Consider the following 57671-nt stretch of genomic DNA (forward strand, 5'->3'; position numbering starts at 1 on the left):
GTTGTTGTAGCGGGCCACCGCGGCGTTCATGGCCGCCGTGATTGGGATGGGACGGGTAGGGGCGGCGGGGGCGAAAGAAGCCCCCGTACCTACTCCGCCGGCTCCACCCCGGCCCGCAGCAGCCCGTACGTGTACGCGTCCTCCAGCGCCTGCCACGACGCCGCGATCACGTTCTCGGCGACACCGACCGTGGACCACTCACCCGCACCGTCGGACGTGGAGATCAGGACCCGCGTCGTGGACTGGGTGCCGTGCTTGCCCTCCAGGATGCGGACCTTGTAGTCCACCAGCTCCAACTTGGCGAGCTGCGGGTAGATCTTCTCCAGGGCGACGCGCAGCGCCCGGTCGAGGGCGTTGACCGGCCCGTTGCCCTCCGCCGTGGCGACGATGCGCTCACCCTTGGCGAAGAGCTTGACGGTCGCTTCGTTGGCGTGGGTGCCGTCCGGGCGGTCCTCCACGATCGCCCTCCAGGACTCGACCTGGAAGTACTTGCGGGCCTTGCCCTCGGCCTCCTCCCTCAGGAGCAGCTCGAAGGACGCGTCGGCCGCCTCGTACGTGTAGCCCTGGAGCTCGCGCTCCTTGACCCGGCCGACGACCCGGCCGACCAGCTCGCGGTCGTCGCTGATGTCGACGCCCAGTTCCTTGCCCTTGAGCTCGATGGAGGCGCGGCCCGCCATGTCGGAGACGAGCATCCGCATGGTGTTGCCGACCAGCTCGGGGTCGATGTGCTGGTACAGGTCCGGGTCGACCTTGATGGCCGAGGCGTGCAGGCCCGCCTTGTGGGCGAAGGCCGAGACACCGACGTACGGCTGGTGCGTGGACGGGGTCAGGTTCACCACCTCGGCGATGGCGTGCGAGATGCGGGTCATCTCGGACAGCGCGCCCTCGGGGAGGACCTTCTTGCCGTACTTGAGCTCCAGGGCGGCGACGACCGGGAAGAGGTTGGAGTTGCCGACGCGCTCTCCGTAGCCGTTGGCCGTGCACTGGACGTGGGTCGCGCCCGCGTCCACCGCGGCCAGGGTGTTCGCCACGGCGCAGCCCGTGTCGTCCTGGGCGTGCATGCCCAGGCGCGCTCCGGTGTCGGCGAGGACGGTGGCGACCACGGCCTGTACCTGGGCGGGCAGCATGCCGCCGTTGGTGTCGCACAGCACGACCACGTCGGCGCCCGCCTCCGACGCCGCGCGGACGACCGCCTTCGCGTACTCGGGGTTCGCGCGGTAGCCGTCGAAGAAGTGCTCGCAGTCGACGAAGACCCGGCGGTCCTGGGCGCGGAGGTACGAGACCGTGTCCCGGATCATCTCCAGGTTCTCGTCGAGGGTCGTGCGCAGCGCCAGTTCGACATGCCGGTCATGGGACTTGGCGACGAGCGTGACCACCGGAGCCCCGGACTCGACGAGCGCCTTGACCTGCGGGTCCTCGCTCGCCTTGCCGCCCGCCCGGCGGGTGGCGCCGAAGGCGACGAGCTGGGCGTGCTTGAAGTCGATCTCCTGCTGGGCGCGGGCGAAGAACTCGGTGTCGCGCGGGTTGGCCCCCGGCCACCCGCCCTCGATGAAGCCCACGCCGAAGTCGTCCAGGTGCCGTGCGATGGCCAGCTTGTCCGCGACGGTGAGGTTGATGCCCTCACGCTGCGCACCGTCGCGCAGCGTCGTGTCGAAGACGTGGAAGTCGTCGTCGACGCGAGAAGGGCCGCGACGGGAGGAGTCGCGATGCTCGTCGGTTGCGTCTGTCATCTCTTGTGGCTCCTGTGTCGGGTTCGGTCTACCGGAATGACCGGTTCCACCGCCCTCATGGTCCCTCGCGCTCCGGTCCCGGCTGAAGGTGGGCCAGGAAACAGAAAAACCTCTCGCGGGTGCGAGAGGTCTGCGCGCGGGTCAGGGCGAGGGTGGCCGCTCTGTACGTGGTCGTACGGGGCGATCACTGCGGACCGGCGCGCCTGCTGCCAATAATCGTGGCGAACGAGAGCACGGGGGCAGTCTGGCACAGCACTGTCCCCGTACTCACCGGCGTCTCAGGATGTGAACCTCACGTCACCTCACGTCACTCAGCGCAGGCGGCGCACGAAGGCGTCGTACCCGTCATTGGTGTCGCCGCTCAGCAGCGTCGCGTCGCCCGACAGGAAGGCGATCCGGTCGCCCTTCGCCGAGATCCCGCCCGGTTCGACGTGCGCCGTGGCCGCGCCGCCCGTGGTGTCCGGGCTGACCAGCGTGGTGGTGTTCTTCTTCAGGTCCCGCAGGTAGACGGGCAACTCCTTGCCGTACTCGGCGCCCGGCTCGGTGAGCTCCGTCACGTACGTGAGGTAGCGGCTGTCGGCGCTGATCGCGGGCCCGCGGGTATAGGCCTCGCCGGGGCCGCCCTGGGTGCCGTGGATGCGCTGGTTGGTGCCGGAGGCGATGTCGTGCACGAAGACGTTCCAGGCGACGTCGTTGTCGTCCGGGACCAGGTGCGTGTCGCGGGACTCGAAGACGACGGTGCGGCCGTCGCCGCTGATGGACGGCTTCAAGGACTCCTTCTCGGTCTTCGAGCCGTCGTGGGAGCGGTCGACCTGGGTCAGTTCGCCCGTGGTGCGGTCGCGCAGCCAGAGGTCGCTCCAGTCGTCGCCGCGCGGGCCGTTGAGGAACGACTGCGCGTAGACGACGTACCGGCCGTCGTCGCTGACCGTCGGCGAGTGCGAGCCCTTCGCGCCGTCCCCGCCCGTGTAGTCGTGGCTGATCTTCTCGGTGGTGCCGGTCTTCCGGTCGCGCAGGAAGACCGTCGGGTCGCCGGACTCGGGCCCGGCCGTGGTGAAGACGGCATAGCGGGCATCGGCGCTCAGGGACACGCTGCCCGCGGTGCCGTCGGGGTAGCCGTCGGGCAGCTCGACGTCGAGACGCTCGGTCTTCTTGGTCTTTCGGTCGTAGAGCCGGACATCCCGGTCCGAGGGCGCGCCCGCGGGCTTCGTGTTCATCGCGACGTAGCGGCCGTCGGCGCTCAGCGAGGCGCCGCTCACGTCACGCCCCTCGACGGCGATTCGCTCGGTCTTCCCGGTGCGCAGATCGCGTATGAAGATGTCGTTCTGTCCGTCGGTGTCACCGGCGACGATGTCGGCGGCCGCGGAGTCGAAGGCCGCGAACCGACCGTCGCGGCTGATCACGGCCGCCGCCGACCGGTCGTTGGCGGCCTTGCCGTCGGCCGTGACGCTGATGCCCTCCGTGCGGGGCACGGCGGCGCCCGGCGCCGCGAAGGCGGCGGGCAGGGTCGTGGTGGTAACCGCGGCGACGATGGCGGCGGCCGTCAGGGCGGCGCGGCGCTTGTTCCTGTGCGTGTTCCGGTACATGGTCGAATCCCCCGTGCTTTCTCGTTGTCGTACTGAGCTGCTGGGTCGTACTGAGTTGCTGGTCTGTGTCATGACACTGTGCGCAGGAAGACGTCCGACACCGCGTTGGTGTCCCCTTCCACCAGATCGGGTGACGCCGACTCGAACGCCACGACGGTGCCGTCCGCGTTGACGGAGGGGTTCCCGGCCGCGAGGTCGTTGCGGCCCCGTGGGTTCCCCGTTTCGGCTCAGTGGACGTGACGTCAGTGCGTGCGGCGTACGAAGACGTCGGCGGTGCCGTTCGTGTCGCCCGGCACCAGGTCGGCCGCCTCCGAACTGAACGCCACCGCCAGGCCCTTGGCGGCCAGCGCGCCCCGTCCGGCCTGCGCGCCCGGCGGGCCGGCCGCCGTGCTCCGTCCCGTACGCAGGTCGAGGACGCGCAGTCCGGCCGCCTCCGCGAGGAGGACGTGACGGCCGTCGTCGGTGGCCGACCTGGCCCGGCCCTCGGCCACCCGCCGCGACTCACCGGTGCGGACGTCGTGGACGTACAGGCCGCCCTGGGCGTTGAAGAGGACGCGGCGGCCGCTCGCGGTGACGCGCACCAGTTCGCCCGCACCGAGACCCGCGTCGAGCTGGGTCCGCTCCCCCGTGGTGCGGTCCTTGACGAAGAGGTCGGCCGTGTCGTCGGGGCCGTCGCCGACACCGCCGGTCTGGTACGCGACACGGCTGCCGTCGCCGCTCACCGAGGCCGCGCCCTTCCAGCCCTCCTCGGCCGGCGAGATCAGCTCGTCGGTGCCGTTGGCGGTGTCGCGTACGTAGAGGAGGCGGGAGCCCTGGTTACCGTGCCGGTTGCCGATCGTGTAGGCGACGTGCGTGCCGTCCGGGCTGATCGACGCGGCGGCGCCCAACTCGTTGGAGCCCGGCGGGTTTTCGGGCCAGAGCCGCTCCGACTCGCCGGTCGCGCGGTCGTACAGGTACGGGGCGTCGAACCGGGTGCCCGCCGTGTAGGCGATACGGCCGCCGTCGGCGCTGAGCAGGGGCGAGCCGTGCCGGTAGCCGCTGCCGAGGTCGATCCGGGTGAGTTCGCCGGTGGCCAGGTCCTTCACGCGCAGACACGGGAAGAACGGGGCGCAGCCGAAGCTCTCCGCCGTTGACGAGAACGCGACGTACCGCCCGTCGGCGCTGATCCCGGCCCCGCCGGAGGGCCCGTCGGCCTGCGCCCCGTCGCCGGCGGTGCTCACCCGCTCGGTGCGGGGTTCCCTGGGTCCGGCCTGTGCGGACTGTCCGGCCTGTGCGGCGGACACGGTCGCGCCGGTCAGCGCGACGGCAACTGCCGTGCTCAGCAATGCCCTTGGGATGAGGGACACCATCAGCGCACCGTCCACTTGAAGACGTCGTTCACGCCGTTCGTGTCGCCGGGGACGACATCAGCGTCCGCCGTGGCGTAGACGATGCCGCGCCCCTTGCCGGCGATCGCGCCCTCACCGGCGCCACCGTGGCCCACGGCGATCTCGTGGCCGGTGCGCAGGTTCCGCAGCCGCAGGTTCGACTGGCCGTCCCCGTACAGGAGTTGGCGCCCGTCGGGGCTGACGGCACTGGCGTGCCCGCCCGCGACGCGCTGGATCTCCCCGGTCCGCAGATCACGTACGTAGGCGCCGTCGGCCGAATTCATCGCCACGGTGCGGCCGTTGCCGCTGATCTGCGCGAGGGTGGACGGGGTGCCGTCGTCAACGCGGGTGAGGCTGCCCGTCGTTCGGTCACGGACCCAGACCTGGTCGGTGCCCGCGTCCTCGTAGGCGACCCGGGACCCGTCGGCGCTGATGGACGGATCGGCCATGTCACGCGTACTGTCCGGCGGCCCGTCGCTGACGACTTCGCGGGTGTCGGTGACCCGGTCGTAGACCTCCACCCGGTGCGGATCGGCCGGGTGCTGCGGGGCCAGCCCATAGGCGATGTAGCGGCCGTCGGCGCTGATCGACGGGGCGGACGAGCCCTCCTTGAAGCCGTTTCCGTCGATGCGCCTGCGCTCGCCCGTGCTCAGGTCGGTCAGGAACACGTTGACCGCGTGCGATCCCCAGCCGATGTGCGCGGCGTAGCGGCCGTCGTCGCTGACCACCGGGGCTCCCAGGGTTCCCTTGACCCGCGTGACCTCGCCGGTCTTCAGGTCGCGTACATACCCGCGGTCGCGCGGGTCCTGGCCCGGGCCCGGTGTCGTCAGGTTGGTGGCCGCGCTGCGGAAGGCCACGTACCGGCCGTTGCGCGTGATGGACGGGGCACCCGAGGCGGCGTTGCCCTCGGTCCCGTCGGCGGCGACGCTCACGCGCTCGACACGCGGCACAGGTGGCGCAGTCGGCGCGGCGTGCGCGGTGGTCGCGGGTAACGCGGTGGTGCCGAGTGCGCCTGCCAGTAAGGCACTCATGCACACACGTCTGGCCATGGACATGGTTTCCCCCAAAACCTGTCGTGCCCCCCGGCCCGGTACCGAGGGCCCACAAGGATGCAACCGCACCTCCAGGTTGTATGCAATCCGCCGGAATGCGTACAACCTGGACGGGGTCTTGCGCGTCCGAGGCGAGCGACGGCTCCGGAGCGGACGAAGAAGCCCGCCCCGGCATCTGATGCCGATCGGGGCGGGCTTCTTCGGGCGGAGCCTTCACACAGGGGCTCAGCCCAGGTTGTGCATCCAGCCGTGCCGGTCCTCGCTCACCCCGCGCTGGATGTCGAGCAGCGCCTGGCGCAGCTTCACCGTGACCTCGCCGGGCTCGCCGCCCGACTGCTGCCACTCGGTGCCGGTGCGCTTGACCGTGCCGACGGGGGTGATGACCGCCGCCGTGCCGCAGGCGAAGACCTCTGTGAGGGTGCCGTTCTCGGCGTCGCGCTGCCACTGGTCGATGGAGACGCGGCCCTCCTCGGACTGGTAGCCGAGATCGCGGGCGACCGGGAGGAGGGAGTCGCGGGTGACGCCCTCCAGGATGGAGCCGGTGAGGGTGGGGGTGATGATCTTGTCTCCGTACACGAAGTACAGGTTCATGCCGCCCAGTTCCTCGACCCACTTGTGCTCGACGGCGTCGAGGTAGCAGACCTGGTCGCAGCCCTTCGCGGCGGCCTCGGCCTGCGCGAGCAGGGACGCGGCGTAGTTGCCGCCGGTCTTCGCGTCGCCCATGCCGCCGGGGACGGCGCGCACGCGGTCCTCGGAGAGCCAGATGGAGACGGGCTTCACGCCGCCCGGGAAGTAGGCCCCGGCCGGGGAGGCGATGACCAGGAACAGGTACTCGTTCGCCGGCTTCACGCCCAGGCCGACCTCGGTCGCGATCATGAACGGGCGCAGGTAGAGCGACTCCTCGCCGCCGTGCGCCGGCACCCATGCCTTGTCCTGCTGGACCAGGGCGTCGCAGGCCTCGACGAAGGTCTCCACGGGCAGCTCCGGCATCGCGAGGCGGCGGGCGGAGGCCTGGAAGCGCTTGGCGTTCTTGTCCGGGCGGAACGTGGCCACCGAGCCGTCGGGCTGCCGGTAGGCCTTGAGGCCCTCGAAGATCTCCTGCGCGTAGTGCAGGACGTTGGTCGCCGGGTCCATGGAGAGCGGTCCGTACGGCGCGAGCTGGCCGTCGTGCCAGCCGCGGCCCTCGGTCCACTTGATCGTCACCATGTGGTCGGTGAAGTGGCGGCCGAATCCGGGATTGGCCAGGATCGCCTCGCGCTCCGCGTCGGACAGCGGCGCGGAGGAGGGCTTGAGCTCGATCGTGGGCGTCGTCATGAGTGGTGTCCTTCACCGGTTGTGTGTGACGGGCCGCGCTCACGCCCCGTACTGCCAGTGGCCAGTGTTAGGACGTCCGAGCATTCCCTCAATCCGCGGCTCCACGTTCGATTATCGCAAGCGGGGAGCCATGGCTGAAAAATGGCGTGAATGCGGCCCAGAGGATGATGGTGACACCCGGCAGGGCATAGGAAAAGCCGCCGGGTGCGGAAGCGACCCGGCGGCTTGCGAGAGCGCGGCGGGTCAGCCGGCTACTCGTACGGCGAGCGCGTCGCCGATTTCGTCGGTCGTACGGGTCGTGGTGCCGCGCTCCGCGAGGTCGGCGGAGACGGCGTCCTCGATGCGGGCGGCCTCGGCCTCGTAACCGAGGTGACGCAGCAGGAGGGCGACGGACAGGACCGTGGCGCTGGGGTCGGCCTTGCCCTGGCCCGCGATGTCCGGGGCCGAGCCGTGGACCGGCTCGAACATGGACGGGAACTCGCCGGAGGGGTTGATGTTCCCGCTCGCGGCGACGCCGATACCGCCGGAGACGGCCGCGGCGAGGTCGGTGATGATGTCGCCGAAGAGGTTGTCGGTGACGATCACGTCGAAGCGCGCGGGGTCCGTGACGAGGTAGATCGTCGCGGCGTCCACGTGGATGTAGTCCGTGGTGACGTCGGGGAACTCCTCGGCCACCTTGTTGAAGACGTTCGTCCACAGGTGGCCCGCGAAGGCCAGCACGTTGTTCTTGTGGACCAGCGTGAGCTTCTTGCGGGGGCGGGCCTGGGCGCGGGCGAAGGCGTCCCGGACGACGCGCTCGACACCGAAGGCCGTGTTCACGGAGACCTCGGTGGCGACCTCGTGCGGGGTGCCCTTGCGGATCGTGCCGCCGTTGCCGGTGTACGGGCCCTCGGTGCCCTCGCGGACCACGATGAAGTCGATCTCGGGCTGGCCGGCCAGCGGGGTGGCGACACCCGGGAGGAGCTTCGACGGACGCAGGTTGACGTGGTGGTCGAAGAGGAAGCGGAGCTTGAGCAGGAAGCCGCGCTCCAGGACGCCGGACGGGACCGACGGGTCACCGATCGCGCCGAGCAGGATCGCGTCGTGCTTCTTGAGCGCCTCGACGTCGGCGTCGGTGAGGGTCTCACCGGTCGCGTGGTAGCGCTTGGCGCCGAAGTCGAACTCCTTGGTCTCCAGCTTCACATCCTGCGGAAGGACGGCGGAGAGGACCTTCAGACCCTGGGCCACGACCTCCTGGCCGATACCGTCACCGGGAATCACTGCGAGATTGAGGCTGCGAGACATGTCGGCACCCTACTCCCCGTCCCACGGGATGACACCGGGTGTCCGCGATACGGACACGGCGGACACAGGAACAGCCGGCGCGCCTCAACCTGTCGGTTTCCGTTCACCCGTACGTATGGCGTGCGTTGGGCTGCGCTGGGAAGTTCACCGGCATGGACACTCCCGACGTCGGCATCCCGCCGCAGCTCGCCCGCCGCATGAGCATGGCGGAGCAGCACGAGTACCTGCGTACGAAGCTGTCCCGGCGCCGCGCGCTGGTGACGGCCGGCGCGTTCGCGGGCGGCGGGCTGCTGATCGGCTGTTCGGGCTCGGACGGCGAGAGCCCCGAGCGGGCGTCGACGCCGAAGTCGGGCCCGGCCACCGTCGGGGCACCCGCCACCGGCCGGTTGCCCGGTTCCGTGATCGCCCCCTTCGGCCGCCACCTCGCCTTCGGCGCCGACCCGAAGACGCAGATGCGGATCTCCTGGCAGGTGCCGTTCGCGGTGAAGAAGCCCTACGTACGGGTGGGCGCGAAGCCCTGGGACCTGACGCGCAGGGTCGAAGCCGAGGTCCGGGACCTGCACACGCCGTCCCTGTCGAAGAAGCTGCCCGCGGTCGAGCAGTACTACCTGCACGCGGCCCTCGACGGCCTCAGGCCCGGCACGACGTACTACTACGGTGTCGGCCACGAGGGCTTCGACCCCGCGTCCGCCGAGCGGCTCTCCACCGTCGGCTCGTTCCGTACGGCACCGGCCCGCCCCGAGACCTTCACCTTCACCGCCTTCGGCGACCAGGGCGTCAGCTACGACGCGCTCGCCAACGACCAGGTGATCCTGGGCCAGAACCCGTCCTTCCACCTGCACGCCGGCGACATCTGCTACGCGGACACGACCGGCCACGGCAAGGACTCCGACACGTACGACGCCCGCGTCTGGGACCTGTTCCTGGCGCAGACCGAGTCGGTCGCGAAGTCGGTGCCGTGGATGGTGACGACCGGCAACCACGACATGGAGGCCTGGTACTCGCCCGACGGCTACGGCGGCCAGGCGGCCCGCTGGTCGCTCCCCGACAACGGCTTCGACGCGAAGCGGTCGCCGGGCGTCTACTCCTTCACGTACGGCAACGTCGGCGTCGTCGCGCTGGACGCCAACGACGTCTCGTACGAGATTCCCGCCAACAAGGGCTATTCGAACGGGAAGCAGACGAAGTGGCTGGACAGGCGGCTGGGCGAGCTGCGGGCGGACGGGTCGGTCGATTTCGTCGTGGTCTTCTACCACCACTGCACGTACTCGACGTCGACGCACGCCTCCGACGGTGGCGTACGCGACGCCTGGCTGCCCCTGTTCACCAAGCACCAGGTGGACCTGGTGATCAACGGGCACAACCACGTGTACGAGCGGACGGACGCCATCAAGGGCGGCGAGGTGGGCAGGCCGGTGCCGATCGGCGGATCGACGGATCCACGGCGCGACGGGATCGTGTACGTCACGGCCGGCGGCGCGGGCAAGGACCTGTACGGCTTCCCGGACGGGGTGAAGGACAGCTACGAAGGAAAGGTCGTCGACCGCGAAACCGTCGACACCTTCCACTGGACGAAGTCCCGGGACGAGAACAAGGACACCGTCGAGTGGTCGCGCGTGCGGTACACCGGCTTCTCCTTCCTCGCGGTGGAGGCGGAGACGGGCGCGGCGGCGAAGCTCAAGGTGTCGGCGCTCGCGCAGAACGGCGAGCGCATCGACTACTTCGAGGTGCGGCGCGGCGCGTGAGCCCCGCGCCGCACCCCGAACGGGCGCGGCTCCCGGCTTGTGTGGGTCGAGCGGGCTTGTGTGGGTCGAGCTGTGGTCCGGCTGGGCGGGCGTCAGTGGCCCGTCGCGCCGCCGTTGTCCCTGCGGTCGAGGGCGCGCTGGAGCGCGGCGGCGGCGTTCTTGCGGTCGGACTCGCTCGTACGGGAGACGTGACGGACTCGGCGGACGGTCGTCTCGGCCATGATGAATCGACTCCTTGCCTCCGGCAGCGGCCGCCGGAAGTGCGATGAGGGATTACGAGACGCCGGGTGGGGCGGTGGGAGCGGTGCCGCAGGGGTTGCCTGCCTCGGGCTCCGGCTCACGACCGCCATTCGCTTGGTCGAGCGAGACGTTCGGCTCCTACAAAGCTAAGTGAGGACCGGGCGTCTGTCTCCACAATTACTCGGACTTCCTACTATCTGAGACGGCGGATTGGGTCACACTGCTCCGACCTGCGCCTTCTTCATCTTCGAGGCCTGGGGGTACCGCGCTCGCAGGTCCCTCCAGTAATCGCGGTGCGGACCGGTGCGCAAGCCCGGCCGCGGGAGCACGATGGGGAGCGCAGCGAACGGAGGTACAGACGATGACCACCGCACTCCCTCGTACGCGCGTGATCACCCAGCACCGTTTCGGCGGACCCGAGGTCCTGGAGATCGAGGAGCGGGAGCGGCCCGGCCCCGGCCCCGGGGAACTCCTGGTCCGGGTGCGGGCCGCGGGCGTCAACGCCGTTGACCGGCTGGTGCGTTCGGGTGTGGCGCCACTCCTCGGGGATCCGCCGTTCACGCTCGGCCGGGACGTCTCCGGCACGGTCGAGGCGGTGGGAGAGGGCGCCACGGGGTTCCGCCCCGGTGACGAGGTCTTCGGCAAGGTCACGGCCGGCGGTTATGCCGAACACGTCACCGCCCCGGCCGGCCAGTTCGCCGTCAAGCCGACGGCCCTCGACCACGTCCACGCGGCCGCCGCGCCCACGGCGACGCTCACCGCCTGGCAGGCCCTGATCGACCTCGCCCACGTCGGCCCGGGCACCCGGGTGCTGGTGCACGCGGCGGCGGGCGGCGTCGGCCACGCGGCGGTGCAGCTCGCCAAGGCGGAGGGCGCGTACGTCGTGGGGACGGCCCGCGCCGAGAGGCACGACTTCCTCCGCGACCTGGGCGTGGACGAACCGGTCGACTACACGGTCACGGACTTCGCCACGACCGTGCACGACATCGACGTCGCCCTCGACCTGATCGGCGGCGACTACGGCCCGCGCACCCTCAACACCCTGCGCCCGGGCGGCCTGTTGGTGTCCGCCCTGCCCGGCGATCTGGGCCTGTCCCCCGAGGACGTCGAGGCACGCGGGATGTGTTTCGCGGTCGTGCGGGTCGAACCGGACGGCATCCGACTGGGGAAGATCGCCTCCCTGCTGGCGGACGGCCGGGTCCACATCCACGTGGACGCGGTCCTGCCGTTCACGGAGGCGGCCAAGGCCCACGAACTCGGCGAGTCCGGGCACACCATGGGCAAGATCGTCCTCACGTTCCCGGAGTAGCCCGAGGCGGATTCCCGCACTCCCCGCTCCACGCCCGCCCCACCCTCTCTCATCCCTCTTGATCCACCCCCTCTTACTGAACAGCTCATCAGCAATCCGATGTCTGATGCTGTCAGATTCCTTGACACGCCCCAACGCCCCCTCCACGCTCACATTCATCGACCAGTCATCGGATGACTGCGACAGGAGGGGTTCCATATGGCGGTCCAACCCCGGACCCGCACCATCGCTTTGACGCTCTGTTCCGCACTGCTCGCCACCGCCGCGGCGGCACTTCCGGCCCGTGCCGAAGCCCCCGCGGCCGCCGCCTCCTGGGAGGTGCGCGGCCCGCACGGCTCCCCCACGGCCGTGGTCGCGCTCGACGCGGCCGAAGGGCGGCCGACCCTGACGGTGAGACGCGCGGGGCGCACGGTCATCGAACCGTCCCCCGTCGGCCTGGTCACCGAACAGGCCGACTTCACCAAGGACCTGACCCTCACCGGCCGCTCCGAGCGCACGGTCACCGAGCGGTACACCGTCCCAACGGGCAAGTCGCACAAGCGGGTTGCCAGGATGACCGAGTCCCGCTTCCGCTTCCGCACGGCCGACGGCGCGCGCCTCGACCTGCTGACCCGGGTCGCCCCGGACGGCGTCGCCTACCGCTACGTCCTGCCCGACGACCACGGCGACGTCGTCCGCGAGGCCTCCGCCTTCGCCCTCCCCGGCACCGCCGAAGCCGTACTCGGCCGCTACCGCGCGGACAACGAACTCCCCTTCATCCGCTACCAGTCGGCGGCCGCGGCCCCGGCGGGCACGTACATGATGCAGTCGCTCTTCAAGACCGACGGCGGTTACGCCCTGATCGCCGAGTCGGACCTGAACGGCGGCTACTCCGGCGCCCACCTCACCCACACCGCGAACTCCTCGACGTACGGCGTGAGTCTGTGGAACGACGAGCCGGTCCAGGTGTCGGGCGCGCTCACCACTCCCTGGCGCGCGGTGATCACCGGCGACCTGGCGACCGTCACCGAGTCGACGTTCACCGACGACCTCGCTCCCAAGTCCCGTGTCCGCGACACATCTTGGATCAAGCCGGGCGCCGCGCTGTGGACCTGGCTCGCGGGCGGCAAGGAGGCCGGGCAGAGTCTGGCGGCGCAGAAGAAGTACGTCGACTACGCGGCCGAGCGGAACTGGCCGTACGAAGTCGTCGACGCCGGCTGGTACTTCAAGCCGGGTGAGTGGGAGGTCATCGACCCCGACTGGCAGACGAACAGCTGGATGCCCGAGCTGGTGCGCTACGGCGAGGAGCGCGGCGTGGGCATCCACGTCTGGCTCCACTACACCCTGCTCACCGACCCCGTCGAACGCGAGAAGTGGCTGTCCACGCTGGAACGTTGGGGCGTCAAGGGCGTGAAGATCGACTTCATGGACTCGGAGTCCCAGGAGCGGATGCGCTGGTACGACGACGTCCTGGAGTCCACCGCCGAGCACCACCTGATGGTCAACTTCCACGGCTCCACGATCCCCAAGGGCATCCAGCGCACCTGGCCGCAGGTCATGACCCTGGAGGGCGTCGGCGGCGAGGAGAAGCGCAACAACACCCCCGAGCAGCTGGCCGCACTCCCCTTCACTCGCAACGTCATCGGCTCCATGGACTTCACCCCGGGTGCCTTCCACCGCCCGTTCCGCCCCAACGTCGGTTCCGACGCGGGCGAGTTGGGCCTGACCGTCCTCTACGAGTCCGGCGTCCAGAACCTGGCCGGCACCCCGGAGTCGTACGACGCCCGTCCTGAGGCCCGCCGCTTCCTGGAGCAACTGCCCACCGGCTGGGAGGAGACCAGGTTGCTGACCGGCGACCCGGGCCGCTCGGCCGTACTCGCCCGCCGCGCCGCCGACGGCCGCTGGTTCATCGGCGGTACGTTCGCCGGGGCGGCCCGGGCCGCGGACGTACCCATGCGCCTCGGTGCGGGCAAGTGGCTGGTGGAGACCGTGACCGACGGCCCGTCGGGGCTGGTCCGCGAGCCGCACGTCGTCCGCGGCGGCGACACGCTCACCGTCCCGGTCGTGGCGGACGGCGGCTTCGCGGCCCTCGCCTGCCGCTGGTACGAGGGCCGGACGAGCTGCGACCGCTGAGCCTCCCGGCTTGGAAATCCCTGCTCGCGAATGAGTCCGCCCCCGCTCCGAAGTCCCGGAGCGGGGGCGGCTGTTCGGCCCAGGAGCAGCCGGGAGATCAGCCCATGTGCGGGTACGGGTAGTCGGTCGGTGCGACCAGGGTCTCCTTGATGGCGCGGGTCAGGGTCCAGCGCTGGAGGTTCTGGGGAGCGCCCGCCTTGTCGTTCGTACCCGACGCGCGGCCGCCGCCGAAGGGCTGCTGGCCGACGACGGCGCCGGTGGACTTGTCGTTGATGTAGAAGTTGCCCGCGGCGTAGCGGAGCTTCTCCATCGTGTACGCGGCGGCGGCTCGGTCGCCCGAGATGACCGAGCCGGTGAGCGCGTAGTCCGTGGCCGACTCCATCTGGGTCAGCATGTCGTCGTACTTCTCGTCGTCGTAGACGTGCACGGCGAGGAACGGGCCGAAGTACTCCGTGGTGAAGACCTCGTTGGCCGGGTCGGAGCACTCGACGACGGTCGGCCGGACGAAGTAGCCGACGGAGTCGTCGTACGAGCCGCCCGCGACGATCGTGCAGGACGGGTCGGACTTCGCCCGGTCGATCGCCGCCTTGTTCTTGGCGAACGCCCGCTCGTCGATGACGGCGCCGATGAAGTTCGACAGGTCGGTGACGTCACCCATCGTGATGCCGTCGACCTCGGCCGCGAACTCCTCCTTGAAACCGGAGTTCCAGATGGAGGCCGGGACGTACGCGCGGGAGGTGGCCGAGCACTTCTGGCCCTGGTACTCGAAGGAACCCCGGGTGAGGGCCGTCTTCAGGACCGCGCGGTCGGCGCTCGGGTGCGCGACGACGAAGTCCTTGCCGCCGGTCTCGCCGACGATGCGCGGGTACGAGCGGTACTTCTCGATGTTGTTGCCGACCGTCTTCCACAGGTACTGGAAGGTCTTCGTCGAGCCGGTGAAGTGGATGCCCGCCAGGTCCCGGTGCTCCAGGGCGACCTTGGAGACCTCGATGCCGTCACCGGTGACGAGGTTGATGACGCCCTTGGGCAGACCGGCCTCCTCCAGGAGCCGCATGAGCAGCACGGCGGCGTGGGTCTGGGTCGGGGACGGCTTCCACACGACGACGTTGCCCATGAGGGCGGGGGCCGTCGGCAGGTTGCCCGCGATCGCCGAGAAGTTGAACGGCGTGATCGCGTAGACGAAGCCTTCGAGCGGGCGGTGGTCGAGGCGGTTCCAGACGCCGGTCGAGTTGGCCGGCGGCTGCTCGGCGAGCAGGTCACGGGCGTACTTGACGTTGAAGCGCCAGAAGTCGATCAGCTCGCAGGGACAGTCGATCTCGGCCTGCTGGGCGGTCTTGGACTGGCCGAGCATGGTGGAGGCGGCCAGCGTCTCGCGCCATGTCGTGGACAGCAGCTCGGCGGCGCGCAGGATGATCGCGGCACGGTCGTCGAAGGACATCGCACGCCAGGCGGGCGCGGCGGCGAGGGCCGCGTCGACCGCGTCCTGGGCGTCCTGCTGGGTGGCGTTCGCGTATGTGCCGAGGCGGGCCTTGTGGTTGTGCGGCTGCACGACGTCGAAGCGCTCGCCGCCGCCCATCCGCCGCTCGCCGCCGATGGTGCACGGCAGGTCGATCGGGTTCTCGGCCAGCTCGCTGAGCTTGGCTTCGAGGCGGGCGCGCTCGGGAGAGCCGGGGGCGTAGCCGTGCACCGGCTCGTTGACGGGGGTGGGGACCTGGGTCACGGCGTCCATGAGCTACCTCTTCCGAGTGAATGCCTGGCTTCGGCCCGCGGGAGCCGAAGTCGTGTACGTATGTTTGGCGGCGGTCAGGGCTTGACCGTCATGAGCTCGCTGCGGCGTGCGAATGAGAAGCCCCCACGGGGGCGGAGTCACGGGTTCCGTAACTCCTTTTCGGAGCCGGGTCGGCTCAGCCGACCGATGGGCGGTAGCTGCCGTCACCAGGATGCACCCGGGTGCCGACAGCTACCGCTCGCCTTCAAGGTCAGCCCTTGGTAAGCGTCGAGCGGGCGAAAAACAGCAGGTTTGCCGGCTTCTCCGCGAGCCTGCGCATGAAATAGCCGTACCAGTCGGTGCCGTACGCGGTGTAGACCCGCATGCGGTGGCCCTCGGCGGCGAGCCGGAGGTGTTCGTCGCCGCGGATGCCGTACAGCATCTGGAACTCGTACTCGTCCAGTTTGCGCCCGGCGCGGCGGGCGAGCTCCTGGGTGATGGCGATGATCCGCGGGTCGTGGGACCCGATCATCGGGTAGCCCGCGCCCTCCATCAGGATCCTCAGGATGCGGACGTACGCCTTGTCGGTCTCGGCCTTGTCCTGGTACGCGACGGAGGCGGGCTCCTCGTAGGCGCCCTTCACGAGCCGTACGCGGCTGCCGGCCGCGGCGAGGCGGCGGGCGTCGGCCTCGGTGCGGAACAGGTAGGCCTGGATCACACAGCCCGTCTGCGGGAAGTCCTTCCGCAGCTCCTCGTGGATGGCGAACATCGAGTCGAGGGTGGTGTGGTCCTCGGCGTCCAGGGTGACCGTCGTGCCGATGGCGGCGGCCGCCTCGACGACCGGGCGGACGTTGGCGAGCGCCAGTTCATGCCCGTCAGGGAGGGCTTGGCCGAACATCGACAGCTTGACGGACATCTCGGCCCGCTCGCCCAGGCCGAGGCCTTCGAGGTGCTCGACCAGCTCCAGGTACGCGTCCCGCGCGGCGGCGGCCTGCTCGGGCGTGGTGATGTCCTCGCCGACCACGTCGAGGGTGACGTCGAGACCCTTGTCCGTCAGGTCCTCGATGACCGGGACTACCTCCTCGACCGACTCCCCGGCGATGAAGCGGTCGACGACCGACTTGGTCACCGGAGCCGCTGAGACCAGACGGCGCATTCTGTCGCTGCGCGACGCGGCGAGAATCACGGGACCCAGCACAGGGCACCTCCAGAAAAGACCGGTCGAGGGCAGGAGTACCCGTGAAACGTAAGGACCCCTCTGATCGTCTGCCATCGACAGCTGTCACGCATCCGTGCCCTGGATCTCAGACATCTGTATGAAGGGCGGGGAAAATCCGGGATAATAGCCGCGTGACGCAGGCGAAAAACGACCACCAGGGACGCGACTACCAGGAACTGGTCGACGAGATCTCGGAGCTCCTCGACGCCCCCGCGACGCTGGAGAACCGCGACTTCGAGCTGATCGCCTTCGGCGCGTACGACAGCGACAGCGAGATCGACGAGTCCGCCCTCGACCCGGTCAGGACCCGCTCGATCCTCACGCGCCGCTCCACCTCCGCGGTCCGCACCTGGTTCGAGGGCTTCGGCATCGCCCGCGCCACCGGCCCGGTCCGTATCCCGCGGACGCCGGAGGCCGGTGTCTACCGGGGCCGGATCTGCCTACCCGTACGCCATCGGGGGGTCGTCCTCGGATACGTGTGGCTGCTCGACGACGACCCGGGCCCCACCGAGCGGCAGCTGGCCGCGGCCATGGAGGTGGCCCCGCGCATCGGCGCCCTCCTCGCGGACGAGGCGCAGGCCGGCGCGGACCTGACCCGCGAACTGCGCGCCGTCCTGACCGCCGAGCGCGGCTGGCAGCGGGACATGGCGGTGGCGGAACTCCGGACGGCCCTCGGCCCCCGCGGCGACGGCCTCCACACGATCGTCTGCCTGGCCCCCTGGCCCTCGGCGGACCCCGACGACGCGCCCTCGGTCCGTACGATCCCGAGCGCCACCGCCCTGTGCACGGTCCCGTGGGGCACCACCGACCAGAGCCTGGCGCTGCTGGTCCGGCTGCGCGCACCGGAGGTCCTGACCCCCGCGACGACGGCGGCCGCACGCCTCCTGAAGGAGGCCGAGGGCGTACGGGCCCCGGGCTCGCCCCGGGCCCCGGCCGACACCCCCGTCCGCGCCCCCGCCGCCGGAATCGCCGGCCCCCGCACCGGCCTCGCCGACCTCGGCGCCGCCTGGCGGGAGGCCTCGGCCGCGGCACGCGCCGCGCTGGCCGAACCCCGGCTGGGCCCGGTCGCCCACTGGTCGTCCGTCGGCCCGTTCCGCCTCCTGACGGCGCTCCCCCCGGACGCCGCCCACGACCCCGTCGTACGTCCCCTCCTGGCCGCCGCCCACCGCGAACTCGCCCGCACCGCCGAGGTGTTCCTCGACTGCGCCGGCCAGGCGGGCCGCACGGCGGCGGAACTCGGCATCCACCGCCAGACCCTCTACTACCGCCTGTCCCGCGTCGAAAAGCTCACCGGCCTGGACCTGGACGACGGCGAGGACCGCCTGCTGCTGCACATGACACTGAAGGCGCATCGGCTCTGAGAGGGTGTAGGGCCCGCAGATTCGTGAGCATTTCTACGTGATCACGAGCACTGTCCGAGCATTTCCGGGGATCATGAGCACTGGTCACGGTCGGTAGCTGTCGGTTATCGGGCCGGTCCGGACTGTTTCCAGAGCGGCCGTGTTCAGTCGGCCATCCGCAGCAGCAGTTTGCCCGTCGAGGTGCGCCCGCCCATCAACCTGTGGGCCGCGGACGCTTCCGACAGCGGGAACTCCGCGGTAACAGGAAGTTCCACGGTGCCGTCGGTGACCGTGCGGAAGGCACGCTCGGTGAGCGATCGCAGTGCCTCGGGCGCCGACCGCGCGAGAGCCAGGATGGAGAAGCCCGCGACCGAACGGCCCTCCACATAGAGCTCGGGCTGCCCAACCCGCCACGGCTCTGCCCCACTCGCGTTGCCGAAGGACACCAGGCGCCCGAAGACGGCCAGCGTGTCGAGGCTTCGGCGAAGGGTGTCGCCGCCCACTGGGTCGAGCACCAGGTCGACCCCCCTGCCGCCGGTGGCGCGGCGGACCTCGCTGGGGAAAGAGTCCGTGGTGAACACCTCGTCGTAGCCGTACTTGAGGGCGTACCCGGCCTTGGCCGCAGCGGAGACCACGCCGTACACCGCGCCGGCGCCCGCCGCCCGGGCCAACTGACCGGCCACCGTGCCGATACCGCCCGCAGCGCCGTGCACCAACACGCTCTCTCCGGCGCGCAGCCGCCCCACCTCGTGGAGTAGGGCGTGCGCGGTCGGCAGCACGGTGGGGAGCGTCGCCGCGGTCCGCAGGTCCACGCCCCGGGGGAGCGGGAAGACGGTGGCGGCCTCGGCGACCACCACCTCCGCGTAGGCGCCGCCGTTGGTGAGCGCGGCGACTGCCTGCCCAGGGCGCAGTCCCTCCACGTCGTGGCCGACGGCCCGGATCCGTCCGGAGACTTCCAGGCCGGGGACGAAGGGCAGCGATTCCACTCGGTATCCCTCGGCGCGCGCCTTGAGGTCCGCGAAGTTCACGCCCGCATAGGCGGCGTCGATGGTGACCTGGCCCGGCTCCGGCTCGGGGATGTCGGCCCGTACGACCTTCAGTACTTCGGGACCGCCGTACTCCTGGAACTCGACCGCACGCATGACAGCACGCCCCCTTCAGAGACTGTTCAATGGAAAGCGAACACTCGGAGTGTATGATCGACATCGAACATTCGGCAAGGGGACGGAACGGCGTACACGAGGAGAGCGGCATGCCGGACCAGGCGGCGGGCGGCGGCGGACACCGCGCAGCACCCGTGCACACGGATCCCGACGAGGTTCCTCTTCTGACCGCGCTGTCCGCGCTCGCGGATCCCGTACGCATCCAGCTGATCCGCGACTTGGCGGGCTCCGCCGAATGGACGCGCAGCTGTGGCAGCTTCGACGTGCCGGTCGGCAAGGCGGCGCTCAGCCACCACTTCGCGGTGTTGCGCGGCGCGGGCCTGGTCGAACAGCGCGATCAGGGGCCCAAGCGGGTCAACCGACTGCGCCGCGAGGAGTTCGAGACGCGCTTCCCCGGGCTGCTCGACCTGCTCCTGCGCGCCGACAACGCCGATTAAATAGTTGGCCTGTACACCAGCCCTGGGTAGTCACAGAGCGCACACAACTGCGCCGGTCGTTCCACCGCCCGTAACCACCGATTGCTCAACGACCACCGACACAGCCAGTGCTCACGGAATCGCGGACCCTACAGAGGGCCCGGGTTCCGCGACCGCGATACATTAAGTCATTATATAAATCTGCGATACATTCCAAGGGTGACCGATTCTCCGCACGCCGGCGCAGAAGGCGACTTGGACGTCGATGCCCTCACCGAGGCGATCGAGAACTTCAATCGCTTCTACATCCGGCTCCCCACGCTGCAGAAGCTGTCGTTCACGACGCTGTCGGTGCTGGACACGCTGGCCGTGGGCGGTCCGGCGCGGCTGACCGACCTCGCCAAGAACGAGCAGATCAGCCAGCCGGGGCTCACCCAGTTGGTCACCCGGCTCGAACGCGACGGACTCGTGGAACGCCGCCCCGACCCGACGGACGGCCGCGCCGTCCTCATCCACATCACCGAGGACGGCCGGCAGATCGGCCGGGCCCGCCACGACGACCGGGCCCGTCACCTGCTCCCGCTGCTCGCCCAGCTGACGCCCGAGGAACGACAAGCGATCGCCGGGGCCCTCCCCGCCCTCTCCCGCCTCGCGGAAATCGGGACCCGGTCCCGGCGGTAGCGGTACGTCGCTCATCGAGGATCACCCGATCCACCGCTTGGCCCGGGACACGTAGGCCTGGAACACACTGCCGCACATGGTGTACTGCCGGGCATGCCGCTGCTGATGCTCGACCTCGACAACACCCTGGTCGACCGCGATGCCGCCTTCCGGGACGAGTTGGCGGCGTTCCTGGCCGAGCACGCGCTGCCGGGCCGCGACATCGAGTGGCTGATGTCCGTCGACGCCGGTGGCTACACGCCGAGGCAGGAGATGGCCCGGGCCATGGCCGACCGTTACGGGCCCGCGCTTCCCGAGAGCACCGTCCGGGCCCTCCTCGCCCGGGGGGCCGCCGAGCGCGTCGTGCTGCCCGGGGCCACCCGCGACGCGCTCGGCAGGGCGGTCGCCGGTGGCTGGACGTGCGTGATCGTCAGCAACGGCCGGGTCGCACAGCAGGAAGCGAAGATCCGGAACACCCGGCTCGACAGGATCGTCCACGGCTGGGTGATCTCCGAGGCGATCGGCTGCAAGAAGCCCGCACCGGAGATCTTCCACGCGGCGGCGGCAGCCGTCGGAGCCTCCCTCTCCGACACCGGAGATGTCTGGGTGATCGGCGACTCGCCGCACGCCGACATCGCCGGTGCGGTGGGCCTCGGTGCTCGGAGTGTGTGGGTGTCGGGCGGCCGGCCGTGGACCGAGGCGGCGTACCGGCCCACCCATGTCGCCGCCGACGCCGCGTCCGCGGTCGACCACGTCATCGGCGTCGCGGGGTAACGGCACCGGACGCCGCCGGCACCGGACGCACCACCGGCACAGCGGGTCACAGGCCCGAGCCTGCCGATCGCCGAGGTCCATCGACCGCCGACCCGCCGCGGCCTGTACCACCGGTCTCCTTCGCCGGTCACGTCCTTGCGACTTTGTCGCTCATTGGTGAGTTCGCGCCGTGGCTCCGGTGTGGACGACGGCAGGCTTCTGAGGGCGGCTGCGCTGAGCGTTGGCCGATCGACCAGGGAGGACTGTCGCGTTGACGCGAGAGACAGGGCGCCGAGGGGCGCTCGACGAGCGTGCGGTGTTGGTGGTGGCGGGGCTGGCGGACGTGGCGGTGAGCAGTCTCGGTTCGGTGATCGGCGCCGCGCGCGGGCTGCTCCGGCGCTCGGACGCGGCGGAGCTGGCCGGTGATGTCGAGGAGGATCTGGCGGCGCGGGGCCGCCTGGTGCTGGACCGGCACACCGGCCCGCCCCCGGCCCATCTGGAGCTGCTCGCCCGGCATGTGACGGCCCGGCAGGCCGCTGCCCGCGATGCCTGACCGGACGATGCCTGGCCGGACTATGACCGACCGTTCGATGACCGACCGGTCCAGGTCCGACCGGCCCGGGCCCGACCGGTCCAGGTCCGACCGCTACGAGCCCGACGTCTTCAAGGCCCGTATCGACCGGGAGCTGGAGCGGTTCGTGAGCCGGGAGGCGGATCAACTGCTCGGCATCGACGCGGACTTGGGGCCGGTCGCCGGGCAACTGCGGGTCGCGGTGGCCCACGGCAAACGGCTGCGCGCGGCGTTCTGCTACTGGGGCTGGCGCGCGGCCGGCCAGCCGGACAGTGACGCGCTGGTACGGGCCGCGGCCGCCATGGAACTCGTACACGCCGCCGCGGTCGTCCACGACGACATCATCGACGACAGCCCGACCCGGCACGGCCTGCCCACGGCGCACGTCGCGCTGGTCGGCGCGCGGCCGGGCGGACCGCGCTCCAAGTCGGTCGCCAGGGCCCTGGCCATGCTGGTCGGAGACCTGTTGATGTCGCTGGCCGGGCAGCTGTTCGTCACCAGCGGCCTGCCCGCGGCCTATCTGACGCGGGCCCGCCCCCTCTGGGCGGACCTGGCCCGGGAACTGATCGCCGGGGAGTGCCTGGAGCTCCTGCACACCGGCGCCGCCCCGGACACGGGCGCCTCGCTGAAGGTGATCCGGTACAAGACCGCCAAGTACACCGTCGAGCAGCCGCTGCTGATCGGCGGTGCCCTGGCCGGCGCGGGCCCGCGGCTGCGCGAGGCGTTCTCCGCCTACGGACTGCCCCTGGGCGAGGCGTTCCAGCTCCGCGACGACCTGCTCGGGCTCTTCGGCGACCCCGCTCGTACGGGCAAGGCCAACCTGGACGACATCCGCACCCGCAGACCGACCGTCCTCCTCGCGGAGACCTGGCAGGCCGCCGGCCCGGCCGAACGCGAGCAGCTGCGCCGCCTGCTGGGCCGACGCGGCACAGGCGCCCAGGACCTGGACGGCGTACGCGACCTGATGAGCCGGCTGGGAGCACCCGCCCGCGTCGAGAACATGATCGACGCCCGGGTCGAGGAAGCCGCCCACGCCCTGGACGACATCACCCTGCCCGCACACGCGGCCCGGGCACTGGCCGAACTGGCCCGCACCGCCGCGGTCCGTCGGCACTGACGCACCGCCCGCCCTACGTCAGTAGCCCCAGCCCCAGCCCCAGAAGGAACCCGTGATGACCTACACCCCGGCGTCGATGGACGCGCTGCGCCAGTCCGGCGACGAGCTCGCCGACGCGACCGTCGCCACGCTGTTCGAGCGTGGCGAGATGGGCAAGTTCAACGCCCTGATGCGTTACGTGTCCACCGCGGGCGCACCCCTGCCCGACGGGCTGCCGGACGTCGCCCGGGAGTACCTGGAGGCGACCGCGGCCCCGCCGGCCTGGGTGGACTGGGGCGAGATGGAGAAGGCCAGGCTCTTCTTCATCGACAACAACGTGCACATCTCCACCGCCCTCTCCTTCGCCTCCATGCCGGGCTGCTACGTCATCCCGCACGTCGCACGGCTGCTGTCGGCCACGCACTCGCTCAAGTACCCGTCCAAACGGATGGCGGAGACCGGCCAGTTCACCGTCTACCTCATGCAGCCGGGCGCCTTCGAGGCCGGCAGCCGCTTCATCCCGGCCGCCCAGAAGGTCCGCCTGCTGCACGCCTCCATCCGCCACCACCTCGCCCGGGACGGCCACTGGGACGTCGAGGGCCTCGGCACGCCGATCTGCCAGGAGGACATGATCGGCGGGCAGATGCTGTTCTCCCTGCTCGTCCTGGACTCCCTGCACCGCCTCAACATCCACATGAGCGTGGACGGCGCCGAGGCGTACTACTACGCCTGGCGCGTCGTCGGCGCCATGCTCGGCGTCGACCAGGAGCACGCGCCCCGGGACCTGGAATCCGCCCGCCGGTTCTTCGACCTCTACATGACCCGCCACATGGGCCCGTCGGAGGAGGGCGCCCACCTCACCCGGCAGCTGATCGACCTGTACGAGGAGGTCGTCCCCGGGACCTTCTTCGACCCGGTCGTCTCCTCCCTCATCCGCTACCTGATCGGCGACACCTGCGCCGACTGGCTGGACGTGCCGCGCACCGCCTGGGACACCGTCGTCAAGACCGTGCCCGCCCTGCTCGGCGTCCTGGAGAGCATCGAGGACAGCTCACCGCTCGGCGCCTGGGCCCTGGACCGGCTCGGCCACCTCACCACGGTCCTCGAACTGTCCTCGCTCACCCGCGGCCGCGTCATGCACTACACCATCCCCGAGCAGCTCAAGAAGGACTACGGCGTCTCCACCGCCGTGCCGCGCACCCGGCGCTGGACCCCGCCCGCCGCCACTGTCGGCTCCTCCTGACCCCCATCGGGCGGGGGTCGAAATCCGGACGCCATTACTGAAAACGATTGTCATCATGCTACGGTCAGCGCACATCCCCAATTGACCACCCCTTTACCCGGAGTGCTCCGTGCGCCAGTCCGCTCGCCTTCTCCCCCTCTCCGCGGTCACCGCGGCCTCCACCCTGCTGCTCACCGGCTGCTTCTCGGAATCCGCCTCGGACGGCTCCGCGGACGGCGACGGCAAGCGCATACGCGTCGCGATGATGCAGCCGCCGCGCTCCGGGCTCTCCCCGCTCACCGACGACGCGTTCAAGCTGTCGCGCTGGTCGACCGCCGAGACGCTGGTGACCCTCGACGCCGAGGGCGACGCCGAGCCCGCCCTCGCCACCAAGTGGCAGCAGAGCGGCAAGACGTGGACCTTCGAGATACGCGACGGCGTCACCTTCCACGACGGCACGAAGCTCACCGCCGAGGCCGTCGTACAGTCGCTCGGCACGGCCGCCGCCGCCTCCCCCAAGCCGCGCATCCTCGACGGCGTGGACCTGACGGTGAAGGCCGAGGGCAACGCGGTCGCCGTCACCACCGCCACCGAGGACCCGCTGGTCCCGCAGCGGCTGAGCTCGCCGCAGCTGTCGATCCTCGCGGCGAAGGCGTACAAGGGGAAGACGGTCAGCCCGGTCGGCGCCGGCACCGGCCCCTTCGAGCTGACGAAGGTGAACGGCACCTCGTCGGCGACCCTCGACCGCTACGACGACTACTGGGGCGAGAAGGCCAAGTCCCCCGGCATCGACGCGAAGTACGTGCCGGACGGCACCGCACGCGCCGCCGCCCTGCGCAGCGGAGAGGCCGACGTCGTCGAGTCGATTCCGGTGTCGCAGGCCGCGCTGCTCGACCAGGACCTGGTCACCGAGGTGCCGATGCCGCGCACCAACACCTTCTACCTGAACACCGAGAGCGGACCCTTCAAGGACGCCTCGCTGCGGGCCGCCGCCCGTGAGGCCATCGACGCCGAGTCGATCGTGAAGGGCGTGTACGAGGGCCGCGCGGACGTCGCCAAGGGGCTTCTCGGACCCGCGCTCCCGTGGGCCGCGGACCTCCGTACGCCGGTCAAGCGCGCCAAGGCCGGTGACCCGGACGGCACCAGCATCACCATCGGTACGTTCACCGACCGCGCCGAACTCCCCGAGGTGGCCCAGACGCTGCAACAGCAGCTCCAGAAGGCCGGGTTCAAGGTGAAGCTGGACATCCGCGAGTACGCCAACATCGAAGCCGACGCGCTGGCCGGCAAGTTCGACGCGTTCATCCTGTCCCGGGCGACCATCCTCGACTCCGGTGACCCGGCCGCCTACCTCTACAGCGACTTCGGCTCCAAGGGTTCCTTCAACATCTCGCAGCTGAACGACAAGAAGGCGGACGCCGCCCTGGTCAAGGCCTCCGAGACGACGGCCGGTGAGCCGCGCCGCAAGGCCGTCATCGAGGCGGAGGCCGCTGTGCTGGCCACCGACGCCGCGATACCGATGCTGCACGAGCGCGTGATCCAGGGCGACGCGGCCGGTGTCATGGACGTCGCACACGACCCGCGCGAGCGCACCCTGATCACCGCGGACACCTACGTCAAGTGATCGCCGCCAAACGCCTGTTGGCTCCTTTGCTGACCCCTGGCAGCCGGACCGCTCTCACGCGGCTCGGCTGCCTCGCCGTGGTCCTCGCCACCGTCGGACTGCTCCCCTGGCTCTCCGGCCGCGACCCCGCGCTCACGGTCCTGCGCGCCCGCTCGGCCGAACAGGAGGGCACGCCGGAGGCACTGGCCGCGATCCGCGCCGACCTCGGCCTCGACGCGGGTCCCCTTTCCTTGCTGGGGAGTTGGGCCTCGGGCCTGCTGCGCGGCGACTTCGGCACGTCCTGGGTGTCGGGCACCGACGTCCTGCCGTCGGTCGTCGCCGGGCTCCAGGTGTCGCTCGCCCTGATGGGCGCGGCGCTCGGAGTCGCCCTGCTGGTGACGTGTCTGCTCGTCGCTCCCGTTCTCGTACGGGGCCGGGGGTCGGCCGGCGCGTTCGGCGCGATGCTCGCCGCGCTGCCCGAATTCCTGCTGGCCACGGTCGCGTTGCTGGTGTGCGGGGTATGGCTCGGCTGGCTGCCGACCTCCGGCTGGCAGGGGCCGCAGTACATGGTGCTGCCGGCGCTCGCGCTCGGCATCCCCGGCGGCGGACTGCTCGGCCGCCTGGTCGCCGACGCGCTGCCCGCCGTCCTCGACGAGCGGTGGGTGGAGCTGTGGCGCGGCGCGGGAGTCAGCGGCGCGAGGATCTCCGCGGCCGCCATGCGGCGCGTACTCCCGCCCCTGGTACCGCAGTTCGGCATGGTCGCCGTCGGCCTGACCGGCGGGGCGGTCGCCGTGGAGGTGGTGTTCGCGGTGCCGGGCATCGGACGTACGGCGCTGGGCGCGGCCAAGTCGCAGGACCTGCCGCTGCTCCAGGGTTCCGTCCTGGCGCTGCTCGCGCTGGGCCTCGTCATGGGCGCGCTGGCGGCCGTCGTACGACGCCGGCTGCTGGGCCCCGCCCTGCGGGACGCGGGTCTCACGCTGCCCGCGGCCCGCCCGGTCCGCGCCCACCCGGCCGTTCCGGCGGTGCTCGGGGCCGTGCTCCTGACCTGCATCGGCTGGGGCCTGCTGCGCGACCCGTACACGGTGGACACCACCGCCCGTCTGCGAGCTCCCTCCTGGGCGTACCCCCTCGGCACGGACGGGCTCGGCCGTGACGTGCTGGCCCGGCTCGGGCACGGGGCCGCGTCGACGGTCGGCACGGCGGCCGCGGTGTGCCTGCTCAGCCTGCTGCTCGCGCTGGCCCTCGGCTTCCTGCCGAGCGTGGCCGCCGGCGCCTCGGACATCGCGAACGCGCTGCCGCCGGTGATCGTCGGCATCCTGGTCGCGGCGGCCGCGGGACCCGGCACGGGCGGAGCCGCGCTGGCCGTGGCCCTGATCTCGTGGCCCCCGCTGGCGGCGCACGCGGCGGCGCTGGTGCAGGAGGTTCGCGCCTCGTCGTTCCTTCTCTCCCAACGGGCCATCGGGGCAAGCCCGTTGTGGATCCTGACCCGGCACGTGCTGCCCTCCGTGGCGGCCCCGGTCACCCGCCACGCGCTGCTGCGCCTGCCCGGCATCGCCCTGGCCCTCGCCTCCCTCGGCTTCCTCGGTCTCGGCGCACAACCGCCCGCGCCGGAGTGGGGGCTGCTCCTCGACGAGTCCCGCGCGTACGTGGAACGGGCCCCGTGGGCGGCCCTGGCCCCGGCGGTCGCGCTGGCACTGCTGGCCGGTCTCGCCGTGTCGTCGGCGGCGTACGCGGAGAGCGGAGCCGGGGCCGGCTCACCGTCCCGCACCCGTTTCGCCGCCGCCGTCGCGTCCGCCTTCACGTCCGCCTCGGCCGCCCTCCGTCCGCGCAAGGAGTCATCCCGTTGACCGCCGACGTCCTCCTCTCCGTCCGGGACCTGCGCATCTCCTTCGGCGCCCTCGAAGCCGTACGCGGCCTCTCCTTCGACGTCCGCGAGGGTGAGGTCCTCGCCGTGGTGGGCGAGTCGGGCGCGGGCAAGTCACTGACGGCCCGCGCGCTGCTGGGCATGGAGCCACGGGAGGCGCGGGTGACCGGCACCGTACGGCTGGGAACGACTCCAGACTCGTACGAACTGGTCGGCGCCCCTCGTTCGGTACGCGCCGCCCTCTGGGGCCGCCGCATCGCCCTCGTGCCCCAGGACTCCCTCTCGGCACTCTCCCCCGTGCACCCCGTCGCCGACCAACTCGCCGCCGCCGTACGGTCCGTGGACCGTGTCTCCCGCAAGGCGGCGCGGGCCAGGGCGGTGGCCGCGCTGGAGGAGGTCGGCATCGCGCCGGACAAGGCCCGTGCCTACCCGCACGAGTTCTCCGGCGGCATGCGTCAACGGGCCGTCATCGCCATGGCGATGCTCCACTCCCCCGACCTGGTCATCGCCGACGAACCGACCACCGCGCAGGACCCGGAGACCCAGCGCCAGGTACTCGGTCTGCTCGCGCGCCGGAGCGCGGACGCGGGCGCCTCCCTCGTCCTGGTCACCCACGACCTGGCGACGGTCCGCGAACACGCCGACCGCATGCTGGTCATGTACGCGGGCCGGCTGGTGGAAGAGGGCCCGGTCGACCAGGTCTTCACGCGGCCCCGGGCTCCCTACACGGCGGGCTTGCTGGCATCGGTACCAGTAGGAGCGCCCCGTAAGGGGCGCGGGGCTGTGACATCATGCGGCTCCGCCGCGGGGCACGACCAGCCACAGCGAACCCGCAGCGCATCTTCCGCCAAACCCGCGGCGCGCCGGCTCCCGGCCATCGCCGGCGCACCACCCGCCCCCACCGACCTCCCACCGGGCTGCGCCTTCGCCCCCCGCTGCCCCCTCGCGGACGCGACCCGCTGCCTTACCGAGCAACCCGAGCCCCAGACCCACGACGGCCGCACCGTCGCCTGCCACCACTGGCGCGAACTCCCCGACCACCCCGCCGAGTTGTTCCTGGAGTCCGCGTGAGCGCCCGCCCCCTTCTCGACGTACGCGACCTCGTCGTCCGCCACGGCCCCCGCACCACCGTGGACCAGGTCTCCTTCGCCATCGCCCCCGGCGAGACCCTCGGCCTCATCGGCCCCTCGGGCTGCGGCAAGTCCTCCACGGCCATGGCCGTACTGCAGCTGCGCCGCCCCGACAGCGGTCAAGTGTGGTTCGACGGGCAGGAGTTGACGTCACTGGACGAACGACGGCTGCGGCCCCTCAGGCAGACGATGCAGCCCGTCTTCCAGGACCCGTACGGATCGCTCAGCCCCCGCCACCGCATCCGCGACGCCATCGCGGAACCCCTGCGCGTACAGGGCGGTTGGGACCGTACGACCGGACCCGAGCGCGTGGCCGAACTGCTGGAGCAGGTCGGCCTGGACCCGGCCCACGGCGACCGGCGTCCGCACGAGCTCTCCGGCGGGCAGTGCCAACGCGCCGGTATCGCCCGCGCGTTGGCCTGCGAACCGAAGCTCCTCGTCCTCGACGAACCGGTCTCGGCACTCGACCCGTCCCTGCGCGCGGGCATCCTGAACCTGCTGGCCGAGCTCCAGGAACGCCTGGGCCTGGGCTACCTGTTCATCTGCCACGACATGGCACTCGTACGCCACTTCTGCGACCGCGTCGCGGAGATGCGCGACGGCCGGATCCTCAGGACGACTTCGGTGCCGGACCCGCAGTCCCCGCCACACCCGCGATCACCCGCCGCAGACCCTCGGTGAGTTCGTCGGCGCTCGTCGCGGTCTCGGGGTCGAAGGTCCACTGCGCGATGAGCCCGTTCATCAGCGTCAGATAGAACTTGCCCAGCGTGTCGACGTCACCCTCCGGGACGTCCTCCTCCCGGCCTCCCATGAGCATGGGAATGATGCCGCGCGCCGCCTCGCGCTGCGCCTTGGCCAGGTGATCGCGGACGCCGGGCAGCTTGTCGCCCAGGACCGTGATCTCCATGCTGAGGTGCCACGGCGAGCCGGGCTTCCCCATGGTGCCGACGATGTTCGACCAGACCGCGTGGAACCGCTCCAGGGAGCCCGGTTCGGTGTCGTCGACGGCCCGGACGCCCGCGTCGAAGTCGTCGGAGATCCCTTCGACGATGGAGATGTACGCCTCCGCGAGCAGCGCGTCCTTCGACCCGTAGTGGTAACCGATCGACGCGAGGTTCGTCCCCGACTCCTTGACGATGTCGCGTGCCGTCGTACGCACGAAGCCCTTCTCCAGCAGGCAGCGCTTGGCGCCTTCGAGCAGATCCTCACGGTGTCCCATGCGGGTCAGCGTACTCCCGGGACAGACAAGCGTCCCAGACGCCGGTATTACACGACAGTCTCATACGCTCGTACTAGACAAGCGTTTAAGACGTGCGTACATTCCTCGCCATGACAAGCCCGACGAGCACGACCACCTCCCCCGCAACCCTCGCCGGCCGCCGTGAATGGGCGGCGGTCGGCGTGCTGATGCTGCCGCTGCTGCTGGTCTCGATGGACGTCTCCGTCCTCTACTTCGCGATCCCGCAGATCAGCGCCGACCTGGAGCCGTCCGGCAGCCAGCAGCTGTGGATCTTCGACATGTACGCCTTCGTGCTCGCCGGACTGCTGATGACGATGGGCGCGCTCGGCGACCGCTTCGGCCGCCGCAGGCTGCTCCTGCTGGGCGCCGCCGCCTTCGGCGCGGCCTCGCTGGTGGCCGCGTACGCCGACAGCGCCGAGACGCTGATCGCGGCCCGCGCGGTGCTCGGCATCGGCGGCGCGACGCTGATGCCGTCGACGATGGCGATCATCCGCACGATGTTCACGGACCCGGCCCAGCGCACGAAGGCGATCGCGCTCTGGTCGGGTGTGATGACGGCCGGCATCGCCCTCGGCTCGGTGATGAGCGGCTTCCTCGTCGAGCACTTCTGGTGGGGCTCGGTCTTCCTGGTGAACCTGCCCGCGATGGCGCTCCTGCTGGTCCTCGGCCCGGTCCTGCTCCCCGAGTCCAGGAACCCGGAGCCGGGCCGCTTCGACCTGCTGAGCGTGCCGCTGTCGATGGCCGCGGTACTGCCGGTGATCTACGGCCTCAAGGAGATCTCCGCCGAGGGCTGGAACGTCCGGTACGTCGTCTCGGTGACCGTCGGCCTGCTCTTCGCCACGCTCTTCGTGCACCGCCAGCGCACCGTCGAGTCACCGATGATCCCGGCCGCGCTCTTCCGCAGCCGCGGCTTCTCCCCCGCCGTCTCGCTGAACCTGCTCTCCATGTTCGCGGTGATGGGCTCGGCCTACTTCACCACCCAGTACCTCCAGTCGGTCCTCGGCAAGAGCTCCATGGAGGCCGCGCTGTGGAGCCTGCTGCCCAGCGTGCTGATCGGGGTCGCCGCGCCGACCGCCGCGGTGCTGGTGGCGCGGGGGGTGAACCGGGCGTACGTCGTCTCCGCGGGCTTCGTGATCGCCGCCTGCGGTTTCGCGATGCTGGCCGTCTCCGGTACGGACTCGATGTGGCTGGTGCTGGGCGGTGCCGCGGTCATCGCCTCCGGGCTCGTCATCGTGATGTCCCAGGTGATGGACCTGGCGCTGAGTACCGTGCCGGTCGAGAAGGCGGGCACCGCCTCCTCGGTGCTGGAGACCGGCTCGGAGTTCGGCGGCGCGCTGGGCATGGCACTCCTCGGCTCCATCGGTACCGCGGTCTACCGCGACGAGATCCCCGACAGCGCCCCGGCCGTCGCCCACGAGACCCTCGGCGGCGCCCTCGCCGTGGCCCAACAGCTGCCGGACCGGGCGGGCGACGCCCTCGCGACCGCGGCCCGCGAGGCCTTCACCAGCGGAATGCAGGCGGCCGCGATCGCCGGCGCGGTGATCCTGCTGGCCGCGGCGGCCCTGGCGGCGGCGACCCTGCGCGAGGTGCGGGTACGCGAGGACGACCACACAAAGTTGCTGGGCGGGCCGGATACTCCGGCCCGCCCAGCAACTACCAACCTGCCCGCCACCTACCAGCCCGCCCCAGCACCCTCCAGCCCGTCCGGCGTTTGAGGACGAGGCCGTTCAGGCCGAAAGCGGGGGCCTGGGGGCGGCAGCCCCCAGTGGCGGGCACCTCACACGAGGTTGACCGACCGAGCAGACGTGGCACCGATCTCGTCGGCCAGCTCCGTCAGCACGTTCGGCGGAACCGTGTCGTCCACCGTCAGCACCGCGAGCGCCTCGCCACCGAGGTCGGTGCGGGACACCTGCATACCGGCGATGTTGATGCCGGCCTCACCGAGGATGCGGCCCAGCGCGCCGACGACACCGGGACGGTCGGCGTAGTTGAGGACGACCATGTGGTCGGCGAGCGCGAGGTCCACGTCGTACTCACCGACGGCGACGATCTTCTGGTGGTGCTTGGGTCCGGCGAGCGTGCCGGAGACCGAGACCTCCTGGCCGTCGCTCAGCGTGCCGCGCACGGTGACGACGTTGCGGTGGTCCGGGGACTCCGAGCTCGTGGTCAGCCGCACCTCCACGCCGCGCTCCTGGGCGAACAGCGGGGCGTTGACGTACGACACGGTCTCGTCGACGACGTCCTCGAACACGCCCTTGAGCGCGGAGAGTTCGAGCACCTTGACGTCGTGCTGGGTGATCTCGCCGTACACCTCGACGTCGAGCCGGACCGCGACCTCGCCCGCGAGCGCGGTGAAGATACGGCCGAGCTTCTCGGCGAGCGGCAGGCCCGGCTTGACGTCCTCGGCGATGACGCCGCCCTGGACGTTGACCGCGTCCGGGACCAGCTCGCCGGCGAGGGCGAGACGGACGGAGCGGGCGACGGCGATGCCCGCCTTCTCCTGCGCCTCGTCGGTGGAGGCGCCGAGGTGCGGGGTGCAGACGACCTGGTCGAGCTCGAAGAGCGGGGAGTCCGTGCAGGGCTCCTTCGCGTACACGTCGAGACCGGCGCCGGCGACCCGGCCCTCCTTGAGCGCGGAGTACAGCGCGACCTCGTCGACGATCCCGCCGCGCGCGGCGTTGACGATCCGCACCGAGGGCTTGACCTTGTGCAGCGCCTCGTCGCCGATGAGACCGACGGTCTCGGGCGTCTTGGGCAGGTGCACGGTGATGAAGTCGGAGACCTCGAGCAGCTCGTCCAGCGAGAGGACCTTGACGCCCATCTGCGCGGCCCGCGCGGGCTGTACGTACGGGTCGTAGGCGACGACCTTCATGCCGAACGCCGACATGCGCTGGGCGACGAGCGCACCGATGCGGCCGAGGCCGACCACCCCGAGGGTCTTCTCGGCGAGCTCGACACCGGTGTACTTGGAGCGCTTCCACTCGCCGTTCTTGAGCGCCGTGTTGGCCTGCGGAATGTGGCGCGCGGTGGCCAGCAGCAGACCGCAGGCGAGCTCGGCGGCGGTCACGATGTTCGAGGTGGGGGCGTTGACGACCATCACGCCGGCCTTGGTGGCCGAGGAGACGTCGACGTTGTCCAGGCCGACGCCGGCTCGTGCGACGACCTTCAGCTTCTTCGCGGCGGCGATGGCCTCCGCGTCGACCTTGGTGGCGGAACGGATCAGGATCGCGTCGACGTCGGCGATCGCGGGCAGCAGCTCGGCCCGGTCACCCCCGTTGACGTGCCGGATCTCGAAGTCCGGGCCCAGGGCGTCAACAGTCGCGGGCGACAGCTCTTCAGCGATGAGTACGACAGGTTTCGAGCTCACGTGAGTCCTCACAGGTCCATTGCGGACGGCCGTCCCGACGGCCGCAGGCGGTGGAGGGTTGTCCGCGTGGAAGACGCACGACGCTGTGGGCCCGACGCGTATGTAGTGGAGCAGTCTAGTGCCGCGGCGGACGTCATCCCACGCCTCCGCGGAAGGATCACCCGGACGTGGCCGACGCCATGGGACACATGGGACAGCGGCGTTACCCGGGGTTCGGTCAGGGGGCCGGAGCGGCTCGCGCCGGCCCCCTGCCGCGAGGCTCAGGCCTCGTCGTCGCTGACCCACGACATGAGCTTGCGCAGCTCCTTGCCGGTGGTCTCCAGGAGCGAGTTCTCGTCCTGGGTCTTGTACTCGTTGTACTTCTTCAGACCGCCGTGGTACTCGTCCATCCAGGCCTGCGCGAAGGTGCCGTCCTGGATCTCGGCGAGGACCTTCTTCATCTCGGCCTTGGTGGCGTCCGTGATGATCCGCGGGCCGGTGACGTAGTCGCCCCACTCGGCGGTCTCGGAGACCGACCAGCGCATCTTCTCCAGGCCGCCCTCGTACATCAGGTCGACGATGAGCTTCAGCTCGTGCAGGCACTCGAAGTACGCGATCTCCGGCTGGTAGCCGGCCTCGGTCAGCGTCTCGAAACCGGCCTTGACCAGCGCGGCCGTACCACCGCAGAGAACGGCCTGCTCACCGAACAGGTCGGTCTCGGTCTCCTCGGTGAAGGTCGTCTTGATGACGCCGGCGCGGGTGCCGCCGATGCCCTTGGCGTACGACAGCGCCAGCTCGAAGCCGTTGCCGGTGGCGTCCTGCTCGACGGCCGCGATACACGGAACGCCGCGGCCCTCCTCGTACTGGCGACGCACGAGGTGACCCGGGCCCTTGGGGGCGACCATGCAGACGTCGATGCCGGCCGGCGGCTTGATGAAGCCGAAGCGGATGTTCAGGCCGTGGCCGAAGAACAGCGCGTCGCCGTCCTTCAGGTTGTCCTTGATGGACTCCTCGTACACCTGGGCCTGGATCGGGTCCGGGACGAGGATCATGATGACGTCGGCCTCGGCCGTGGCCTCGGCCGGGGTCACCACGCGCAGGCCCTGCTCCTCGGCCTTCGCCTTGGACTTGGAGCCCTCGTGCAGACCGACCCGGACGTCGACACCCGAGTCACGGAGCGACAGCGCGTGGGCGTGGCCCTGGCTGCCGTAACCGATGACCGCGACCTTGCGGCCCTGGATGATGGACAGGTCGGCGTCGGCGTCGTAGAACAGCTCGGCCACTGGGTTCTCTCCTATGTCCTGTGTGCTGGGTGTTACGTCCCACCGTACGGCGGGAGGGGGAAGGGACGTTCCGGGGTCTCGGAATACGGGCGGCAGGCGGCTCTCCCACCGCCCGTTTCCGGTCGTACGTGAATCTTCTACGTATCTTCTGCGAGCACTACTACGTATCTTCTACGAGCCTTGCGGGCCCTATGCCGAGCGGTCGAGCGCACGCAGCGAGCGGTCCGTGATCGAACGCGCGCCGCGGCCGACGGCGATCGTGCCGGACTGGACGAGCTCCTTGATGCCGAACGGCTCCAGCATCTTGAGCATGGCCTCCAGTTTGTCGCTGCCGCCGGTGGCCTCGATGGTGACGGCCTCCGGGGAGACGTCGACGGTCTTGGCGCGGAACAGCTGGACGATCTCGACGATCTGGGAGCGCGTCTCGTTGTCCGCGCGCACCTTCACCAGTACGAGTTCGCGCTGGACCGCGGAAGCCGGCTCCAGTTCGACGATCTTCAGGACGTTGACGAGCTTGTTGAGCTGCTTGGTGACCTGTTCGAGCGGCAGCGCCTCGATCACGTTCACCACGATGGTGATACGGGAGATCTCGGGGTGCTCGGTGACGCCGACGGCCAGCGAGTCGATGTTGAAACCGCGGCGCGAGAACAGGGCGGTGATCCGGGCGAGGACGCCGGGCTTGTTCTCGACCAGGACGGAGAGCGTGTGCTTGGACATGGGTCTGTTTCCTTTACCTATTCCTTTGCCTACGGCTCTCAGTCGTCTTCGTTGTCGCCGAAGTCGGGGCGGACGTCTCGGGCGGCCATGATCGTGTCGTTCGAGGTGCCGGCGGCGACCATCGGCCACACCATCGCGTCCTCGTGGACGATGAAGTCGACCACGACGGGTCGGTCGTTGATGGAGTTCGCCTCTTCGATGACCTTGTCGAGGTCGTCCAGGTTGTCGCAGCGGATCGCGTAGCAGCCCATGGCCTCCGACAGCTTCACGAAGTCGGGGACGCGGGTGCCGGCGCTCGGCGACGCGGGTGAGCCGCTGTTGGATCCGACGCTGTCCGCCTCGGGGCCGGAGTGCAGCACCGTGTTGGAGTAGCGCTGGTTGTAGAAGAGGGTCTGCCACTGGCGGACCATCCCGAGGGCACCGTTGTTGATGATGGCGACCTTGATCGGGATGTTGTTCAGAGCGCAGGTGGTGAGCTCCTGGTTGGTCATCTGGAAGCAGCCGTCGCCGTCGATCGCCCAGACCGTGCGCTCCGGTGCTCCCGCCTTGGCGCCCATCGCGGCCGGGACCGCGTAGCCCATGGTTCCGGCGCCGCCGGAGTTCAGCCAGGTGGCGGGCTTCTCGTACTGGATGTAGTGCGCGGCCCACATCTGGTGCTGGCCGACGCCCGCCGCGAAGATCGTGCCTTCCGGGGCGAGCTGTCCGACGCGCTCGATGACCTGCTGCGGGGAGAGCGAGCCGTCCGCGGGCTGCTCGTAGCCGAGCGGGTAGGCCTCGCGCCAGCGGTTGAGGTCCTTCCACCAGGCGCTGTAGTCCCCTGTGTTGCCCTCGCTGTGCTCCTTCTGCACGGACTGCACCAGGTCGGCGATGACCTCGCGGGCGTCACCGACGATCGGCACGTCGGCGGCGCGGTTCTTGCCGATCTCGGCCGGGTCGATGTCGGCGTGGACGATCTTGGCGTACGGGGCGAAGCTGTCCAGCTTGCCGGTGACGCGGTCGTCGAAGCGGGCTCCGAGGGCGACGATCAGGTCGGCCTTCTGCAGCGCGGTGACGGCGGTGACCGCACCGTGCATGCCCGGCATTCCCACGTGCAGCGGGTGGCTGTCGGGGAATGCGCCGAGCGCCATCAGGGTGGTGGTGACGGGCGCTCCGGTGAGTTCTGCGAGGACCTTCAGCTCGGCGGTGGCGTGTGCCTTGAGGACGCCGCCGCCGACGTAGAGGACGGGCCGCTTGGCCTGGGTGATCAGCTTGGCGGCCTCGCGGATCTGCTTGGCGTGCGGCTTGGTCACCGGGCGGTAGCCGGGCAGGTCCTGGGTGGGCGGCCACTGGAAGACGGTCCGCGCCTGGAGGGCGTCCTTGGCGATGTCGACGAGGACGGGACCCGGCCGGCCGGTGGAGGCGATGTGGAAGGCCTCCGCGATCGTCCGCGGGATGTCCTCGGCCTTGGTCACCAGGAAGTTGTGCTTGGTGATCGGCATGGTGATGCCGACGATGTCCGCCTCCTGGAAGGCGTCCGTGCCGATCGCCTTGGAGGCGACCTGGCCGGTGATCGCGACCATCGGCACGGAGTCCATGTGCGCGTCGGCGATCGGGGTGACCAGGTTGGTGGCACCGGGACCGGACGTCGCCATGCAGACGCCGACCTTTCCGGTGGCCTGCGCGTAGCCGGTGGCCGCGTGGCCCGCACCCTGCTCATGGCGGACGAGCACGTGCCGAACCCGCTTGGAGTCCATCAGCGGGTCGTAGGCCGGGAGGATCGCGCCGCCGGGAATACCGAATACCGTCTCGGCCCCGACCTCCTCGAGAGAACGGATGAGGGACTGCGCGCCCGTGACGTGCTCGGGGGCGGACTGCTGTCCTCCGGAACGGGGCCGCGGCTGCGGATGGTGGGCCCCGGTGGCCTGCTCGGTCATCGGCATTCTCTTCTCGATGCTGAGGGTTTTTGCGAAGTTTGTGCGGTGTACGACTGATTCCTGTGCAACAAAAAACCCCTCGTGCCGTGAGGCAAGCGAGGGGAGCGCGTCGGGTGCGGTCGCTGGGAGTTCCGGGTCATCGGATCCGGTGCGTCCCAGCTCAGCCGACGCGCTTTCCAAGTACGAGAATTCGGGTGCGCATGGCACAGACCCTCTCCCCGGCACGCGGTGCCTGTCAAGTGGGTGGGACGGGAGTCTCATCATGTGAGCGGAGCGCGGTACCGGTCCCGTACGCCGACGCGGAGGCCCCGGCCGCATACGCACTCGCACTCGTGCTCCCACCTGCGTAGACACCGCCTCCTCCGCCACCCACGAAGACCGGCTCGGCCGGGCCGTGGGGCACCGGGTAGTGACCGGCCGCCAGCGCGCGGCGCAGCCGGTACTCGTCCAGGGGCCCGCAGAACGCCATGCCCTGCCCATGCGTGCAGCCCATCGAGCGCAGGGCGATGGCCTGCTCGGGCAGGTCGACGCCGTCGGCCACGGTCTGCAGCCCGAGGTCGCACGCGATCCGGAGCACCCCACTGGTGATCTTGTGGAGCCTGGCCGACTCGACGACACCCTCGACCAGGCTGCGGTCCAGTTTCAGTACGTCGACGGGGAGGCGGCGCAGTGCGGTGATGGTCGCGTAGCCGTTGCCGAAGCCGTCCAGGGCGATCCGGACACCGAGGCGCCTGAGCGCGTTCAGACGGCGCTCCAGCTCGTCCAGGGAGACCTTGGGGTCGGTTTCGGCCAGTTCGAGGAGCAGGGCGCCGGAGGGCAGGCCGTGCCGGGTCAGCAGGGCCTCGACGGAGCCGAGGGGCATGGACCGGTCGAGGAGCCTGCGGGCGGTCATCCGGACGGCGACGGGCACGGCGAGCCCGGTGGCGCTGCGCTCGGCGGCCTGCTCGACGGCCTCCTCCAGCGTCCAGCGGCCGAGCTCCGCGGTGCGGTCGCTGTCCTCGGCGACGCGCAGGAAGTCGGCGGGCGTGAACAGCACGCCCTGGGCCGAGCGCCAGCGCGCCTGGGCTTCGACCGCCGTGATCCGGCCGGTGTCGAGAGAGACCACGGGCTGGTGCAGCAGCGCGAACTCGCCGTCGTGCAGGGCGGCCCGCAGCCGGGTGGCCAGCTCGGCCCTCCGTACGACGTCCTGCTGCATTTGAGGCGCGTACAGCTCGACACGGCCCTTGCCCGCGGCCTTGGCCCGGTACATCGCCAGGTCGGCGTTGCGCAGCAGCTCACCCGCGCCCAGGCCGGGCTCCGCGAAGGCCACGCCGATGGACGCGGCGACCCGGACATCGTTGCCGTCGATGGTGTACGGCTGCGAGAGGGTCAGGCGGAGCCGGTCGGCGAGCTCGAAGATGTGGCGCTCGCGCGCGGTGCGGTCGCGGCTGCCGTCGCCGACGATCAGGGCCGCGAACTCGTCGCCGCCGAGCCGGGAGGCGGTGTCCCCGTGGCGTACCGCCTCCTGGAGTCTGCGGGCGGCCTGGACGAGGAGCTCGTCGCCGGCCTGGTGCCCGATCGTGTCGTTGACGGCCTTGAAGCCGTCGAGGTCGATGAAGAGGACGGCGGTGCCTCGGTCGGAGGAGCGGCGGCCGGAGAGCGCCTGTCCGACGCGCTTGGTGAACAGGGCGCGGTTGGGCAGGTCGGTGAGCGGGTCGTGTTCCGCGTTGTGCTGCAACTGCGCCTGCAGGCGCACCCGTTCGGTCACGTCACGGCTGTTGAAGAGGAGGCCGCCGTGGTGGCGGTTGACGGTCGACTCGACGTTGAGCCAGCCGCCGTCGCCCGACTTGAAACGGCACTCTATGCGGGTGGTGGGTTCCTCGGCGGGGCTGGCGGCGAGGAAGCGGCGCACCTCGTGCACCACACAGCCCAGGTCCTCCGGGTGGATCAGCGAGGCGAGTTCGGAACCCTTGAGCTCCTCGGCGGGCCGTCCGTAGACCCCGGCGGCGGCCGGACTGACGTACTGGAGGATGCCGTTCGGTGCGGCGATCATGATGACGTCGCTGGAGCCCTGCACCAGGGAGCGGAAGTGGCTTTCCGTCTGGGCCAGTTCCTGGGTGAGGGTGATGTTGTCGATGAGCATGATGCCCTGGCGTACGACGAGGGCGAGGACGACCGTCCCACCGGTGATGAGCACCACGCGGTCGACGCTGCGGCCGTTGAGCACGTTGTAGAGGATCCCCAGGGTGCAGACGGCGGCGGCCAGGTAGGGGGTGAGCGCCGCCAGCGAACTGGTGATGGGCCGGCTGGCCGGATTCCGACTGTGACCTCCTTCCTGGAGGGGCACGTGTGCCGGTTGGCCCTGCCGGGGCCCAGGCACGTAGCCGTACACCACGCGCGTGTGCCCCTCTTCTTCCGTGTGTCCGTGTCGTGGCCCCACCCAGGGGGCGTAGGCGAGCAGGAGCGAGCCGGCGAACCAGCCGGCGTCGAGCAACTGCCCTGAGCGGTAGTCGTTGTGCAGCAGTGGTGAGGTGAACAGGGCGTCGCACATGACCGTCAGGGCCAGGGCGCCGATCGCGGTGTTCACCGCGGAGCGGTTCACCGACGCGCGCCTGAAGTGCAGGGCGAGCACCATGCTCACCAGGGCGATGTCCAGCAGTGGATACGCGAGCGACAGCGCACTGTGCGCGACGCTCGGACCCTCCGCCTTCGCCGCGTGGGCGAGCGCGAGGCTCCAGGAGAGCGTGATCAGCGAGCCGCCGATCAGCCAGGCGTCCAGCCCCAGACAGACCCAACCTGCCTTGCTCACCGGCCGTTTGGCGAGGACGAGCAGTCCCACGATGGCCGGCGGCGCGAAGCACAGGAAGAACAGGTCGGCGTAGCTCGGGCTGGGCACCGGGCTCTCCAGGACGACCTCGTACCATCCCCAGACGAAGTTGCCCACCGCCGCCATCGCGGAGGAGAGCGAGAACAGCAGCCAGGCCGGTCGAAAGCGGCTGCGGCGGGTGCGGGCGCAGCAGAAGCAGGAGACGGCCGCGGTGGCCGCCGCCGCGCTCAGCCCGAAGTCGCCCATGATCAGCGCGAGTTTCGGCGAACCCCAGCCGAGCGCGGAACCGACGGCGTATCCCGCGCACACCAGGGCCAGCGCGAGCTGCGGGATCATGCTCGTCCCGCCGCCTCCGCCGCCGACGACCGGCCGGCCGGCCAGCAACGCCCCCGGGGAGCTCACTGTGTCTCTCCGGTCCGTGCCGCCCCCGAGTCCCTCTGGTCCCGGTGCGCCGGATGCGCGTGCCGCCTGCGGCCGCCGTGCCTCCGGTGGTGGCCACTGTGGCAGCTGTGGCCGCGTCTGCGCGGTGCCGCGTGCCAGGGTCGCCGTCGGCGGCCCCGCCGCGTCGGATCGTTGGTCCATAGGCCGTGCATCGCCCGTCGCCCCCCTCGCAGTTGCTGTCCTGATCCCCGGCGCCGAATGGTTCGCGGCGCTGCCCCTGTCGGGACGATACACCAGTCTCGTCACTCAGGGACATAGTTCCTCTACGCTCCGTGACCACCAGCGGCGATGCGGACACGGTCCGCGTTCGGGGGAGTGCGGAGGGTGCCCGACGCGGACCAGGAGCCCGCTAGGAGCCCGTCGTAAGGACCACGTTGCGCAGCGGCTCCCGGTTCACGAAACGGTTCAACTGGTCCACCAGGAGCCGCTTGGCGCGCGGCAGGAACGCTGAGGTCGGACCGCCCACATGAGGGCTGATGAGCACTCCGGGCGCATGCCACAACGGGTGTCCCGGGGGCAGCGGTTCGGGATCGGTGACGTCCAGGGCCGCCCGGATCCGGCCACTCTCCAGCTCGGCGAGGAGCGCCTTGGTGTCGACGACACCGCCGCGGGCGACGTTCACGAGCAGCGCCCCGTCCTTCATCCGTGCCAGGAAGTCGGCGCCGGCCAGGCCTTTCGTCTGTTCCGTGAGGGGGGTGATGAGCACCACCACGTCGGCTTCCGGGAGGAGTTCGGGCAGTGCGGTGATCGGATGCACTGGGCCGCGCGCCGTCTCACGTGCGGAGCGCGCGACGCGCGCCACCCGCGCGAGCTCGAAGGGCGCGAGCCGGTCCTCGATGGCGGAACCGACTGCCCCGTAGCCGACGATCAGAACGGTCTTGTCGGCGAGCGCCGGGCGGAACCCGGACCTCCACTCCTCGCGGTCCTGCCCCCGGACGAAGTCCGGGATGCCGCGCAGCGAGGCGAGGATCAGGGTGAGCGTGAGTTCCGCGGTGCTGGCGTCGTGCACCCCGCGCGCATTGCACAACCGCACGCCCTGGGGCAGCAGTCCGAGCCCCGGCTGGACGTGGTCGATGCCGGCCGACAGCGTCTGCACGACCTGTACGGACGTCATGTCGGCCATGGGGCGCACCGAGACGTCGCTCGGCTGCATGTAGGGCACGACGTAGAACGCGCAGTCGGCGGGATCGGCGGGAAACTCCTGCTCACCGTTCCAGAAGCGGTAGTTGAGCTCTTCGGGAAGGCCGTCGAGGTCGTCCGGGCGGAACGGCAGCCACACTTCGTAAGTCATGGTCAGGAGGCTATGCGAAGCACCCGGAGGTGCAGAGGTTAGTTTGGGGTGCCAGGAGAGGGAGGGTACGGCCAGGTGGAGCGCAGGACGATCGGGGCGGCGGCGCTCGAGGTGGGTGCTGTCGGCCTCGGGTGCATGCCGATGAGCTGGGCGTACTCGGGTTCGCGGCAGCGGGGCGACGAGTCGCTGCGGACCGTGCACGCCGCTCTGGACCAGGGCGTGACACTCCTCGACACCGCCGACATGTACGGGCCGTTCACCAATGAGCTGCTGGTGGGACGGGTACTGAAGGAGCGGCGCTCCGAGGCCTTCGTGTCGACCAAGGTCGGCCTGCTGGTGGGCGAGCAGCACATCGTGGCCAATGGGCGCCCCGGCTATGTGAAGCGGGCCTGCGACGCCTCGCTGCGCCGCCTGCAAACGGACGTCATAGACCTGTACCAGCTGCATCGCGCCGACCCCGAGGTGCCGGTCGAGGAGACGTGGGGCGCGATGGCTGAGCTCGTCTCGGCGGGCAAGGTGCGGGCGCTCGGGCTGTGCGCGGTGGGCGCGCGGGCCGGCCGCCGGTCGGGGGCACGTCTGCACGACGGAACGATTCGGCAGCTGGAGCGGGTGCAGCAGGTCTTCCCGGTGAGCGCGGTGGAGGCCGAGCTGTCGGTGTGGTCGCCGGACGCGCTGGAGGCGCTGCTGCCGTGGTGCGAGGCGCGCGGTGTCGGCTTCCTGGCGGCGATGCCGCTCGGCAACGGCTTCCTCTCCGGGACGCTCACCCCGGGCGAGGGCTTCGAGCCCGACGACGTACGCGCCCGGCATCCGCGCTTCACCGCCGAGATGATGGCCGCGAACCAGCCGATCGTCGCCGGTCTCCGCCGTATCGCGCGCAGGCTCTCGGCGGCCGGGACACAGGAGGCGCAGGGGGCGGAGGACATCGAGGTCACCCCCGCGCAGGTGGCACTCGCGTGGGTGCTCTCCCGCGGTCGGCACGTGGTGCCGGTGCCGGGAACCAAGCGGGCGTGCTGCGCGGCGGAGAACGCGGGCGCGGCCGGCCTGCGCCTGACGGCTCAGGACCTCGCGGAGGTGGCGGCGCTGCCCGCGGCGCAGGGGTCCTGGGACTGATCCGGGGAGGGTCTCGGGACCGAAACCGCGTGATCGGTGGGAGGTCCGGCGATTTGGTGTTCCGTGATCGGGAACTCGGGGGACGCGAGCGGTGTATGAACAGTAGAACCTGCCGCGTCGAAGGGATCCTGATCGTGCAACGTCGAGCTGTGACGGCCGTGTTGGCCGCAGCCACGCTCCTGCTGACGGCCGGGTGCTCCTCCGGCGACGAGGAGGAGCCGGAGAGCGGCCGGAGCACTTCCGCGAGTGATACGGAGGCCGGGACCCCCGCGTCGGAGCAGGCGGCCGAGGAAGCGCCGCCGGACAAGGGCTCCGTGAAGGTCGTGCGGACCGTCACCGAGGGCCTGAAGACCCCCTGGGGCCTCGCACCGCTCCCTGAGGGCGACCTCCTGGTGTCCTCCCGGGACGAGGGGACGATCACCCGGGTCGACGGGGAGACCGGTAAGAAGACCGAGCTGGGCTCGGTGCCGGGAGTCGCCCCCGCCGGTGAGGGCGGCCTGATGGGCCTGGCGCTCTCTCCGGCGTACGCGTCGGACCACATGGTGTACGCGTACTTCACCTCGGAGTCGGACAACCGCATCGTGCGCATGCTGTACGACGAGAAGAAGCCGGCCGGTGAGCAGCTGGGCGCCCCGGACACGGTCTTCAGGGGCATCCCGAAGGGCACGAACCACAACGGCGGGCGGATCGCCTTCGGTCCGGACAAGCTGCTGTACGTGGGGACGGGCGAGACGTACGAAACCGAGCTGGCCCAGGACAAGAAGTCGACCGGCGGCAAGATCCTCCGGCTGACCCCGGAGGGCGAGCCGGCGCCGGGCAACCCCTTCGACTCCCCCGTCTACACCTACGGCCACCGCAATGTGCAGGGTCTTGCCTGGGACTCCAAGCAGCGGCTGTTCGCCTCGGAGTTCGGCCAGGACACCTGGGACGAGCTGAACCACATCAAGCCGGGCGACAACTACGGCTGGCCGGACGCGGAAGGCAAGTCGGACGACTCCAAGTACCACAACCCGATCGCTCAGTGGGGCACGGACGAAGCCTCTCCCAGTGGCATCGCCTATGCGGAGGGCTCCGTCTGGATGGCAGGCCTGCGGGGCGAGCGGCTATGGCGCGTCCCGCTCAAGGGCACAGAGGCGTCGGCGGACCCCCAGGCCTTCCTGGAGGGCGAGTACGGGCGGCTGCGCACAGTGGTCTCCGCGGGCGGCAACAAGCTGTGGCTGGTGACGAGCGAGACGGACGGCCGGGGGTCCCCCGAAAGCGGGGACGACAAGATTCTGCAGCTGGAGGTGAAGTAGAGGCAGCGGGGCCGCCTACTCGTCGTCCTCTATCAGCGACCGGTCGAGGATCGCCACGGAGACCAGGATCAGGAAGGCCCGGTGGACCATGTAGTCAACGGTCAGCCCAGGGGCGACGGAGACCACGCGGATGTCCTCGCCGCTGACAGCCTGAGACACCGGGGTGAACGGGTCCTCGGCCAGCTTGCGCAGCCCGCGTTCAAGAAGCTTGCGCCTGTCTTCGGGGAGCGTGTCGCGCTGGTGGGCGGCGCGCTCGGTGTACTCGATCTGGTACAGCACAGCTCCTCCGGAACTTGTAGCCCGCCTGCATTATCGCGCAGTAACGCGGTCGCCCGCACCCGGCGGGAACAGCCGCAGTCGGTGGGCCAGTGCCGCCGCCTCACCGCGGCCCGAGACGTTCAGCTTGGCGAGGATGTTGGAGACGTGGACGCTGGCCGTCTTCGGGGAGATGAAGAGCTCCTCGGCTATCTGGCGGTTGCTGCGGCCGACGGCGACGAGGCGCAGGACGTCGCGCTCGCGGCTGGTCAGACCGAGCGCCTCGGCCGGGTCGGCGGAGGCCAGGGCTGAGGCGGACCGCTCGGGGGCGCGGGCGAGCGTGAGGCGGGCGCGCTGGGCGAGCAGGTCGACGGAGTCGGCAAGCGGACGTGCGCCGAGGTGGTCGGCCACGGCGCGGGCCAGCCGCAGCAGTTCGGTGGCGCGGTCCCGCTCCTCCTCGCCGCCGCCCGAGGCCAGCAGGGACTCGGCGAACCGGTGCCGGACGCGGGCGAGGTCGTACGGACGCTCCAAGGGTTCGAAGGCGGTGAGCGCCTCGGACCAGTCGTCCGGGGTGTCCCGGCCCTCGGCGCGCAGCAGTTCGGCGCGCACCCAGCGCTCGTACGCCTGCCAGACGGGCACGTTCGTGGCGAGTGACTTGGCGGCCTTGCGCACGCGCTCCACGAGTTCGGCGCGGCCCTGTTCGGCGGCGGGCAGCCCGCGGGCGTCGGCCTCCGTGGTGGCGGCGACGAGCAGCAGGGGCCAGGCATAGCGCTGGGTGCCCGGCGGGAAGCCGGTGCTCAGGGCCTCGTACAGCTTGGCGCGGGCGTCGGGGAGGCGGCCCTCGCCGGCGGCGATGCCGATCGCGAGGACGGCCAGCGGCAGCGCGTGCTGGGGCACGGTGTCGTGGGTGCCGAAATGCGTGTGGGAGGCGGCCAGTTGGCGGCCGGCATCGGCCAGGTCGCCCCGGGCGAGGGCGAGATGGGCGTGCAGGGTGGTGCGGAAGCCGCGGGGCTTGGCGCTCTGGCCGACGCGCTCCGAGTTGGCCCCGGCCTCGCTCGCCTCGTCCCAGCGCCCCAGGGAGTAGAGGGACTCGACGAGATTGCCCCATACCCAGGCCTCGGTGTCCAACAGGCCCAGCTTCCGGGCGAGTTCGACACCGTCCTGGAGAATCCGGACGGCGTCCTCGGAGCGGCCGATGCCCTCCAGATGGGACGGCAGGTTCACATGGACGCGGCCCACCACATAGTCGGCGCCGACCGCACTCGCCCGCTCCTTGACCGCGTGGACCTCGGCGAGTCCCGTCTCGATATCGCCCGATTCGACGAGGAGTCCGCCCAGCGTGAGCCGCGCGTTCAGCTCGATGTCGCGAGCGCCCACCATGCGGGCGTACTCCACGGCCCGCTCGGCCGCCGAGAGCGCGTCGGGGCCCGGCTCGTGCAGCATCGACCAGTTGGCGACGGCACCAAGGACCTCGGCGTGCACCTCGGACGGCGGCAGCCCGCGGACCAGCTCCTGGGCGGTGGCGAGTTCCTGCCAGCCGTCGCCGCGGCCAAGTGACTCCATCAGACGGGAGCGCTGGGTCCAGAACCAGGCGGCCCGCAGGGGGTCGTCCTCGTCCTCCAGCAGGTGCAGGGCCCGCTTGGTGATCTTCAGGGCGCGCTCGCGCTCACCGCAGAACCGGCCCGCGACGGCGGCCTCGGCCATCAGGTCGAGGTAGCGCAGCGGGGTGGTTTCCGGGTCGCAGCCGCAGGGGGGATAGATCTCGGTGTAGTCGACGGGCCGCAGCTCGGCGCGTACCGCCTCGGGGGCGGTGTCCCACAGCTCCATCGCCCGCTCCAGGAGCCGCAGTTGCTCCGAATAGGCGTGCCGGCGGCGGGCCGCCACCGAGGCGTCGAGGACGGCCGGCAGGGCCTTGGCGGCGTCGTGTGCGTGGTACCAGTGGCTGGCCAGCCGGGCGGCGCGCTCGTCGGCCGGGACGAGCGTCGGATCGTCCTCCAGCGCGGTCGCGTACCGGCGGTTGAGGCGGGAGCGCTCGCCGGGCAGCAGGTCGTCGCCGACGGCCTCGCGCACCAGGGAGTGCCGGAAGCGGAAGCCGCCCCCGTCGGGCGTCGCGAGCAGGATGTTGGCGCCCACGGCGGCCCGCAGTGCCTCGATGAGGTCGTCCTCGGCGAGCTGCGCCACGGCGGCGAGCAGCCGGTACTCGACGGCGGAGCCGCCCTCGGCGACGATCCGGGCGACCCGCTGGGAGCTTTCGGGCAGGCTCTCCACGCGGACGAGGAGCAGGTCGCGCAGGGAGTCGGGCAGGCCGGTGCGGCAGCCGTCGTGCGAGGCGACCGCGAGCTCCTCGACGAAGAACGCGTTCCCGTCCGAGCGCTTGAAGATCTCGTCGACCTGGGCCGGGTCCGGCTCGGCGGCGAGGATGCCGGCTATCTGGCGGCCGACTTCGGCGTGGCTGAAGCGGCCGAGTTCGATACGGCGGACCGTACGCAGCCGGTCGAGTTCGGCGAGCAGGGGGCGCAGCGGGTGGCGGCGGTGGACGTCGTCGGCGCGGTAGGTGGCGACGACGAGGAGGCGGCCGCTGCGCAGCGTACGGAAGAGGTAGGCGAGGAGGTGGCGGGTCGAGGCGTCCGCCCAGTGCAGGTCCTCCAGGAGGACGACGACCGTGCGGTCGGCGGCGACACGCTCCAGGAGCCTGGCGGTGAGTTCGAAGAGGCGGGCCATGCCCTCCTCGTCGTGCCGCCCGCGCGAGGTGTCGCCCAGTTCGGGCAGCAGCCGGGCCAGCTCCTCCTCCTGTCCGGCGGCCGCGGCGGCCAGCTCGTCGGGCAGGTGGCGGCGCAGGGCGCGCAAGGCGGTGGAGAACGGCGCGAAGGGCAGCCCTTCGGCGCCGATCTCGACACACCCGCCGAGCGCGACGACCGCGCCCTCGCGGCAGGCCGCGGTGGCGAACTCCTCGATGAGCCGGGTCTTTCCGACGCCGGCCTCACCGCCGAGCAGCAATGCCTGCGGCTCGCCCGCGGCAGCGCGGGCGAGCGCGTTGTTCAGCACGTCCAGTTCGTCGGCCCGGCCGACGAAGACCGGACTGACGGACCTGGTCTCCACAGCGCCGAGCATCGCACAGGGGTCCGACACTCCGGCACTGGTTATCGGGGCGCCGGTCACGCTCATGCCGCGCGTGCGAACCGGGACCGGCGTTGGCGGCGGGTATGCACCTGCCCTTCGCTGTCGTGGTGATCGGATCGCCCGGCCTCGCGCTTGGCGGCGCGGACGGCCGCACGGGCCAGGCGGTAGTTGTCGGCCTCGCGGATCAGTTCGGCGGAACGGATTCGCTGGAGCTCGTACTCGAACATCTTGTACCCCTCGGGAAGAGTCACTTTCGACTTCGCTTGTCTGCGATGACTCAACCTTCGTCTCCAAGGGGGGTGCGCCACATCGGGAGAGTTCCGCATCTTCGGACGTGCGAAGGGCCTTAGTTCCGCCGTAAGTGGCCTACGGCGGGCCTAAGGCCCCTCAGGACGTGCGGTTCTGCAGCTCGTGCGGCTTGTTCAGCTCGTGGACGGCATGCCCAGGAGGACGTCGGAGTACTTGAGGACGGCCAGCAGCAGGCCGATGACACCGAGCGAGACACCCGCCCAGGCGACCGACTTGACCCAGGGGGCCTGGCCGACCCGGTCGGGGTCGCCGAACGCGGGCCGGACCAGCACGATGACGCCGACGATGAGCGCGACCAGCGCGAAGCATCCGGCGACCAGCGCGTTGGCGTTCCAGGAGTCGACGTACACCTGCTGGACCTGGGTGGCCACCGTGTCGCCCTGCGCGGCCTCCAGCTGGCCGTACAGCGAGTCGCGCGCCTGCGCGATGGTGCCGACCCAGCTGCCGGTCAGCGAGACGATGCCGAGTCCGGCGGAGGCGACGGCGGCGGCACCGAGGCCCACGCCGGAACCGCCGTCGGCCGCGACCACGACCTGCTCGTCCTCGTCGCCCAGGCCGTCGTCCAGGACCTCGGCGTCGGCCTGGTCCTCGGCCGTCTCAGCCCCTTCGGTCTCCCCGGTGGTGGCCGTCTCGTCGCCCTTGGTGAGCTCTACGGCCTTCTCGTCGCGCTGTGCCTCGGTGCCGGTCTCGATTCCGGCTTCGTCTTCTGTCTTGGTTCCCATGCCCCGCACGGTACGGACGCTGTCTGAGAATTTCTTAAAGATCCCAAGATCCCCGCACGCGCGTCGCTCTTTCGTGCGGCTCGCGGCGGTCTCAGGCCCCTTGCCGCCCGCGCCACTCCTCCGCGAGGACGGCCCAGACCTCCAGGTCGTGCCGTACGCCCCGGTGCGGATAGCTCTGCCGCAGGACGCCCTCACGGCGCATTCCGAGCCGCCGCGCCACGTTCAGACTCGGCTCGTTGGCGGCGGCCGCGATCCACTCCACACGGTGCATGCCGCGCTCCTCGACCGCCCAGTCGACGAGCACCCGGGCAGCCCGCGTGACCAGCCCGCGCCCGGCGGCGGCGGGTTCCAGCCAGCAGCCGACCTCGCAGTTCCCCCGCTCCGCGTCGAAGTTCAGGAAGAGCACCCCGCCCACGAGTTTCCCGTCCAGCCACAGGCCGTGCAGGGACCCGGTGTCGGCGGCGCGCTGGTCGGCGTACTTCTGGAGCGCGGCCCGGGCGGACGCCACGTCCGTGGCACCGGAACCGAAGGGGATGTACTGCCCGATGAACTCCCTGCCCCGTTCCAGATGGGCGAGGAACTCCTCGGCGTGCCAGGGCTCCAGGGGTCGCAGTTCGGCGCCGTCGTCACCCAGGGATATCGCGTACATCCTGCTGTCGCTCCTTCGCGAGTACGTCCATGAACGCGTCGTCGCGCGCCTCGGGAATCGTCGCACGGGAGGCGGCCCCGGAGGCCGGGTGAGCAGGGCGGCACTCGGGCGGCTCGATGCTGATGCGCGGCAGGCGCCGGTCGAGCCAGCCGGGCAGCCACCAGTTGGCGCCGCCCAGCAGGTGCATGAGGGCGGGCACCAGGAGCGTACGCAGCACGAACGCGTCCAGGGCGACCGCGGCGGCGAGCGCTATGCCGAACATCGCGATGACGCGGTCGCCGCTGAGCACGAAGGCCAGGAAGACCGAGATCATGATCACGGCGGCGGAGTTGATCACGCGGCTGGTCTCGGCGAGGCCCACCCGCACGGCCCGCCGGTTGTCGCCGGTCTCCAGCCACTCCTCGTACATCCGGCTGACCAGGAAGACCTGGTAGTCCATGGAGAGCCCGAAGAGGACCGAGACCATGATCACGGGGAGGAAGGGTTCGATCGGCCCGGCCCGTCCCAGGCCCAGCAGTTCGCTGCCCCAGCCCCACTGGAAGATCGCGACGACGACTCCGAAGGCGGCGGCGACGGCCGCGACGTTCATCGCGGCGGCCTTCAGGGGGATGCCGAGCGAGCGGAAGGCGAGCAGGAGCAGGATGCAGCCGAGGCCGATGACGACGCCCACGAAGAGGGGCAGCTTGCCGATGATGACGTCGGCGAAGTCGTCGTAGCCGGCGGTCATGCCGCCGACCTGGAGGTCGAGCGTGGTCTCGTTCTCGGCGCGCGGCAGCACTTCGGTGCGCAGCCGGTCGACGAGTTCGCTGGTCTTCTCGGACTGCGGCGAGGACTCGGGGACGACACTGAGGTACGCGGTGTCGCCTGCGCCGTCGTACCTCACCGGGGTCGCCGCCCGGACGCCCTCGGTCTCCCGGAGGGTGGCGTCGAGGTTGTCGAGGGCGAGCCGGTCCTGGGCCCCGCCGACGTGTGTGACCAGGGTGAGAGGACCGTTCAGGCCGGGTCCGAAGCCGTCCGCCAGGAGGTCGTACGCCTGCCGTGTGGTGGCCGACTCCGGGTTGTTGCCCTGGTCGGAGGTGCCCAGGTGCAGGGAGAAGGTCGGCAGGGCGAGCACCGCCATGACGGCCAGCGCGAAGGCGCCCAGGAGCTTGGGGTGCCGCTCGACGAAGGCGGACCAGCGGGCGGCGAGGCCGGTGGGGATCTCCGGCTGGGGACCGTGCTCGACGAGGCGGCGGCGCTCGCGGCGGCTGAGGGCGCGCATGCCGAGGAAGGAGAGCAGCGCGGGCAGCAGCGTCACGGAGGCCGCGACGGTGAGGACCACGGTGAGGGACGCGGCGATCGCGACACCGTTGAGGAAGCCGAGCCGCAGTATGAGCATGCCGAGCAGGGCGATGCACACGGTTGCGCCCGCGAAGACGACCGCGCGCCCGGTGGTGGCCACCGCGTTGCGCGCGGCCTCCTCGACCGGCAGTCCCCGCTTCAGCCCGCGCCGGTGTCTGGTCACGATGAACAGCGCGTAGTCGATGCCGACGCCGAGCCCTATCAGCATGCCGAGCATCGGCGCGAAGTCGGCGACGGTCATCACGTGCCCGAGCAGCACGATCCCGGCGTACGCGGTGCCGACGCTCACCAGGGCGGTGGCGATGGGCAGCAGCGAGGCGGCGAGCGAGCCGAACGCGAGGAACAGGACCACGGCCGCCACGACCACCCCGACGACTTCGGCGATGTGCCCGCCGGAGGACTCGGTGAGGGCGATGGCCTGGCCGCCCAGCTCCACCTGGAGCCCATCGGCCTCGGCGGCCTTCGCGGCGGCCACGACGGCCGCCGCCTCGCCCTGGTCGATGTCCTCGGCCGAGTCGTCGAAGGTGACGGTGGCGTAGGCGGTACGTCCGTCGCCGCTGATCTGACCGGCGCCGCGGCCCTCGTACGGACTGGCGACCGCGGCGACTCCCGGCAGCCCTGCGATCTTGTCGAGCGTGCGGGTCATGGTCTGCTCGACGTCGGCGGCGCGCACCGTGCCGGGGCCGGCGCGCCAGACAACGGTGTCGCTGTCGCCGCCCAGCGCCGGGAAGCCGTCCTGGAGGAGCTGTGTCGCGCGGCCCGATTCGGTGCCCGGCGCCTCGTAGTCGTTCGAGTACGCGGATCCGGCGACGGCCGCGGCGGCGCTGACGCCACCGAGCGCGAGGAGCCAGAGCAGTACGACGACGAGGCGGTGCCTGACACACCAGCGCGCAAGAGCTGCCACGGACGTGCTCCCTGGGGTGGTTCGTGGATCTTTGACCGGGAACCGCCGCTGATGCAACTGAACAGCCCGCAAAGAACGCATGAGTAATGTCTGGACACTCTCGCAGCAGAAACTGATCGTTAACCGCTTTCGTGTGTCTACTCACAGGAGTGCGAGCCAATTCACAAGACAATCAGGTGAACTCTGTAGCACCCGACGGCGTCCGTCGTCCGGCGGCCTAGCGGGGCAGATAGCCGTGCAGGAACGCCCGCACCCCGGAGGCGATCAGTTCGTCCCGCTCCTCGTCGGGCATGCGGATCGCCCCGTGGTACGTACGGTCGGAGATCTCGGCGCCGGTCAGCCAGAAGAAGTGGGTCACGGCCCGCTCCGGATCCGGGGCGTCGAGCAGCCCCTCGTCGGCCAGCTCCCGGAACCGGGCGGCCGCCACCTTGCGGGCACGGTCGGGTCCCGAGGCCCGCCACGTGTCCAGGAACTCCTGCGGAATGTGGCCGACTTCGGCCCTCAGCTGCCGTACGACGGCGAAGTGGTCGCCGTGTTCGTACAACGGCCGCATCCAGGCGCGCGCGAAGTCGCAGAGGTCGGACTCCAGGTCGGTGACCTTGTACAACCGCCGGTCGATGGCGTCGACATGGGCGCGTACGACCTCTTCGGAACCCTCCACGACGACCACACGAAAGAGCTGCGCCTTCCCTTCCGGGAAGTGGTTGTAGATCGTGCGGGTGGAGACACCCGCCTCCTTCGCGATGGAGTCGATGGCGGCACGGGTGTAACCGTCGCGCCCGAAGACCCTGCGCGCCCCCCGCACGATCGCCTGCCGCTTCTCGGCGAGCCCTTGTCTCACGCGTCCTGCCCCTTCCTGTCGCCCTTCACGGTAGCCGGACCAGGGAATTCACAACGAACGTTGCACCAACTACCATGACCGTTGTACTTTTTCGCTATGCCGTACTCACCCACACCCCCGAAAACGCCCTTCCTGGTCGGCCCCGCGCGCCCGAGCCGCGACGAGACCCGGTACACCGCCGGATGAGCGCCACGCTGCCGACGAAGAGCGGGAGTTCGCCCGCGCCCCCCATACCGAGGCACGTCCTCGCCCTCGCGGGCGTCATGGTCCTCGGCTCGTTCATGACGGTGCTCGACCTGACCATCGTCAATGTCGCCCTCGACCACCTGTCGGGCGCCTTCGACACCCCGCTGTCCGTCGTCCAGTGGACGGTGACCGGCTACTCGCTCGCGCTGGCGACCGTCATCCCGGTCACCGCGTGGGCGGTGGGCCGGTACGGCGCCAAGCGGGTCTTCCTCACCGCCGTCACCCTGTTCACGCTCGGCTCGGCGCTCACGGGCCTCTCCTGGAACGCGGGTTCACTGATCACGTTCCGGGTGCTGCAGGGGCTCGGCGGCGGCATGATCGTGCCGGTCGCGATGACCGTGGTCCTGCGCGCCGCCCCGCCGGAGCGCAAGGGCACGATGATGGGCATCCTCGGCATCCCGGTCCTCATCGGCCCGATGGCCGGCCCGGTCCTCGGCGGCGTCTTCACCGACTCGCTCTCCTGGCGCTGGATCTTCTTCGTCAACGTCCCGGTCGGCGCCCTGACCCTGCTGCTCGGCGCCCGCGTTCTGCGCGACGACGACGAGCGGGTGCGCCGCCCGCTGGACCTGCCCGGCCTGCTGACGCTCTCCCCCGGCCTCGCGGCCCTGCTGTACGGACTCACGCTGGGCGGCGAACGCGGCCGCTTCGGGGACGCCGGGGTCGTCCTCCCGCTCGTCGCGGGTACGGCTCTGGTGGCGGCCTTCGCGGTACGGGCACTGCGGGCGGCCCATCCGCTCCTCGACCTGCGGCTGCTGCGCCGGGCGTCGTTCGGCCGGGCGGTGGTGACGATGGTGCCGTTCTCCGCCGCGTACTTCGGCTCGATGATCCTCGTACCGCTGTACTGGCAGCAGGAGCGCGGCCTGTCCGCCACCGAGGCCGGGCTACTGATGGCCCCTCAGTTCCTGTTCAGCGGCACGGTGATGCAGTTCTCCAGCCGTATCTCGGACCGCGTCGCGACCCGCGCGATCGTCGTGCCCGGCGTCCTGGTCGCCGTGGCGGGCTTCCTCGCCTTCGCCCTGCAGGCCGGCTCCGACACCCCGTACTGGCGCCTGGTCGCCTCCCTCGCCGTCATGGGCACCGGCGTCGGCATGACCAACATGCCGGTCATGGCCTCGGCCACGCGGGGCCTCGCCGACTCCGAAGTCGCCGCGGGCAGCACGGCGTTGAGCATCATCCTCCAGATGGCCGCGTCGGTGGGCACGGCGCTGGCGGCCCTGCTGTTGACGGCCACGGACGGGTTCCGGACGACGCTGCTGTGCGGGGCGGGCCTGATGGCACTGGCGCTGCCGATGGCGTTGCGACTGCCCGGATCAAGCCCGCACGAGCCCATCTCCAGCCCATCCGACGACTGAGGACGAGCCCACCCCCGGCTCGTCCGACCATTGGGGACGAGCGCCCACCCCAGCCCGTCCGACCGCCGAGGACGAGCCTGCACCCCCAGCCCGTCTGGGGGCCCCTCCCAGCGGTAGCTGGGGGAGTTTGAGGACGAGGCCGTCCAGGCCGATAGCGGGGGTCTGGGGGCGGTAGCCCCCAGGACGGCAGCCCTCAGGACGGCACGCACAAGCGAGGGGTGCACCTGAATCCCCAGGTGCACCCCTCGCCGCGCCTCAAGCGGAGCTACTGGCCCTCAACTCCCAGCTTCTCCAGGATCAGTTCCTTGACGCGGGCCGCGTCGGCCTGTCCCCGGGTGGCCTTCATGACGGCACCCACGAGGGCACCGGCGGCAGCCACCTTGCCGGCGCGGATCTTGTCCGCGACGCCCGGGTTGCCGGCGATGGCCTCGTCGACGGCGGCCGTCAGGGCGCCCTCGTCGGAGACGACCTTCAGACCACGCTTCTCGACGACCTCGTCAGGGGTGCCTTCACCCTTGACGACACCGTCGATGACCTGGCGGGCCAGCTTGTCGTTCAGCTCACCTGCGGTCACCAGGGCAGCCACCCGGGCGACCTGCTCGGGCGTGATGGCCAGCGCGTCCAGGGACACGCCCGACTCGTTGGCCGTACGCGCCAGTTCACCCATCCACCACTTGCGAGCGGACGCGGCGTCCGCGCCCGCCTCGATGGTGGCGACGATCGGGTCGATGGCACCGGCGTTGAGCATCGACTGCATGTCGTGAGCGTTGACGCCCCACTCCTCGCGCAGCCGGTTGCGGCGGGCCAGCGGCTGCTCGGGCAGGCCCGCGCGCAGCTCCTCGACCCACTCGCGGGCCGGGGCGACCGGGACGAGGTCGGGCTCCGGGAAGTACCGGTAGTCCTCGGCCTCCTCCTTCACGCGGCCCGAGGTCGTGGACCCGGTGTCCTCGTGGAAGTGGCGGGTCTCCTGGATGATCGTGCCGCCGCCGTCGAGAACCGCGGCATGCCGCTGGATCTCGAAACGGGCAGCGCGCTCCACGGAACGCAGCGAGTTGACGTTCTTCGTCTCGCTCCGCGTGCCGAACTTCTCCCGGCCGTGCGGACGCAGCGACAGGTTCACGTCGCAGCGCATCTGCCCCATCTCCATGCGGGCTTCCGACACGTCGAGCGCCTTGATGAGCTCGCGCAGCTCGGCGACGTACGCCTTGGCGACCTCGGGCGCGCGCTCGCCCGCTCCCTCGATCGGCTTGGTGACGATCTCGATGAGCGGGATGCCGGCGCGGTTGTAGTCCAGCAGGGAGTGGGACGCGCCGTGGATACGGCCCGTCGCGCCGCCCACGTGGGTGGACTTGCCGGTGTCCTCCTCCATGTGGGCGCGCTCGATCTCCACGCGGAAGACCTCGCCGTCCTCCAGCTGGACGTCCAGATAGCCGTTGAAGGCGATCGGCTCGTCGTACTGGGAGGTCTGGAAGTTCTTCGGCATGTCCGGATAGAAGTAGTTCTTCCGGGCGAAACGGCACCACTCGGCGATCTCGCAGTGCAGCGCGAGACCGATCTTGATCGCGGACTCGACGGCGATCGCGTTGACGGCCGGGAGCGCGCCGGGCATGCCGAGGCAGGTCGGGCAGGTCTGCGAGTTGGGCTCGGCGCCCAGCTCGGTGGAGCACCCGCAGAACATCTTCGTCTTGGTGCCGAGTTCGACATGGACTTCAAGGCCCATGACGGGGTCGTACGACGCCAGCGCGTCCTCGTACGACACCAGGTCAGTCGTGACAGTCACGGTGAAACTTTCCCTCTCAGCCCAGCAGGACGTCGTCGTCGCCCAGGCGCTTGAGCTCCCGGTAGAGGATGGCCAGACCGGTGACGATGGCGGCGGCGGACACGGCCGCGTCGATCAGCCGGAGCGTGTCGTTGTCGAGGCGGGCCTTCTTGGCCTGCTTCACGACGCTGACGGCGCCGAACGCGGTCGTGGCGATGGACAGGTACGTACCGGACTTCGACTTCTTGAAGCCCTTGGCCTTGGACATTGCCTTGCTCACAGCGACGGAGCCTCCTCGATCAGCGGGTGACCCCAGCGTTCCACGAACGCGGCCTCGACAGCAGCACCGACCTTGTACAGGCGGTCGTCCTGCATGGCCGGGGCGATGATCTGCAGCCCGACCGGCATGTTGTCCTCCGGCGCGAGGCCGCAGGGCAGGGACATGGCGGAGTTGCCCGCGAGGTTGGTCGGGATGGTGCACAGGTCCGCGAGGTACATCGCCATCGGGTCGTCGGCACGCTCGCCGATCGGGAAGGCGGTGGTGGGCGTCGTCGGCGAGACGATCACGTCGACCTGCTCGAACGCCTTCTCGAAGTCCCGCGTGATGAGCGTACGGACCTTCTGGGCGCTGCCGTAGTACGCGTCGTAGTAGCCGGAGCTGAGCGCGTACGTGCCGAGCATGATGCGGCGCTTGACCTCGTCGCCGAAGCCCGCCTCACGGGTGAGCGCGGTGACCGCCTCGGCGGAGTGCGTGCCGTCGTCGCCGACCCGCAGGCCGTAGCGCAGGCCGTCGAAGCGGGCGAGGTTGCTCGAACACTCGGACGGGGCGATCAGGTAGTACGCCGAAAGCGCCAGGTCGAAGGACGGGCAGTCCAGCTCGACGATCTCGGCGCCCAGTTCCTTGAGGAGCGCGACGGACTCGTCGAAGCGCTGGAGCACACCGGCCTGGTAGCCCTCGCCGCGGAACTGCTGGACGACGCCGACGCGCATGCCCGCCACGCTGCCGTTGCGGGCGGCCTCGACGACGGCCGGCACCGGCGCGTCGATGGAGGTGGAGTCGAGGGGGTCGTGACCGGCGATGACCTCGTGGAGGAGCGCCGCGTCCAGGACCGTACGGGCGCAGGGCCCGCCCTGGTCGAGGGAGGACGAGAACGCCACCATGCCGTACCGGGAGACGCCGCCGTACGTCGGCTTCACGCCGACCGTGCCGGTGACGGCGGCGGGCTGGCGGATGGAGCCGCCGGTGTCGGTGCCGATGGCGAGGGGCGCCTGGAAGGAGGCGAGGGCCGCGGAGGAACCGCCGCCGGAGCCGCCGGGGATCTTGGTCAGGTCCCAGGGGTTGCCGGTGGGCCCGTACGCGCTGTTCTCGGTGCTGGACCCCATGGCGAACTCGTCCATGTTGGTCTTGCCGAGGATGACGACACCGGCGGCCTTCAGCTTCTTGGTGACGGTCGCGTCGTAGGGCGGGATCCAGCCTTCGAGGATCTTGGACCCGACCGTGGTCGGAATCCCCTCGGTGGTGAAGATGTCCTTCAGCGCGAGCGGGACGCCGGCGAGCGGGCCGAGCTTCTCGCCCCGCTCCCGCTTCTCGTCGATGGCGCGGGCCTGCGCGAGGGCGCCCTCGCGGTCGACGTGGAGGAAGGCGTGCACCTTCTCGTCGACGGCCTCGATCCGGGCGAGGTGGGCCTCGGTGACCTCGACGGCCGTGAGCTCGCCGGCGGAGATCTTCGCGGCGATCTCGGCGGCCGTGAGCCTGATGATGTTGATGTTGCGGTCCGTCATGATTTCTTAGTCCTCCCCCAGGATCTGCGGCACCTTGAAACGCTGCTGCTCCTGGGCCGGGGCGCCGGAGAGCGCCTGCACGGGGGTGAGCGACGGACGGACCTCGTCCGCGCGCATGACGTTCGTCAGCGGCAGCGGGTGGGAGGTCGGCGGTACGTCTTGGTCGGCGACCTCACTGACGCGGGCGACCGCGCCGATGATGTCGTCCAGCTGGCCGGCGAAGTGGTCGAGCTCTTCGCCCTTCAGCTCCAGACGCGCCAGCCGGGCGAGGTGGGCGACCTCCTCGCGCGTGATGCCAGGCATGCAGCGATCCTCAGGGGTGAGTGTGTGTGGTTTGGCCCAATCCTATGGGGCGCGGCCGAGTACCCGTACATCGGTTTCCCGACGGCACCCGCCGCACGGCTCGGCGGGAGGGTCGGGACGCTCCGCGCGGCCGCCTGTCGGACGCCGAGCAGGGCGGGCCGGCTC

The 57671-nt window shown here is 70.7% G+C and carries 46 protein-coding genes; 18 read left to right on the plus strand and 28 right to left on the minus strand.

What is annotated here, in order from left to right; all coding sequences use genetic code 11:
• Positions 1 to 89: 89 nt before the first annotated feature.
• From cimA to AB0I18_RS18790, 6 genes are all read right to left on the minus strand, one after another.
• Positions 90 to 1730 (minus strand): citramalate synthase, encoded by a 1641-nt coding sequence (gene cimA / locus AB0I18_RS18765; protein WP_363106611.1) that lies wholly within the window; start codon positions 1728 to 1730, stop codon positions 90 to 92.
• A 311-nt stretch (positions 1731 to 2041) separates the two neighbouring features.
• Entirely contained in the window at positions 2042 to 3313 is a 1272-nt protein-coding gene (locus tag AB0I18_RS18770; protein ID WP_363106612.1) for a hypothetical protein, read from the minus strand.
• 242 nt (positions 3314 to 3555) lie between these two features.
• Positions 3556 to 4662 carry a hypothetical protein gene (locus AB0I18_RS18775; RefSeq protein WP_363106613.1) on the minus strand — a complete coding sequence of 369 codons (1107 nt, stop codon included), beginning with the start codon at positions 4660 to 4662 and terminating at the stop codon, positions 3556 to 3558.
• The gene (locus tag AB0I18_RS18780; RefSeq protein ID WP_363106614.1) at positions 4662 to 5711 is read right to left on the minus strand and encodes a protein TolB; all 1050 of its coding nucleotides are present in this window, start codon (positions 5709 to 5711) and stop codon (positions 4662 to 4664) included. Before AB0I18_RS18780 ends, AB0I18_RS18775 begins: the two co-directional genes overlap by 1 nt.
• Before the next feature lie 246 nt (positions 5712 to 5957).
• Complete coding sequence (locus AB0I18_RS18785) at positions 5958 to 7046, minus strand: branched-chain amino acid aminotransferase (RefSeq protein ID WP_363106615.1); 1089 nt, start codon at positions 7044 to 7046, stop codon at positions 5958 to 5960.
• 243 nt (positions 7047 to 7289) lie between these two features.
• Entirely contained in the window at positions 7290 to 8330 is a 1041-nt protein-coding gene (locus tag AB0I18_RS18790; protein WP_363106616.1) for a 3-isopropylmalate dehydrogenase, read from the minus strand.
• Positions 8331 to 8482: 152 nt separating this feature from the next.
• On the opposite strand from AB0I18_RS18790, the gene AB0I18_RS18795 reads away from it, so the two are divergent.
• Positions 8483 to 10075 (plus strand): metallophosphoesterase family protein, encoded by a 1593-nt coding sequence (locus AB0I18_RS18795; RefSeq protein ID WP_363106617.1) that lies wholly within the window; start codon positions 8483 to 8485, stop codon positions 10073 to 10075.
• A gap of 92 nt (positions 10076 to 10167) precedes the next feature.
• Here the strand turns inward: AB0I18_RS18795 and AB0I18_RS18800 are convergent, their stop codons facing one another.
• Entirely contained in the window at positions 10168 to 10296 is a 129-nt protein-coding gene (locus AB0I18_RS18800; RefSeq protein WP_121406138.1) for a hypothetical protein, read from the minus strand.
• A 380-nt stretch (positions 10297 to 10676) separates the two neighbouring features.
• Between AB0I18_RS18800 and AB0I18_RS18805 the strand changes: the two genes are divergently transcribed.
• Both AB0I18_RS18805 and AB0I18_RS18810 read left to right on the plus strand, forming a co-directional pair.
• A complete protein-coding gene (locus AB0I18_RS18805; RefSeq protein ID WP_363106618.1) occupies positions 10677 to 11624 on the plus strand; it encodes an NADP-dependent oxidoreductase in 948 nt (315 codons plus the stop codon).
• A 198-nt stretch (positions 11625 to 11822) separates the two neighbouring features.
• On the plus strand, positions 11823 to 13736 hold the full coding sequence (locus AB0I18_RS18810; RefSeq protein ID WP_363106619.1) for a glycoside hydrolase family 97 catalytic domain-containing protein: 1914 nt from the start codon (positions 11823 to 11825) through the stop codon (positions 13734 to 13736).
• Positions 13737 to 13833: 97 nt separating this feature from the next.
• Here AB0I18_RS18810 and pruA read toward each other — a convergent pair whose 3' ends face one another.
• Together pruA and AB0I18_RS18820 are read right to left on the minus strand one after the other, a co-directional pair.
• The gene (gene pruA, locus AB0I18_RS18815) at positions 13834 to 15465 is read right to left on the minus strand and encodes an L-glutamate gamma-semialdehyde dehydrogenase (RefSeq protein ID WP_363106620.1); all 1632 of its coding nucleotides are present in this window, start codon (positions 15463 to 15465) and stop codon (positions 13834 to 13836) included.
• 250 nt (positions 15466 to 15715) lie between these two features.
• Positions 15716 to 16642: a proline dehydrogenase family protein gene (locus AB0I18_RS18820; protein WP_363106621.1), complete on the minus strand. Its 927-nt coding sequence runs from the start codon at positions 16640 to 16642 to the stop codon at positions 15716 to 15718.
• 134 nt (positions 16643 to 16776) lie between these two features.
• On the opposite strand from AB0I18_RS18820, the gene AB0I18_RS18825 reads away from it, so the two are divergent.
• Positions 16777 to 18024 carry a helix-turn-helix domain-containing protein gene (locus AB0I18_RS18825; RefSeq protein ID WP_363106699.1) on the plus strand — a complete coding sequence of 416 codons (1248 nt, stop codon included), beginning with the start codon at positions 16777 to 16779 and terminating at the stop codon, positions 18022 to 18024.
• 143 nt (positions 18025 to 18167) lie between these two features.
• Here AB0I18_RS18825 and AB0I18_RS18830 read toward each other — a convergent pair whose 3' ends face one another.
• Positions 18168 to 19145, minus strand: coding sequence for a zinc-binding dehydrogenase (locus tag AB0I18_RS18830; RefSeq protein ID WP_363106622.1), 978 nt, complete (start codon positions 19143 to 19145; stop codon positions 18168 to 18170).
• 110 nt (positions 19146 to 19255) lie between these two features.
• Here AB0I18_RS18830 and AB0I18_RS18835 point away from each other — a divergent pair, with 110 nt between their 5' ends.
• The 10 genes from AB0I18_RS18835 to AB0I18_RS18880 all read left to right on the plus strand — a co-directional run bounded on the left by AB0I18_RS18835 (position 19256) and on the right by AB0I18_RS18880 (position 29162).
• Positions 19256 to 19603, plus strand: coding sequence for a helix-turn-helix transcriptional regulator (locus tag AB0I18_RS18835; RefSeq protein ID WP_363106623.1), 348 nt, complete (start codon positions 19256 to 19258; stop codon positions 19601 to 19603).
• A gap of 198 nt (positions 19604 to 19801) precedes the next feature.
• Positions 19802 to 20263 carry a MarR family transcriptional regulator gene (locus AB0I18_RS18840; RefSeq protein ID WP_363106624.1) on the plus strand — a complete coding sequence of 154 codons (462 nt, stop codon included), beginning with the start codon at positions 19802 to 19804 and terminating at the stop codon, positions 20261 to 20263.
• Positions 20264 to 20356: 93 nt separating this feature from the next.
• Complete coding sequence (locus AB0I18_RS18845) at positions 20357 to 21016, plus strand: HAD family hydrolase (protein ID WP_363106625.1); 660 nt, start codon at positions 20357 to 20359, stop codon at positions 21014 to 21016.
• 250 nt (positions 21017 to 21266) lie between these two features.
• The gene (locus AB0I18_RS18850) at positions 21267 to 21548 is read left to right on the plus strand and encodes a polyprenyl synthetase (RefSeq protein WP_363106626.1); all 282 of its coding nucleotides are present in this window, start codon (positions 21267 to 21269) and stop codon (positions 21546 to 21548) included.
• A 37-nt stretch (positions 21549 to 21585) separates the two neighbouring features.
• Positions 21586 to 22683, plus strand: coding sequence for a polyprenyl synthetase family protein (locus AB0I18_RS18855; protein WP_363106627.1), 1098 nt, complete (start codon positions 21586 to 21588; stop codon positions 22681 to 22683).
• A gap of 55 nt (positions 22684 to 22738) precedes the next feature.
• Complete coding sequence (locus tag AB0I18_RS18860; protein ID WP_363106628.1) at positions 22739 to 23905, plus strand: oxygenase MpaB family protein; 1167 nt, start codon at positions 22739 to 22741, stop codon at positions 23903 to 23905.
• Positions 23906 to 24014: 109 nt separating this feature from the next.
• On the plus strand, positions 24015 to 25508 hold the full coding sequence (locus AB0I18_RS18865) for an ABC transporter substrate-binding protein (RefSeq protein ID WP_363106629.1): 1494 nt from the start codon (positions 24015 to 24017) through the stop codon (positions 25506 to 25508).
• Positions 25509 to 25537: 29 nt separating this feature from the next.
• The gene (locus AB0I18_RS18870; RefSeq protein ID WP_363106700.1) at positions 25538 to 27334 is read left to right on the plus strand and encodes an ABC transporter permease subunit; all 1797 of its coding nucleotides are present in this window, start codon (positions 25538 to 25540) and stop codon (positions 27332 to 27334) included.
• Positions 27331 to 28422: an ABC transporter ATP-binding protein gene (locus AB0I18_RS18875; RefSeq protein ID WP_363106630.1), complete on the plus strand. Its 1092-nt coding sequence runs from the start codon at positions 27331 to 27333 to the stop codon at positions 28420 to 28422. The genes AB0I18_RS18870 and AB0I18_RS18875 overlap by 4 nt, the downstream gene beginning before the upstream one ends.
• Positions 28419 to 29162, plus strand: a complete 744-nt coding sequence (locus tag AB0I18_RS18880; protein WP_363106631.1) for a dipeptide/oligopeptide/nickel ABC transporter ATP-binding protein — start codon at positions 28419 to 28421, stop codon at positions 29160 to 29162. Before AB0I18_RS18875 ends, AB0I18_RS18880 begins: the two co-directional genes overlap by 4 nt.
• Here AB0I18_RS18880 and AB0I18_RS18885 read toward each other — a convergent pair.
• Positions 29092 to 29700 carry a TetR/AcrR family transcriptional regulator gene (locus tag AB0I18_RS18885; protein WP_363106632.1) on the minus strand — a complete coding sequence of 203 codons (609 nt, stop codon included), beginning with the start codon at positions 29698 to 29700 and terminating at the stop codon, positions 29092 to 29094. The genes AB0I18_RS18880 and AB0I18_RS18885 overlap by 71 nt on opposite strands.
• Positions 29701 to 29810: 110 nt before the next feature.
• Between AB0I18_RS18885 and AB0I18_RS18890 the strand changes: the two genes are divergently transcribed.
• The gene (locus AB0I18_RS18890; RefSeq protein WP_363106633.1) at positions 29811 to 31436 is read left to right on the plus strand and encodes an MFS transporter; all 1626 of its coding nucleotides are present in this window, start codon (positions 29811 to 29813) and stop codon (positions 31434 to 31436) included.
• Positions 31437 to 31498: 62 nt separating this feature from the next.
• On the opposite strand, the gene serA is transcribed toward AB0I18_RS18890, so the two are convergent.
• From serA to AB0I18_RS18920, 6 genes are all read right to left on the minus strand, one after another.
• Positions 31499 to 33088, minus strand: coding sequence for a phosphoglycerate dehydrogenase (gene serA / locus AB0I18_RS18895; RefSeq protein ID WP_363106634.1), 1590 nt, complete (start codon positions 33086 to 33088; stop codon positions 31499 to 31501).
• Between the two features lie 260 nt (positions 33089 to 33348).
• Positions 33349 to 34350 carry a ketol-acid reductoisomerase gene (gene ilvC / locus AB0I18_RS18900; RefSeq protein ID WP_363106635.1) on the minus strand — a complete coding sequence of 334 codons (1002 nt, stop codon included), beginning with the start codon at positions 34348 to 34350 and terminating at the stop codon, positions 33349 to 33351.
• A gap of 189 nt (positions 34351 to 34539) precedes the next feature.
• Positions 34540 to 35067, minus strand: a complete 528-nt coding sequence (ilvN, locus tag AB0I18_RS18905) for an acetolactate synthase small subunit (protein WP_363106636.1) — start codon at positions 35065 to 35067, stop codon at positions 34540 to 34542.
• A gap of 38 nt (positions 35068 to 35105) precedes the next feature.
• Positions 35106 to 36986, minus strand: a complete 1881-nt coding sequence (locus AB0I18_RS18910; protein WP_363106637.1) for an acetolactate synthase large subunit — start codon at positions 36984 to 36986, stop codon at positions 35106 to 35108.
• Between the two features lie 229 nt (positions 36987 to 37215).
• Positions 37216 to 40122 carry an EAL domain-containing protein gene (locus AB0I18_RS18915; protein WP_363106701.1) on the minus strand — a complete coding sequence of 969 codons (2907 nt, stop codon included), beginning with the start codon at positions 40120 to 40122 and terminating at the stop codon, positions 37216 to 37218.
• Positions 40123 to 40576: 454 nt separating this feature from the next.
• The gene (locus tag AB0I18_RS18920; RefSeq protein ID WP_363106638.1) at positions 40577 to 41518 is read right to left on the minus strand and encodes a 2-hydroxyacid dehydrogenase; all 942 of its coding nucleotides are present in this window, start codon (positions 41516 to 41518) and stop codon (positions 40577 to 40579) included.
• A gap of 75 nt (positions 41519 to 41593) precedes the next feature.
• On the opposite strand from AB0I18_RS18920, the gene AB0I18_RS18925 reads away from it, so the two are divergent.
• Together AB0I18_RS18925 and AB0I18_RS18930 are read left to right on the plus strand one after the other, a co-directional pair.
• Complete coding sequence (locus AB0I18_RS18925; protein WP_363106639.1) at positions 41594 to 42628, plus strand: aldo/keto reductase; 1035 nt, start codon at positions 41594 to 41596, stop codon at positions 42626 to 42628.
• A gap of 95 nt (positions 42629 to 42723) precedes the next feature.
• The gene (locus AB0I18_RS18930; RefSeq protein WP_363106640.1) at positions 42724 to 43923 is read left to right on the plus strand and encodes a PQQ-dependent sugar dehydrogenase; all 1200 of its coding nucleotides are present in this window, start codon (positions 42724 to 42726) and stop codon (positions 43921 to 43923) included.
• 15 nt (positions 43924 to 43938) lie between these two features.
• On the opposite strand, the gene AB0I18_RS18935 is transcribed toward AB0I18_RS18930, so the two are convergent.
• The 7 genes from AB0I18_RS18935 to AB0I18_RS18965 form a co-directional block, all read right to left on the minus strand.
• Positions 43939 to 44202: a hypothetical protein gene (locus AB0I18_RS18935; protein WP_363106641.1), complete on the minus strand. Its 264-nt coding sequence runs from the start codon at positions 44200 to 44202 to the stop codon at positions 43939 to 43941.
• Positions 44203 to 44232: 30 nt separating this feature from the next.
• On the minus strand, positions 44233 to 47289 hold the full coding sequence (locus AB0I18_RS18940; protein ID WP_363106702.1) for an AAA family ATPase: 3057 nt from the start codon (positions 47287 to 47289) through the stop codon (positions 44233 to 44235).
• Between the two features lie 50 nt (positions 47290 to 47339).
• Positions 47340 to 47525, minus strand: coding sequence for a hypothetical protein (locus AB0I18_RS18945; RefSeq protein ID WP_363106703.1), 186 nt, complete (start codon positions 47523 to 47525; stop codon positions 47340 to 47342).
• A 195-nt stretch (positions 47526 to 47720) separates the two neighbouring features.
• Complete coding sequence (locus tag AB0I18_RS18950) at positions 47721 to 48329, minus strand: hypothetical protein (RefSeq protein ID WP_363106642.1); 609 nt, start codon at positions 48327 to 48329, stop codon at positions 47721 to 47723.
• Between the two features lie 91 nt (positions 48330 to 48420).
• Positions 48421 to 48978 carry a GNAT family protein gene (locus AB0I18_RS18955; RefSeq protein WP_363106643.1) on the minus strand — a complete coding sequence of 186 codons (558 nt, stop codon included), beginning with the start codon at positions 48976 to 48978 and terminating at the stop codon, positions 48421 to 48423.
• Complete coding sequence (locus tag AB0I18_RS18960) at positions 48956 to 51223, minus strand: MMPL family transporter (protein WP_363106644.1); 2268 nt, start codon at positions 51221 to 51223, stop codon at positions 48956 to 48958. Before AB0I18_RS18960 ends, AB0I18_RS18955 begins: the two co-directional genes overlap by 23 nt.
• 217 nt (positions 51224 to 51440) lie before the next feature.
• Positions 51441 to 52064 carry a TetR/AcrR family transcriptional regulator gene (locus AB0I18_RS18965; RefSeq protein ID WP_363106645.1) on the minus strand — a complete coding sequence of 208 codons (624 nt, stop codon included), beginning with the start codon at positions 52062 to 52064 and terminating at the stop codon, positions 51441 to 51443.
• 182 nt (positions 52065 to 52246) lie between these two features.
• Between AB0I18_RS18965 and AB0I18_RS18970 the strand changes: the two genes are divergently transcribed.
• On the plus strand, positions 52247 to 53662 hold the full coding sequence (locus AB0I18_RS18970) for a DHA2 family efflux MFS transporter permease subunit (RefSeq protein WP_363106646.1): 1416 nt from the start codon (positions 52247 to 52249) through the stop codon (positions 53660 to 53662).
• Between the two features lie 265 nt (positions 53663 to 53927).
• Here AB0I18_RS18970 and gatB read toward each other — a convergent pair whose 3' ends face one another.
• Genes gatB through gatC form a run of 4 tightly spaced genes read right to left on the minus strand, consistent with a single transcriptional unit; the run spans position 53928 to position 57506 of the window.
• Positions 53928 to 55442 carry an Asp-tRNA(Asn)/Glu-tRNA(Gln) amidotransferase subunit GatB gene (gatB, locus tag AB0I18_RS18975; protein WP_363106647.1) on the minus strand — a complete coding sequence of 505 codons (1515 nt, stop codon included), beginning with the start codon at positions 55440 to 55442 and terminating at the stop codon, positions 53928 to 53930.
• A gap of 16 nt (positions 55443 to 55458) precedes the next feature.
• Positions 55459 to 55701, minus strand: coding sequence for a hypothetical protein (locus AB0I18_RS18980; protein ID WP_363106648.1), 243 nt, complete (start codon positions 55699 to 55701; stop codon positions 55459 to 55461).
• Positions 55698 to 57203 (minus strand): Asp-tRNA(Asn)/Glu-tRNA(Gln) amidotransferase subunit GatA, encoded by a 1506-nt coding sequence (gene gatA / locus AB0I18_RS18985; protein ID WP_363106649.1) that lies wholly within the window; start codon positions 57201 to 57203, stop codon positions 55698 to 55700. The genes AB0I18_RS18980 and gatA overlap by 4 nt, the downstream gene beginning before the upstream one ends.
• A 6-nt stretch (positions 57204 to 57209) precedes the next feature.
• On the minus strand, positions 57210 to 57506 hold the full coding sequence (gene gatC / locus AB0I18_RS18990; RefSeq protein ID WP_363106650.1) for an Asp-tRNA(Asn)/Glu-tRNA(Gln) amidotransferase subunit GatC: 297 nt from the start codon (positions 57504 to 57506) through the stop codon (positions 57210 to 57212).
• Positions 57507 to 57671 lie beyond the last annotated feature (165 nt).

It is taken from the genome of Streptomyces sp. NPDC050704 (assembly GCF_040654355.1).
GTDB lineage: Bacteria > Actinomycetota > Actinomycetes > Streptomycetales > Streptomycetaceae > Streptomyces.

Bases quoted from the DNA above. Each gene is read 5' to 3' on its own strand.
- AB0I18_RS18950 (WP_363106642.1), bottom strand. From the start codon at position 48,329: ATGGGAACCAAGACAGAAGACGAAGCCGGAATCGAGACCGGCACCGAG.
- AB0I18_RS18955 (WP_363106643.1), bottom strand. From the start codon at position 48,978: ATGTACGCGATATCCCTGGGTGACGACGGCGCCGAACTGCGACCCCTG.
- AB0I18_RS18885 (WP_363106632.1), bottom strand. From the start codon at position 29,700: ATGGGACACCGTGAGGATCTGCTCGAAGGCGCCAAGCGCTGCCTGCTG.
- AB0I18_RS18930 (WP_363106640.1), top strand. From the start codon at position 42,724: ATGAACAGTAGAACCTGCCGCGTCGAAGGGATCCTGATCGTGCAACGT.
- AB0I18_RS18910 (WP_363106637.1), bottom strand. From the start codon at position 36,986: ATGCCGATGACCGAGCAGGCCACCGGGGCCCACCATCCGCAGCCGCGG.
- ilvN (WP_363106636.1), bottom strand. From the start codon at position 35,067: ATGTCCAAGCACACGCTCTCCGTCCTGGTCGAGAACAAGCCCGGCGTC.
- AB0I18_RS18855 (WP_363106627.1), top strand. From the start codon at position 21,586: ATGACCGACCGGTCCAGGTCCGACCGGCCCGGGCCCGACCGGTCCAGG.
- AB0I18_RS18775 (WP_363106613.1), bottom strand. From the start codon at position 4,662: ATGGTGTCCCTCATCCCAAGGGCATTGCTGAGCACGGCAGTTGCCGTC.
- gatC (WP_363106650.1), bottom strand. From the start codon at position 57,506: ATGCCTGGCATCACGCGCGAGGAGGTCGCCCACCTCGCCCGGCTGGCG.
- AB0I18_RS18830 (WP_363106622.1), bottom strand. From the start codon at position 19,145: ATGCGTGCGGTCGAGTTCCAGGAGTACGGCGGTCCCGAAGTACTGAAG.
- AB0I18_RS18805 (WP_363106618.1), top strand. From the start codon at position 10,677: ATGACCACCGCACTCCCTCGTACGCGCGTGATCACCCAGCACCGTTTC.
- pruA (WP_363106620.1), bottom strand. From the start codon at position 15,465: ATGGACGCCGTGACCCAGGTCCCCACCCCCGTCAACGAGCCGGTGCAC.
- AB0I18_RS18800 (WP_121406138.1), bottom strand. From the start codon at position 10,296: ATGGCCGAGACGACCGTCCGCCGAGTCCGTCACGTCTCCCGTACGAGC.
- AB0I18_RS18945 (WP_363106703.1), bottom strand. From the start codon at position 47,525: ATGTTCGAGTACGAGCTCCAGCGAATCCGTTCCGCCGAACTGATCCGC.
- AB0I18_RS18920 (WP_363106638.1), bottom strand. From the start codon at position 41,518: ATGACTTACGAAGTGTGGCTGCCGTTCCGCCCGGACGACCTCGACGGC.
- AB0I18_RS18915 (WP_363106701.1), bottom strand. From the start codon at position 40,122: ATGATCCCGCAGCTCGCGCTGGCCCTGGTGTGCGCGGGATACGCCGTC.
- AB0I18_RS18790 (WP_363106616.1), bottom strand. From the start codon at position 8,330: ATGTCTCGCAGCCTCAATCTCGCAGTGATTCCCGGTGACGGTATCGGC.
- AB0I18_RS18795 (WP_363106617.1), top strand. From the start codon at position 8,483: ATGGACACTCCCGACGTCGGCATCCCGCCGCAGCTCGCCCGCCGCATG.
- AB0I18_RS18970 (WP_363106646.1), top strand. From the start codon at position 52,247: ATGAGCGCCACGCTGCCGACGAAGAGCGGGAGTTCGCCCGCGCCCCCC.
- AB0I18_RS18845 (WP_363106625.1), top strand. From the start codon at position 20,357: ATGCCGCTGCTGATGCTCGACCTCGACAACACCCTGGTCGACCGCGAT.
- AB0I18_RS18835 (WP_363106623.1), top strand. From the start codon at position 19,256: ATGCCGGACCAGGCGGCGGGCGGCGGCGGACACCGCGCAGCACCCGTG.
- AB0I18_RS18780 (WP_363106614.1), bottom strand. From the start codon at position 5,711: ATGAGTGCCTTACTGGCAGGCGCACTCGGCACCACCGCGTTACCCGCG.
- AB0I18_RS18890 (WP_363106633.1), top strand. From the start codon at position 29,811: ATGACAAGCCCGACGAGCACGACCACCTCCCCCGCAACCCTCGCCGGC.
- cimA (WP_363106611.1), bottom strand. From the start codon at position 1,730: ATGACAGACGCAACCGACGAGCATCGCGACTCCTCCCGTCGCGGCCCT.
- AB0I18_RS18860 (WP_363106628.1), top strand. From the start codon at position 22,739: ATGACCTACACCCCGGCGTCGATGGACGCGCTGCGCCAGTCCGGCGAC.
- AB0I18_RS18810 (WP_363106619.1), top strand. From the start codon at position 11,823: ATGGCGGTCCAACCCCGGACCCGCACCATCGCTTTGACGCTCTGTTCC.
- AB0I18_RS18940 (WP_363106702.1), bottom strand. From the start codon at position 47,289: ATGCTCGGCGCTGTGGAGACCAGGTCCGTCAGTCCGGTCTTCGTCGGC.
- AB0I18_RS18785 (WP_363106615.1), bottom strand. From the start codon at position 7,046: ATGACGACGCCCACGATCGAGCTCAAGCCCTCCTCCGCGCCGCTGTCC.
- gatA (WP_363106649.1), bottom strand. From the start codon at position 57,203: ATGACGGACCGCAACATCAACATCATCAGGCTCACGGCCGCCGAGATC.
- AB0I18_RS18770 (WP_363106612.1), bottom strand. From the start codon at position 3,313: ATGTACCGGAACACGCACAGGAACAAGCGCCGCGCCGCCCTGACGGCC.